Annotated in this window: 47 protein-coding genes and 1 other RNA gene (1 of these 48 only partly in view); 25 read left to right on the forward strand and 23 right to left on the reverse strand. The window is 41.4% G+C overall.

Features of this window, described 5'->3' with window-relative positions; genetic code table 11:
• From EES38_RS14355 to EES38_RS14410, 12 genes are all read left to right on the forward strand, one after another.
• Window positions 1–206: the final stretch of a nuclear transport factor 2 family protein gene (locus EES38_RS14355; protein WP_124937904.1), read on the forward strand. It extends 310 nt beyond the left edge of the window; 206 of the gene's 516 nt are visible here — the last part of the coding sequence; the start codon falls outside the window, past its left edge; it ends in the stop codon at window positions 204–206.
• A 43-nt stretch (window positions 207–249) separates the two neighbouring features.
• Window positions 250–1536 carry an aromatic ring-hydroxylating oxygenase subunit alpha gene (locus EES38_RS14360; RefSeq protein ID WP_124937905.1) on the forward strand — a complete coding sequence of 429 codons (1287 nt, stop codon included), beginning with the start codon at window positions 250–252 and terminating at the stop codon, window positions 1534–1536.
• A gap of 2 nt (window positions 1537–1538) precedes the next feature.
• Window positions 1539–2021 carry an aromatic-ring-hydroxylating dioxygenase subunit beta gene (locus EES38_RS14365; RefSeq protein ID WP_124937906.1) on the forward strand — a complete coding sequence of 161 codons (483 nt, stop codon included), beginning with the start codon at window positions 1539–1541 and terminating at the stop codon, window positions 2019–2021.
• A gap of 11 nt (window positions 2022–2032) precedes the next feature.
• Window positions 2033–2782, forward strand: coding sequence for an SDR family NAD(P)-dependent oxidoreductase (locus EES38_RS14370; RefSeq protein WP_124937907.1), 750 nt, complete (start codon window positions 2033–2035; stop codon window positions 2780–2782).
• A 26-nt stretch (window positions 2783–2808) separates the two neighbouring features.
• On the forward strand, window positions 2809–3768 hold the full coding sequence (locus tag EES38_RS14375) for a PDR/VanB family oxidoreductase (protein WP_124937908.1): 960 nt from the start codon (window positions 2809–2811) through the stop codon (window positions 3766–3768).
• Between the two features lie 22 nt (window positions 3769–3790).
• A complete protein-coding gene (locus EES38_RS14380; RefSeq protein WP_124937909.1) occupies window positions 3791–4294 on the forward strand; it encodes a flavin reductase in 504 nt (167 codons plus the stop codon).
• A 4-nt stretch (window positions 4295–4298) separates the two neighbouring features.
• Window positions 4299–5600, forward strand: a complete 1302-nt coding sequence (locus EES38_RS14385; protein ID WP_124937910.1) for an amidase — start codon at window positions 4299–4301, stop codon at window positions 5598–5600.
• A gap of 233 nt (window positions 5601–5833) precedes the next feature.
• Window positions 5834–7429, forward strand: coding sequence for a DNA phosphorothioation-dependent restriction protein DptF (gene dptF / locus EES38_RS14390; protein ID WP_124937911.1), 1596 nt, complete (start codon window positions 5834–5836; stop codon window positions 7427–7429).
• Between the two features lies 1 nt (window position 7430).
• Entirely contained in the window at window positions 7431–8771 is a 1341-nt protein-coding gene (dptG, locus tag EES38_RS14395; RefSeq protein WP_124937912.1) for a DNA phosphorothioation-dependent restriction protein DptG, read from the forward strand.
• Entirely contained in the window at window positions 8752–13890 is a 5139-nt protein-coding gene (gene dptH / locus EES38_RS14400; RefSeq protein WP_124937913.1) for a DNA phosphorothioation-dependent restriction protein DptH, read from the forward strand. Before dptG ends, dptH begins: the two co-directional genes overlap by 20 nt.
• Window positions 13891–13938: 48 nt before the next feature.
• Window positions 13939–15120 carry a DUF262 domain-containing protein gene (locus tag EES38_RS14405; RefSeq protein ID WP_124937914.1) on the forward strand — a complete coding sequence of 394 codons (1182 nt, stop codon included), beginning with the start codon at window positions 13939–13941 and terminating at the stop codon, window positions 15118–15120.
• 3 nt (window positions 15121–15123) lie between these two features.
• Window positions 15124–16767, forward strand: coding sequence for an ATP-dependent nuclease (locus EES38_RS14410; protein WP_124937915.1), 1644 nt, complete (start codon window positions 15124–15126; stop codon window positions 16765–16767).
• Window positions 16768–16901: 134 nt separating this feature from the next.
• On the opposite strand, the gene dndE is transcribed toward EES38_RS14410, so the two are convergent.
• The 10 genes from dndE to ssrA form a co-directional block, all read right to left on the reverse strand.
• Window positions 16902–17258 (reverse strand): DNA sulfur modification protein DndE, encoded by a 357-nt coding sequence (dndE, locus tag EES38_RS14415; protein WP_124937916.1) that lies wholly within the window; start codon window positions 17256–17258, stop codon window positions 16902–16904.
• A complete protein-coding gene (dndD, locus tag EES38_RS14420; protein WP_124937917.1) occupies window positions 17258–19273 on the reverse strand; it encodes a DNA sulfur modification protein DndD in 2016 nt (671 codons plus the stop codon). Before dndD ends, dndE begins: the two co-directional genes overlap by 1 nt.
• A 10-nt stretch (window positions 19274–19283) precedes the next feature.
• A complete protein-coding gene (gene dndC / locus EES38_RS14425; protein ID WP_124937918.1) occupies window positions 19284–20915 on the reverse strand; it encodes a DNA phosphorothioation system sulfurtransferase DndC in 1632 nt (543 codons plus the stop codon).
• The gene (gene dndB / locus EES38_RS14430) at window positions 20915–21991 is read right to left on the reverse strand and encodes a DNA sulfur modification protein DndB (protein WP_124937919.1); all 1077 of its coding nucleotides are present in this window, start codon (window positions 21989–21991) and stop codon (window positions 20915–20917) included. The genes dndC and dndB overlap by 1 nt, the downstream gene beginning before the upstream one ends.
• 189 nt (window positions 21992–22180) lie before the next feature.
• Window positions 22181–24205, reverse strand: coding sequence for a DNA phosphorothioation-associated putative methyltransferase (locus tag EES38_RS14435; RefSeq protein WP_124937920.1), 2025 nt, complete (start codon window positions 24203–24205; stop codon window positions 22181–22183).
• Between the two features lie 26 nt (window positions 24206–24231).
• Window positions 24232–24774 (reverse strand): hypothetical protein, encoded by a 543-nt coding sequence (locus EES38_RS14440; protein ID WP_124937921.1) that lies wholly within the window; start codon window positions 24772–24774, stop codon window positions 24232–24234.
• Between the two features lie 223 nt (window positions 24775–24997).
• Window positions 24998–26878, reverse strand: a complete 1881-nt coding sequence (gene gss, locus EES38_RS14445) for a bifunctional glutathionylspermidine amidase/synthase (protein ID WP_124937922.1) — start codon at window positions 26876–26878, stop codon at window positions 24998–25000.
• 302 nt (window positions 26879–27180) lie between these two features.
• Window positions 27181–27663: a helix-turn-helix transcriptional regulator gene (locus tag EES38_RS14450; protein ID WP_124937923.1), complete on the reverse strand. Its 483-nt coding sequence runs from the start codon at window positions 27661–27663 to the stop codon at window positions 27181–27183.
• Window positions 27648–29009, reverse strand: coding sequence for a type II toxin-antitoxin system HipA family toxin (locus EES38_RS14455; RefSeq protein ID WP_166434281.1), 1362 nt, complete (start codon window positions 29007–29009; stop codon window positions 27648–27650). The genes EES38_RS14450 and EES38_RS14455 overlap by 16 nt, the downstream gene beginning before the upstream one ends.
• Window positions 29010–29406: 397 nt before the next feature.
• Window positions 29407–29772, reverse strand: a transfer-messenger RNA (tmRNA) gene (gene ssrA, locus EES38_RS14465).
• A 172-nt stretch (window positions 29773–29944) separates the two neighbouring features.
• Here ssrA and EES38_RS14470 point away from each other — a divergent pair.
• Window positions 29945–30922: an ion channel gene (locus EES38_RS14470; protein ID WP_124937925.1), complete on the forward strand. Its 978-nt coding sequence runs from the start codon at window positions 29945–29947 to the stop codon at window positions 30920–30922.
• A 64-nt stretch (window positions 30923–30986) separates the two neighbouring features.
• Here EES38_RS14470 and smpB read toward each other — a convergent pair whose 3' ends face one another.
• On the reverse strand, window positions 30987–31466 hold the full coding sequence (smpB, locus tag EES38_RS14475) for an SsrA-binding protein SmpB (protein WP_124937926.1): 480 nt from the start codon (window positions 31464–31466) through the stop codon (window positions 30987–30989).
• A 115-nt stretch (window positions 31467–31581) separates the two neighbouring features.
• Between smpB and EES38_RS14480 the strand changes: the two genes are divergently transcribed.
• Window positions 31582–32031: an SRPBCC family protein gene (locus tag EES38_RS14480; RefSeq protein WP_124937927.1), complete on the forward strand. Its 450-nt coding sequence runs from the start codon at window positions 31582–31584 to the stop codon at window positions 32029–32031.
• Window positions 32015–32332, forward strand: coding sequence for an RnfH family protein (locus tag EES38_RS14485; protein WP_124937928.1), 318 nt, complete (start codon window positions 32015–32017; stop codon window positions 32330–32332). Before EES38_RS14480 ends, EES38_RS14485 begins: the two co-directional genes overlap by 17 nt.
• A gap of 51 nt (window positions 32333–32383) precedes the next feature.
• Here EES38_RS14485 and bamE read toward each other — a convergent pair whose 3' ends face one another.
• The 3 genes from bamE to nadK all read right to left on the reverse strand — a co-directional run bounded on the left by bamE (window position 32384) and on the right by nadK (window position 35555).
• Window positions 32384–32743: an outer membrane protein assembly factor BamE gene (bamE, locus tag EES38_RS14490; protein WP_124937929.1), complete on the reverse strand. Its 360-nt coding sequence runs from the start codon at window positions 32741–32743 to the stop codon at window positions 32384–32386.
• A 143-nt stretch (window positions 32744–32886) separates the two neighbouring features.
• On the reverse strand, window positions 32887–34551 hold the full coding sequence (gene recN, locus EES38_RS14495; RefSeq protein WP_124937930.1) for a DNA repair protein RecN: 1665 nt from the start codon (window positions 34549–34551) through the stop codon (window positions 32887–32889).
• A gap of 119 nt (window positions 34552–34670) precedes the next feature.
• Window positions 34671–35555: an NAD(+) kinase gene (gene nadK, locus EES38_RS14500; protein WP_124937931.1), complete on the reverse strand. Its 885-nt coding sequence runs from the start codon at window positions 35553–35555 to the stop codon at window positions 34671–34673.
• A 145-nt stretch (window positions 35556–35700) separates the two neighbouring features.
• Here nadK and grpE point away from each other — a divergent pair, with 145 nt between their 5' ends.
• Window positions 35701–36318, forward strand: coding sequence for a nucleotide exchange factor GrpE (gene grpE, locus EES38_RS14505; protein ID WP_124937932.1), 618 nt, complete (start codon window positions 35701–35703; stop codon window positions 36316–36318).
• Window positions 36319–36402: 84 nt separating this feature from the next.
• Here the strand turns inward: grpE and EES38_RS14510 are convergent, their stop codons facing one another.
• The 5 genes from EES38_RS14510 to fepB form a co-directional block, all read right to left on the reverse strand.
• A complete protein-coding gene (locus tag EES38_RS14510; protein WP_166434282.1) occupies window positions 36403–38475 on the reverse strand; it encodes a TonB-dependent receptor in 2073 nt (690 codons plus the stop codon).
• Window positions 38476–38557: 82 nt separating this feature from the next.
• The gene (locus tag EES38_RS14515; RefSeq protein WP_439333260.1) at window positions 38558–39391 is read right to left on the reverse strand and encodes an ABC transporter ATP-binding protein; all 834 of its coding nucleotides are present in this window, start codon (window positions 39389–39391) and stop codon (window positions 38558–38560) included.
• Window positions 39364–40395: a FecCD family ABC transporter permease gene (locus tag EES38_RS14520; RefSeq protein ID WP_124937935.1), complete on the reverse strand. Its 1032-nt coding sequence runs from the start codon at window positions 40393–40395 to the stop codon at window positions 39364–39366. Before EES38_RS14520 ends, EES38_RS14515 begins: the two co-directional genes overlap by 28 nt.
• The gene (locus tag EES38_RS14525) at window positions 40392–41435 is read right to left on the reverse strand and encodes a FecCD family ABC transporter permease (RefSeq protein WP_124937936.1); all 1044 of its coding nucleotides are present in this window, start codon (window positions 41433–41435) and stop codon (window positions 40392–40394) included. The genes EES38_RS14520 and EES38_RS14525 overlap by 4 nt, the downstream gene beginning before the upstream one ends.
• A 3-nt stretch (window positions 41436–41438) precedes the next feature.
• Entirely contained in the window at window positions 41439–42386 is a 948-nt protein-coding gene (gene fepB / locus EES38_RS14530; RefSeq protein WP_208020460.1) for a Fe2+-enterobactin ABC transporter substrate-binding protein, read from the reverse strand.
• 89 nt (window positions 42387–42475) lie between these two features.
• Here fepB and EES38_RS14535 point away from each other — a divergent pair, with 89 nt between their 5' ends.
• On the forward strand, window positions 42476–43786 hold the full coding sequence (locus EES38_RS14535; RefSeq protein WP_124937938.1) for an NtaA/DmoA family FMN-dependent monooxygenase: 1311 nt from the start codon (window positions 42476–42478) through the stop codon (window positions 43784–43786).
• A 55-nt stretch (window positions 43787–43841) separates the two neighbouring features.
• Here the strand turns inward: EES38_RS14535 and EES38_RS14540 are convergent, their stop codons facing one another.
• Both EES38_RS14540 and EES38_RS14545 read right to left on the reverse strand, forming a co-directional pair.
• A complete protein-coding gene (locus tag EES38_RS14540; RefSeq protein ID WP_124937939.1) occupies window positions 43842–45746 on the reverse strand; it encodes a TRAP transporter permease in 1905 nt (634 codons plus the stop codon).
• A 119-nt stretch (window positions 45747–45865) separates the two neighbouring features.
• Window positions 45866–46798: a TAXI family TRAP transporter solute-binding subunit gene (locus EES38_RS14545; RefSeq protein WP_124937940.1), complete on the reverse strand. Its 933-nt coding sequence runs from the start codon at window positions 46796–46798 to the stop codon at window positions 45866–45868.
• Window positions 46799–47437: 639 nt separating this feature from the next.
• Between EES38_RS14545 and dnaK the strand changes: the two genes are divergently transcribed.
• The 8 genes from dnaK (at window position 47438) to EES38_RS14585 (ending at window position 55518) form a co-directional block, all read left to right on the forward strand.
• Entirely contained in the window at window positions 47438–49351 is a 1914-nt protein-coding gene (dnaK, locus tag EES38_RS14550; RefSeq protein WP_124937941.1) for a molecular chaperone DnaK, read from the forward strand.
• A 209-nt stretch (window positions 49352–49560) separates the two neighbouring features.
• A complete protein-coding gene (gene dnaJ, locus EES38_RS14555) occupies window positions 49561–50709 on the forward strand; it encodes a molecular chaperone DnaJ (protein WP_124937942.1) in 1149 nt (382 codons plus the stop codon).
• Window positions 50710–50905: 196 nt separating this feature from the next.
• Window positions 50906–51907, forward strand: coding sequence for a protein-methionine-sulfoxide reductase catalytic subunit MsrP (gene msrP / locus EES38_RS14560; protein WP_124937943.1), 1002 nt, complete (start codon window positions 50906–50908; stop codon window positions 51905–51907).
• An 18-nt stretch (window positions 51908–51925) separates the two neighbouring features.
• The gene (gene msrQ, locus EES38_RS14565) at window positions 51926–52531 is read left to right on the forward strand and encodes a protein-methionine-sulfoxide reductase heme-binding subunit MsrQ (protein WP_124937944.1); all 606 of its coding nucleotides are present in this window, start codon (window positions 51926–51928) and stop codon (window positions 52529–52531) included.
• Between the two features lie 166 nt (window positions 52532–52697).
• Window positions 52698–53210 carry a GspH/FimT family pseudopilin gene (locus tag EES38_RS14570; protein WP_124938044.1) on the forward strand — a complete coding sequence of 171 codons (513 nt, stop codon included), beginning with the start codon at window positions 52698–52700 and terminating at the stop codon, window positions 53208–53210.
• Complete coding sequence (locus EES38_RS14575) at window positions 53188–53808, forward strand: PulJ/GspJ family protein (protein ID WP_124937945.1); 621 nt, start codon at window positions 53188–53190, stop codon at window positions 53806–53808. Before EES38_RS14570 ends, EES38_RS14575 begins: the two co-directional genes overlap by 23 nt.
• Window positions 53809–53810: 2 nt before the next feature.
• Window positions 53811–55094: a hypothetical protein gene (locus EES38_RS14580; RefSeq protein WP_124937946.1), complete on the forward strand. Its 1284-nt coding sequence runs from the start codon at window positions 53811–53813 to the stop codon at window positions 55092–55094.
• Entirely contained in the window at window positions 55084–55518 is a 435-nt protein-coding gene (locus EES38_RS14585; RefSeq protein WP_124937947.1) for a type IV pilus modification PilV family protein, read from the forward strand. The genes EES38_RS14580 and EES38_RS14585 overlap by 11 nt, the downstream gene beginning before the upstream one ends.
• Before the next feature lie 6 nt (window positions 55519–55524).
• Here the strand turns inward: EES38_RS14585 and fghA are convergent, their stop codons facing one another.
• On the reverse strand, window positions 55525–56364 hold the full coding sequence (gene fghA / locus EES38_RS14590) for an S-formylglutathione hydrolase (protein ID WP_124937948.1): 840 nt from the start codon (window positions 56362–56364) through the stop codon (window positions 55525–55527).
• 52 nt (window positions 56365–56416) lie between these two features.
• A complete protein-coding gene (locus EES38_RS14595; RefSeq protein WP_124937949.1) occupies window positions 56417–57550 on the reverse strand; it encodes an S-(hydroxymethyl)glutathione dehydrogenase/class III alcohol dehydrogenase in 1134 nt (377 codons plus the stop codon).
• Window positions 57551–57671: the final 121 nt, after the last annotated feature.

The raw sequence follows: 57671 nt of genomic DNA on the forward strand, positions 1-57671 counted from the left end.
ACAGTGCAAATGCCAGTTGGAACATGATTCAGGTTTCAACCTTTAATGCTGGTGGTTCTCACCTGAACAGTGCGCGTTTAAGTGTGACTTTTTCCCGTAAAGAGGGGATGTGGAGAATATCCTGTTTCCAAACAGAAAATCTGTTTAGCCGTCCGATTAGTGACTGGAATAGTGAAGCAGAGCTGCCTGTCCCTGAAAGTAAATAAATGAAATGGATTGTGCTTAGTTCAGCGCAAGGAAGTGAAAATTATGGAAGCAATTAACGTTAAAAATATTCCGGTTTCTGCCGCGGAACTTGTTGAAGAAGGACGAGTTCATAAAAGCCTTTATTCTAACCCACAGATCTTCGAAGAAGAGCTAGATAAAGTCTTCAATAATACTTGGGTATATATTGGTCATGAAAGTGAAGTACCTGAGTCAGGTAGTTTTAAAACCAGCTATATTGGACGTCATCCTGTTATTTTAGTGCGTGACCGTAAGAAAAATATCCATGTGTTACAAAACCGCTGCCGTCACCGCGGTGCAACGGTATGTGAAAAACATCGTGGAAAAACCAAGTCATTTACTTGTCCTTATCATGGCTGGGGTTATGCGCTTGATGGTGAACTACGCGCCCTACCAAAACCGGAAGAATACGAAGGTGTTATCGACAAGAAGGACTTGCCATTAGAGGGGCTACGTCATGAGTCCTATCAGGGTATGGTGTTTGCAACATTTAATAATGATATCGAACCTTTGGAGCAGCATCTGGGAGCGGCAAAAAAATGGATCGATTTGTTTGTTAAACAAGCGGGTGGTTTCCCTGTTCAGGTGTTGGGCGAGCATCGCTTTAACTTCCCGGGTAACTGGAAAATTCAGCTAGAAAATACCACTGACGCTTACCACTTCCCAATTGTTCATAAGTCATTCATCAGCTCTCTGGATAACGCGACAGCCGATATCTTTGATTTCCTTGATGGCGAAGGCTTTGTTGAAGATCTTGGTAATGGTCACAGTGTGATGGTCATGATCCCTGAGTTGGTCGATCTGGAAGAAAATCTTGATATCCCAATTCCTGAGCGATTTGAAGAATTGGCAAAGGCATTACGTGCAGAAGGACACGATGAAGCACTCGTGAAGCGTTTAGTACGTGCAGCGCACGGAACAGGATTCAACCTTAACTTATTCCCTAATGTGTCGTGCTCGATGGCATTTTTCCGAGTGTTGCGTCCAGTTTCCGTGGGCGAAACGGAAATTCAACACGTCGCAATTGGCGGTGAAGGCGCACCTAAAGCATTTAACCAAAAACGTATGCGCTTACACGAGCACTTCCAGGGGCCTATGGGATTTGGTACTCCGGATGATGGTGAAGCATGGGAGCGTGTACAGAAGGGAGCGATGGCCGGTAATGATGGTTGGATTCTGGTCAATCGCGGTATGGGCAATCTGCACACTTCACCGGATGGAAATGTAGCTGGTGCCGTCTGTTCAGAAACGGGTATGCGTGGCGCATATCAAAAATACAAGAAAATGATGGCAGCAGGGAAGGAGGCATAACCATGAGCTTAAACGTTGAACTGGTGAATAAAGTCACCGCATTTATTGGTTATGAAGGCGATTTGCTTGACCACCGTGAATATCAAGAATGGCTGTCTATCTGGGATGAATCCGGCTACTACGTTGTGCCAACTGACAACGAAGTAACCGATTATGAAAGCACGCTAAACCTGGCTTACGATGACAGCGCTATGCGTCGTATGCGTATTGCTCGCTTGGAAAGCGGTGAATCTGTTTCTGCATCTTCAGCCACGGTGACCGTTCGCATGTTGTCACGAGTCAGAATTTTAGAAAGTAGTGATGACAAAGTGATTGCTCGTTGTGCGATGACACTCAACGAACTGCGTCACGGTAATCTCATCACCTATCCTGCGGATATGGAGTACACGCTAATTCCGGATGGAGACAGCTTTAAACTGCAGCAAAAAGTGGTGAAGCTACTGCATGCTGAAGGCTATCTTCGTACTGTTAGCTTTATCTTTTAAGGAGAACCAACATGAGTCAGTCAAATCAGGTTGCATTAGTCACAGGTGCTGCCCAAGGTGTGGGTTTTCATATCGCGTCGCGCTTGTACCTGGCAGGGTACAACGTCTTGCTGAGTGACATTAATTTTGATGGTGCGGTGAAAGCGGCTCAGGAGCTTGACGCGAGCGGAGCAAAAGTGAAGCCGTTCAAACTGGATGTCTCGATTGAAAGTGATTTTTCCGCGGCGATTGATGAAGCCATCACCCATTGGGGCGGCCTGCATGTCTTAGTCAATAATGCGGCGATGACCAAAGCGGTTAAGACTATGGAGTTACGTCCAGATGATTTCAAACAGTTAGTCAGCATCAATTTAGGTGGCACCTTCACTGGCTGTCAGGTCATTGGTCGTTATCTGGCTGAGCAGGGCTACGGCCGTATTATCAATATGGCATCGCTTGCTGGGCAGAATGGTGGTACATCAACTGGCGCTCATTATGCGGCATCGAAAGGTGGCATCATTACGCTAACGAAAGTATTTGCTAAAGAGCTAGCTGCTCAAGGTGTGACGGTTAATGCCGTGGCGCCCGGACCGATTGAGTCTCCAATGGTGAAAGAGTTAGTTCCAGAAGAACGTTTGCCAACACTGCTCGGTGCTATCCCTGTCGGTAAATTGGGTGATGCCGATTTTATTGGTGATGTAGTGGTGCAGTTTGCCCGACCTGAAGCCTACTTTACGACCGGTACGACCTGGGACGTAAACGGCGGTTTATTTATGCGTTAAGCCTACGAGGCGCTTAGGAGGTATTTATGAGCGAAGAATTATGTACGGCAGTAGTTCGTAAAAGAGAAGTTCAGGGCAACGGCGTGGTTGTTTTAGAGTTGGCAGATAAAGCGGGAAAACCATTACCTCTTTTTGACGCTGGTGCGCACATTGATTTGCATCTCGACAATGGTTTGATTCGTCAGTATTCACTGTGTGGTGATCCTGCTAACCGCGAGTGTTATCGACTTGGCGTGCTAAACGATCCCAATTCGCGCGGAGGGTCAAAGTCGATCTTTGATTCTTTGGTCGAAGGAAGCGAGCTCACAATCAGTTCACCTCGCAACCTTTTCCCATTAAGCGATGACAAAGCGCCATCATTATTAATCGGTGGTGGGATTGGAATTACGCCGATGATTTCGATGGCCTATAGCTTGATGGGTAGTCAGCGTCCATTTTCGCTTTGGTACTGTGGACGTTCTCGTCAGCACTCAGCCTTTGTAGAAGAACTCAACGATGCTCCATTTTCTGCCGCTGTTCATACGTACTTTACGACCGAACATAACGGTCAGCGTCTCGACTTCACGACAGTCATACCTGATCCGGCGACAGGTACGCATCTTTACGTATGTGGTCCGGTGAATTTTATGGAAGGCGTGATCCAAGCCGCTCAACAGCTTGGTTACAAAGACGACCATATCCATCGTGAGTTCTTTAACGTTGAAGTTGAAACGACAGGCTCTGCTTTTGAAGTCTACGCAGAACAGAGTGGGATTACGATTCAGGTTCAGGAACACGAAACGATCGCTTCAGCGCTTAAAGCAGCCGGTATCAAAGTTCAGGTTTCTTGCGAGCAGGGAACGTGTGGAACATGTTTATGTGATGTGCTGGAGGGCACTCCGGATCATCGGGATGTGTACCTCACCGATGAAGAAAAAGAAGACAATGATCAGATGACTCTTTGTTGTTCTCGAGCAAAGAGTGCCCGATTAGTGCTCGATATTTAAGGAAGAGATTAGGAGCAAAGTCATGATTGAAACAAAAATATTTCGCGATGGTATGGCACTACTTGGTGGTGCGGTATCTGTTATTACCACTGATGGTGACGCTGGTCGTTTCGGCTTTACCGCAACAGCCGTCACAAGCGTTACGGATGAGCCGCCAACGCTTCTGGTATGTATGAACCGAAACTCGTTCGCAAACCCCAACTTCAAACAAAATGGCGTGCTGTGCGTTAACGTTCTACAAGGTCATCACCAAGATATTTCGTGGGATTTCGCGAATCGTGAGCTCACTAGTGAAGAGCGCTTTGCCAAACACGAATGGCAAACGCTAGAGACAGGGTCACCAGTCTTACAACAGGCGCTAGTCAGCTTTGATTGTGAAATTCATGATGTTCATGAAGTGGGTACTCATACCGTTTTTTACTGTCAGGTGAAGGGCGCCAGAATGAGTTCTGAAGGTGCGGGCCTGGTGTATTTTAATCGTGCTTACCATACGTTAGATAACTCTCCAATTTTACAGGTGGGTTAGTCTTATGGATAAAGTTCACTCTTTGAATAAGCTGGGTTTAGTTGAAATGCTCAAAGGCATTGAGGCTGGCGATTTTACCGCGTGCGATATCATTAATGCGTGTTTTGACCAGATTGATGCTCGTGAGACCGATGTCGGTGCTTGGCAATTCAAATTGAGTCGAGAAGATTTCTTGGCTCAATACCGTCAGAATGAAACATTCTACCAGCAGAGCCTTCTCAAAGGGCTGCCAGTTGGTATTAAAGACATTATCGATACCAAAGGTATGCCGACCGAAATGGGGTCTGGCATTCATAACGGACGTATTCCGGGCGACGACGCAACGTGTGTTGAGCTAATCAAACAGGCGGGTGGTATTGTTCTTGGAAAAACGGTTACAACGGAATTTGCGTATTTTAAACCGGGCAAAACCAAGAACCCAGCCGATTTATCAAGAACACCAGGCGGTTCTTCCAGTGGTTCCGCTGCAGCGGTTGCTGATAATATGGTACCCATTACGCTAGGTTCTCAGACTGCAGCTTCGGTTATTCGTCCTGCTGCGTACTGCGGCTCGATTGGTTATGTCGCCAGTCGCGGAGATTTCTCGCTAAGAGGTTGTCAGCCTCTTGCTCAGTCACTTGATTCACTGGGGGCGTACGCAAGACGCATCGAAGATCTTCAGTTTCTAAGATCTATCCTTCTGCGCACATCTGTTAACTCACAGGTTCTTTCAGCCATCAAGCCTACGAAAATACTCTTCTGCTTAGGTGAGCAGGTGGGGGATGTGGATCCTGAAATGGAACAGGCATTGAAAAGCGTTGCATCGACGCTAGCAGAGCAGAGCGTTGAACTGGTTCCTCTTGAGGATCAAGGGCGAATTCGTCGTCTGGTATCCTGCCATGAAACCATTATGGCGTGGGAAGTGTGTCGAAATCTGGCAAAAGAGTCATTGCAACCCGAATCCATGAGCGAGCCATTACAAGCGTTAATGAAAAATGGCTTAGCGATGAGTCGCGCTGACTTTATCGCAGCACAAAATGAAGTTTCTCAGATTCAGGCATGGCTAAAAGCGACAATGCAAGGAGCAGACGCAATACTAGCTCCAGCCGCTCCAGGTGTCGCTCCGGTTGGTCATGAAAAAACGGGTGCCCCTCACATGAGCCGCCCGTGGCAAGTCCTTGGCCTGCCAACAGTCACTCTTTCCGGCGTAACGAATAAAGACCATCTTCCGCTTGGCCTACAACTCATTGGTCAGCAACGAGCCGATGAAGCACTACTGCAAATCGCAAAGTGGTGTGAGACGGTTGTCGATGGGGTGGTTGTTTAAATAACATTCCCCCAATATTAGATATATAAATATTAGGGGGATGCATATTTTTAGCAAATTAGTCAGTTATCCTATCCCTGCAAAAATCAAGATGAACTTAATGTACTCAAATCAACTCTAGAGCTAATTTTTCCGAATTAAACTTGACAATAATGTGTAATTAGTAGGATTTTATATGAGCTAAATCTCATTTAAATGATTATAAAATTCAGTTGTGTATATAGGTTGTCATTTTGGAATTACTACAGGCTTTAAGTATCCTGTCTAAGTCCTCACCATTTGCAGTGAGTACAGAAAGAGCAGAAGAAGATGCTCAATTATCAACGTATAAAAATTATATTTATATACAAACCGATATTGAGCAAGATTTTAAAAAGTCATTACTCAAATCAGGAAACCACGATATCGTTTTTTTGTGTGGTAGTAGTGGTGATGGAAAATCTGAAATTTTAACTCGCTATAGCCGAGATTACCGCTCAACCAAAGATTTTCATCTTGATGCAACCCATGCTTTTGTTCCATCGCAAACTGCGATTCAAGCGTTAGATGAAAAATTCACTCAGTTTAAAGCGAATTCCAAACCTTTAATTATCGGCATCAATATCGGTATGTTGGGTAACTACGCTGAAGAAGGTGCGGATGAACATCAGGATATTAAAGATTCAATTAAAGCATTTCTGTCTAATGAAGTAGAATCTATACCGTATAATCATACTTATCTTGATTTCGAAAAATACCCTAAATTCTGTTTTGAAGATAATGTTGGGAAATCAGATTTCACTGAATTATTTCTTCAGCGGTTAACTGAGCCTGATCTTAAAAATCCTTTCTATGCTCTTTATTCATATGAATTGCAAAAGAAAACAAATTCCCGCTTACTAACAAACTTCGCTTTATTGAGTAATCCTTCAGTACAGAGAACCATTGTTGAACTATTGCTGAAAGCGAGATTGATTAAAGATCAGTTTTTAACTGCTCGTGCATTGTTAGATTTTGTGTTTCAGATAGTCGCGATGGACGGTTATCTGTTTGATAACCTATTTACAGCAACGAATAATGAAATACTAGAGCAGATTCGAAGCTTTGACCCAAGTGCTAATCATACAAAACATATCGATGAGTTTATTCTTGAATTTAGCTTGGGAATGGAAAATTCAAGTTATGCAGAATTAAAGACGAAATTGAACACTTTTGGCATTTTTGATATTCCGACGCCTAAATCAATGTTAAGAGCTCTCTATGTCTTAAAGTCTGATGATGATTTTCTTAATGAATTTTCTTCTAAACTGATTGAAGACTTTGATAATCAATTGGTTGACCGTTATGCGTATGTTTGGTCCTTGCATGATGGATTCAATGCAAATCAAGAATACCGTCGTGAACTAAACCACTTTTATCGTGATGTATTAGTTCCTGCAATTCATCGTTACTGTAATCGTAATTCTCCTAATTTGGATAAAGATGCTTATTTTGTAAATGAATTTAACGAATTTAAGGTCGCTGTAGAATTAGATGTCAGAGCTGACTTTACTCAGTTAAAGCTTCAGCCAAAAGCTAAGATTGGTGTCTTTAATGCATTTCTTCAAATAAATAGTAAACCAATCAAACCTGTCGCGATAAATATTAATCTCTTTGAGCTACTGGAAAAAATCAATCAAGGATATCGCCCAAATAAGCATGATAAAAATGCGGTATTACAACTAGAAGATGTGGTAGAGCAAATTGTCGCGATATCTACCGAGGAAGGTACGCTGCATATCTTTAGTTCGGAAAATAAATATAAAATCACCAATGAAGATGGTGAGTACTTTGAAGTGAGTGGTATTTAGCATGGATAACTTTTCTTTACCATTTAACGCTGATCTCCCTGTAACCAAAGATAAAGTGGCCAATAAAAATAGTTTAAATAGTTTTTTACCTATTAGAACAAAAGGCAATGATTTTGATTGGAGTGTTGTCATTGGTTTAATTTTGGGCACCCTGATTAGAAAAAAAATCGATAACTATGACTACGTTACTTTTAAACAAGACTGTCAGGATGTATTTGAGTCGAAACTTGGGCGCAAAGAGTTTTGGACAGTACTTGATAAAATGTATTTTGAGGATGGGGCGTTATTTAGTGTTAGTCCTGAAACCTTATTATTTAAGAGCCAAAAAGAGGTTCGTAGTAAAAGTGATGAACGGATTGCCTCATTATTTACTAATTTGCTTCAAGAACTACGGATCAAAGATTTCGATACAAAGCTGAATTTTTTAGAGAATGAAATCTTAACCACTCTAAGAAATCAAATGCGAGAAGAATCGTTTACCGCAAAAGAATTACCGTATTTACCTTTTCTATCGGCATGTTTTAGAAAAGATCTGCAGTTTTTATCTGAACACCCCAAATACTTACTTGCTCAAATTCAACCGTTTTTAAGTTTATATGGTTTTATTTACGTGGCTCAACTTTCTCTTGTGTTGCCCGATTGGAGAAAAGCCGAAGCTCCAGAATCTAAGCCTCTGTATTTTATTATGGATCATGAACGAGCAAGTAGTGAACGAGTCCATGTTAGAAACCATGGCTATAAGCTATTTGAAGACGGCTGTTACAGGTTATTTCCGTATTTAACCATGCTTGAAATGTTGCAACCTGAGAAATCATCATTACCCAATGGTAAAAAGTTACCTTTATGGCAATTAGCTCAAAATATTCAAGAAAGCCAAAATGCAACTGTGAGTGAGCGTTTAGCTTTATTTGCCAAAGCGTTTAAAGCAAATCGAAATCTAGACATGGTTCTTGAAGAGTCAGACGATGCATTCAAGTGGTTAGATCAGTTGCTCAAGCTTAGTGTTGCCCAGTTTGAGGATAAAACAACAGAACGTCCTGCGATTAATCGTAAATATGTAGCAGAAGTTGAAAAGTATCTAGCTTCAGGGTTTGTACATCGTAGAGGACGTGCGGGACGAGTGTTGGTTCTTAACCAAGAATATTTACTGCTCTTAGCTAATTTAGCCATTGGGAAAAGAGAAAAAATACGTTTTCAGGAATTAGTTGGTGAATTCAAAGCCCGTGGTGTCTTTTTGGATAAACAAACAGAGCTTGAGCTGATTAAGTTTTTTGAGCGTATTGGTAATGTAGAAAAAATGAGTGACAGTGGAGATGCGGTTTATGTCCGAAAAACAATTTGAAGAGTTTCTTGCTGAGCGATTTGTGCAACAGGCGAGTCAGGATATAAAACCGGGTTTTCGTTATCAATTTAAGTCACCTGATAATGAGAATAGTGAACGGCTATTCTTAGCAATGAAAGCTCGTACCACGGGAAGTTTTACGACCCCTCATGGAACGGAGTTATCTTATATTGATACTGGTTCTTGTAAAATAATCCCTGTTTTGCATGGTGAAGCTGGTTCAAGCTCTTTAGGTTTTACTGAAAACTATATTTCTCATCTAAGGGATCAAATTGCCAGCCAAGAAGGTGATTTAAAAGGTTGTGCTTTAGTTATTATTCATAATAGCTTATTGGATACTCTGATTAATTCGGCTGATAACTTAGCTTCAAAAGGTCAAGTTTGGAGCCCCGAATGCATTCGGGATGCGCTGAAAACACTCGTCGATCAAACTGATAAAAATCATAAAGTTTCAGAATGTTTATTAGATAATCAGTTCGATAATATTCTCGAAGATGGTGCAACCATGTTCGGGTTTGAAAAACTGTTTAAAGCTGTTGAAGATGGTGATCTGCTCTTTCATGAATTGGATATGTTTGATGATCCATTGATTACACAGATGGAACATAATACAAAACAGATCAAAGCCCGTTTGGATATCAATCGTTCTTTGTACCAAGAAATTTCCTATGAAGTTGAAAACTTCGGTGAACAATTACTCGAGCGCTTGAAAGACTTTAGTGAACGCTTTATTCGTAAACATTTTATTGATGCAGAGCCAGATGAATGGAAAAAGCTAGAACTGGAAGCACTGCTGCAAGAGAAGAAAAATAATGCTAAACAGCAGTTAATATTGGAAAGTGAAAATCTTACTTCCGGTAATATAATTGCTCGTAACCGTTCTGAGTCTAAAGCAGGTATGCGTGATAGACATGTCATTATTGAACTCGACTCAGAACAGGCTGAATTTGAATTACGATTAGAATTTAAGGGGACCAGCGATCTCACTAAACAGCAATTAAAAATTCAACCGGCAAAAGCACTGGACGATAGCGAACAATGGACTGTCAGAAATTCGTTTAAAAGCGCATTTGCTACATTAAATTCTTCTTTTAATGGCGAACCGACTTATTTCACTATTGCTCTTCGACGGGATAATACCTCTGAAAACTATACATTTAAGTGTTTAGTTGTTCGGAAAGGTCAATTCTTTCTCGAACCATTTAAAAATGTATTCACGGTTGAACCTCAAAAAAATAAGCAGCGAATTACGATTAATATTGATGAAAATCGTTTGCCTGTTAATCCAAATGGGACGGTTTCTTGTGAATTAACCGATACCAATCAAGTTGTTGATATCAACCAGTACGGAGTGGTTGATTTTGAGTCTCTAGCAAATGAATCGGATGAAATTGAGTTCTTTCTGCAGTCTGGTGAACAACAATTAAAATTACGTGTGGAGGGTGCTGTAGCTAAGGATTCTCTTCCTCTTCCATTACTGCTTAACAAAGGCCGACTCCATAAATTATTTAACGATGAATATAATGGAGAGTTCTTTGCGAATAAAAGTAAAGTTGGACTAGATAACAGCGAATTTGTGGTAACGGCGACACGAGCGCAACTTTTAAAATTTGAACAGCGCTTTATTGATGAAAAGGCAATCTGTTTAATTGGGGAAGATAACAGTATCCCATTAGCTGAACTTTCTTCATGTGCCCCTGAAATTGAGCAAGCTTATCAACAGTTATTTGCTTATCTCACCGATAAAAAAAGTACGCCATCTTTGGTTTCTTGGGGAGATGAATATCTCAATATCGTAGAGAGAATTGTTAATACTTGTCTTGAGTATTTTTCGGCGATTCCAACTAGTGGTTCATTGTCCGATGAGCAACGACTAGTATTAAAGGTTGGACGAGTATGGTTGGACGGTGAAGAATTCTATTCACCTTATCATCCATTGATTTTGTCGTATTACTTCAATTTGTGTCGTCAAATAAAGTCGGATAGTTCTGATAGTTTTTCAGATATACCGTCTGTGACGTTAGATAGGCTTGTACCAGCTGGTTTGATGCCATACAGCTATCATCCTGATTATGAGTATTCCTATAATCAGACGGTAAAAGAAAATGCCTTTTGGATAAAAAGTGTTCCTCAAGAACACAGTACTCATACCTTTATTCGCAAGCTGGTTAAAGAAAAAATTGAAGAATTTCAGGCGGCATTTAGTCAGCTATTTGATGACCACAATAACAGTTTGATTATCAATGTTGTGAATCTTGAACAAGCAGAAGAGCTCTTCTTGGGATTGGTTGATTACATCAAAGACAACGGAGAGCAGGCGTCATCAATTCATGTCAACTTATATGATGACCAATTACTTTTTAATGCTTTTGACCGTTTTGCTGAAGCAGATAAGTATGAAGCGATTAAATCTTGGTTAGGACTGGATAAAGGACAAAAATTAAGAGAAATTGCTGACTCAGTCATTGATACTCTGAGAACTCGATTGACCTACAGTAAATTCACTAATAGCCAAGTTGAGTCTGGAGGGCAGTCCTACGCACACTTAACGTTTTTCCGTAATAACAGTAAAGTCGATTGTACCGATGTGGATATTGATGATATGGAATGCAGTGTTGCGGCAGATGGCTTATTGGCAGGTGAAGCTTCCCATAGCAATAATGGATCTTATTACACTGGTTTTGGGCTGGCGAACATCACTTACTATGATAAGCCGCATTTAAAAATGGCGAAGTATATTGGGTCATTAACTAAGCCTGCATTGGGTAAAAATATCCAGTATCACGGTAAAAACGCAGTCTCACTTGCGGTAAGTGAAGATTTTAAAGCGCTGTTAAAACGTTCTTATAATAGCTCCGTTTGGACCACTATTATCGATCCTAAAGTTACCCTTGATTTCTTCCATAGTAATGAAGATGTGGTATTGATCCATTATTCCGATCAGTACACCAGTTCATCGAGTTACGACGCGATTACCGTTACCGCACAACGCCATTTATTTGAAAAAGTTCTTGATCACGAAAAAGGTGGTTTTGTTGATGAGTTCAATGCGTTTAATGGTGATTGGCTGTTAAAAATGATCAGCAGCCCTGCAAATGGTAACAAATCCGTTGAGCAGTTTGAAAAGCTGAGAAAAGAGCGTCGTGGAATTATCGGTGCTTATAAATTTGTCACCAGCATGGTAAGTCAATCGGATATTACTTGGGTTCCATTATCTGTCGCTGAGATGATCCGTGTTTCGGGAAATCTGGGCTTAAAAATGTCAGATACTGAATTTTCCCGTAATGTAAATGGATATCGGAAAGGTGCTATTTCTGATGATGTATTATTGGTTGGATTGAAAGATCAGACCCTTTATCTTTTACCATTAGAGGTAAAAACAGGTGCTATACCTGATTACAAGAAAGCGGTTGAGCAATCTAAAGAGCTCGGTCGTTATTTAGCGGAAGATATTCTTGGCGGTGACAGTTTATTAGCTCAGCTGTATCGCAGTTTGTTTATTCGTCAAATCCTAATGCAGGTTGATAAATACCGTCTATACAATGTTTTCCATTCTGGTTATTTTGATTCATTCCTCGCAGAGAAAGAGCAATGGCTAGCAGGGCATTATCAGCTTGATGAGATAGAGAATTATCCAAAAGGTTTTGTGGTTAGCCATTTAGAAACAGCCGCATGTTTAGATACAAACTACCAAATGGTAGAGGATATCTTACGCATTGAGTTACCAATGTCATTATTGGATTCTCTTGTTTCTACACCGCTTCAACAGCTTTTAGATGGTCAATCAATTAGCCAAATATATAAAGTTCCTGATGAGTATATTCTTCGAGATGCTACAACGAACATTATAACGTCAATAGCTGATGCTAAACCAGCTACTGATGAAGTCGTAGATGGTGAAGATTCAAATACTGATTCAACTGGTAATGATTCAGATGAGTTTATTGAAGAAGTAGAAGAGTCAGAAAAAGAATCGAACATTGTTGAATCAGATGGACACTTAACAGTTCTGTTTGGTCATAATGCTATGAACCAACAACCTTTAGAGTGGGAGCCAACCAATACTGCCAAGTTTATGAATACCAATACAGGTATTATTGGCACGATGGGGACGGGGAAGACTCAGTTCACTAAATCGGCAATTACACAGTTATACCGTAATCAACACAATAATGTTGATGGTCAACCTATTGGAATGCTTATTTTCGATTATAAATCGGATTATGTGGATGATGAGTTTCAACAAGCTTCTGGAGCTAAGAAATTTAATCTATTCCATTTGCCATATAACCCTCTGAGTTTGTTTGGTGATACACCAATGTTGCCAGTACATACTGCTCGTGGGTTTTCAGAAACAGTGGCAAGGGCGTTTAACTTAGGTCAGAAGCAGCAACTGAAACTTCGTAAATTGATTGGGGAGGCTTATGAGTTAGCAGGTATTCACAAAGCTGATCCAATCACATGGTCAAAACCAGCACCAACCATCGAAGATGTCTGGCAATTATTTTTAGATTCTGAACCCGATCCTGATTCGTTATATGCGGCATTAGAGACACTATGTGAATTAGAGGTGTTCGAGACTGATTATCAAAAATGCCAAAGTTTGTATGACTTAATGGATGGAATTACGGTTATTGAACTGGCTGGTTATCCTGGAGAAATACAAAGCTTGGTGGTGGCATTAACATTAGACCTTTTCTACATGCAAATGCAGAAGAAAGGAAAACCACAAGTCCAAGGGGATTTCCGTCAAATCACTAAGATGATTCTGGTGGATGAAGCCGATAACTTTATGTCTCAGAACTTTCCAAGTTTGCGCAAAATTCTAAGAGAAGGTCGTGAATATGGGGTTGGCGTTATTTTATCTACTCAGGACATTACCCATTTCCATACTGGCGAAAATGATTATTCAAGTTATATCCTAACATGGGTAATTCACCGAGTAGCAAAAATTAAAGCACAAGATATTAAAGCGATGTTTAGTGTGAATGAAAAAGCAGATCAAGATCGGTTAATGGATACGATCCAAAAACTGGATAAACATTATAGCTTGTATATAGACGGCGCTAAGAATATTGTGAAAATGCGTGATAGGGCGTTTTGGGAATTGGTTAAATAATTTATTAACGTTTTAATTTAGATTAAAAATAACTTGAGCTAAAGGTTTATGAAAATAGAATCATATGACAGAGAAATCGATTTTCTTTATTACAAAATAGATAAAGGACAATTAGATCTCCAGCCAGATTTTCAAAGAGCAGAGGTTTGGAAAGGTCCAAAGAAGAAATTACTAGTAGATACAGTACTTAGGGGGTGGCACGTGCCTCCTATACATGTAATTTTTGATGCGACAACAGGAAAGCAAGAGGTACTTGATGGGCAGCAACGGTTGAGTTCGATAGTGGGCTTCAAAAAGGGGGAATTTCGAGTTGATGGTAATATTGAACCCTTTGATGAATATATTAATTCTTTACATGGCAAAAAATATAGTGAACTTCCGGATGAAGCGAAAAGTCAGTTTGATTCATATACTATTAGAGTTTTAGAAATTAAACAATATAACCAGGGAGAGCCTGGAGAGTTATTTAACAGACTAAATGAATCCTTAAAATTAACATCTGCAGAAAAAAGGAATGCTTATGTTGGTGAATTAAGATCCCAAATGAAATATTTAGTCTCAAAGTTAGAAGAGTATGAAGTTACTAGTTCATTCTTGGGCTTTAGTAATCAGAGGCTTGCATATCATGACTTATTTGTGAAATTGTGTTATTTATTAGAACATGGTTCATTGTTTGTAAAATATACAGAAAATGATCTAAATAAATTGGCTAGAGAGGATACGCCATATAGTTTAAAAGTGATAGATGCATTGGAATATTCTATTTCTATACTTTCAAAAGTAAAAAAAATCACAGAAAGCAATCAAGTAAATATTCATGTCACTAAAGCTACAGTTTTTTCTTGGTTATATCTGATAGCAGACTTGCACATTAATGGTATCAATGATGATTCCGTATTGATAGATAGCTTTATTAAGTTTGAATCTATAAGATATGACCATAAAAATAATACAGACATAAATGTTGACGATTTGGGTTTAGATTTTGATATTATTAACTCCATTTTTCTTATATTTAATGAGCGAGCTACATCTAGAGTGACCACTACTAGTTCGTTAGCTATAAGAGATATTATTATTTCTATTTTTATATATATTACATGCCCAGGTGCAAATATACTTTCTGAAGATAAAAAACAGCAAATTATTGACATGATAAGTAGATTTGACAATAAAAATGTCAAACTAGTATTAGAAGAATATGCTGAAGAAGTTGTATGGAGTGTTTAAATTATGAAATTAGCCCAAATCAATGATGGCTGGGATAATGTAAACAAATTCAAAAATTATCGTTCAGTTGTTAAAAATATCTCTTTCAGAAATAGTCGATCATTTGATGATTTTTGTTTGCCGGTTAATTCTGCTGTAACTGCAATATGCGGCAGAAACGGAGTAGGAAAGAGTAATTTTCTTAGATCCGTTTATGCCGCTATTTCAGGGGATACAAGTAATTCTCCAGAGCATCTGTTAGAAAGTCTTCAGTGTGTAGATGTCAATCTAACATTAAGAGGTGGAAAGCATTCTCCATCTCGTAACTTAACCTTAAATCTAAACTCTGAAGAGAGATTACCTGTAGATTCATTTTATTTAGATCCTTCAGTCTTCGCTTTTGAAACGCTCGAAGCGATAAAATCAGAAGGTGATATTAAAACGATATTAAATAATTCCCCCCAGTTTTCATTGAATGATGAGCATAAGGAATTCATAAAAAAAGTTCTCGGTAAAAAATATTCTAATATCGTTGTTTATGAATTCAAACCAAGTGATAAAACTGGTGAAGAAGAAAATAATAAAATATTCCCATATTTTGAAGTTACATTAAATGATATAACTTATACTAATCAATATATGGGTTCAGGAGAGCATAAATGTCTAATATTAATTTGGAGTATTTTATCTCTTGAAAATAATTCATATTTTTTTATGGAAGAACCTGAATCATTCGTTTGTCCAAGATTTCAACGTATTTTAATGGATTTTGTTTCATTTTATGCTAGTGATAAAAAACTGACAGTATTCTTGACAACTCATTCTGAACATATACTAAGTAGTTTAAAAACAACATCTATATTTTCTTTAAAGAGAAAGTCTTCAAGCAAGTTTGTATTAGTCAATGAAAGAGATTCAATTAAATATAGAAAAACTCTGGGGTTAAGCTCTCCTAAGTCTCATATATTGTTAGTTGAAGATGAATTTGCTCAAATCTTATTAGAGGAGATTTTTTGCTATTATAGGCACTATTTAGTAGAGGTAAGTAACCTGCATAGTATGTCGGGAGAGTCTAATATTTATGAAGTAGCTAAGAGAATAAATTCTAAAAAAGATATGAAATTCATAGCAATTTACGATGCAGATCAACGTGGAAAAGCTATTTCGGATTCAAAGATACCTTCCGTTTATCTACCATCCACGAATAATTTAGCTCCAGAAAAAGATATTATAAATTATATTGAAAATAACTCAGAACTTTTTGCATATGCTTTAGGAGTGAATCATGACGACTTAGATGCTATCTTAGCTGATTTTACTGAGGATCATCATGATTGGTTTATTGAACTTCATAGACTGTTTGAGAAAAATATAACAAAATATAACTTGAGAGAGTTTAAATGCAAGGCAATACAATGTTGGATATCCGAGAATAAAGAGATTTGTGATAAATTTATTTTTGAGTTGGATAATTTAGATAGCCTTGTTAAGGCTAAGGTAATTCAAGGAAATACAGATGATTCGATTCTTGCCTTTATAAATGAAAATATTTGTTATGAAACAATAAATGTACCTAAAAATATCAATGTTGATGAGGTTCATTATTTTAAAATTGATAGTGCTTCAGATAAGTCGACTAAATTAGTATATAGTGATGAGATTAATTGAATAGAAAGTCTCTATTTATTTTAAATAAGGTGTTAGATTTATTTAAAAATAAAAATCTGAATAATCTGTTTTTATGAAAATATTTAGAGAGACATAATTAGGGTGATCTTCTAATTATGTCTCTTACCAGCTAGTTAGGTCAGATTTACAGAATTTGATAAATTTATTAATGTTCGATGATTACGTACAGCCGCAATCCCATCCTCAACATGAGCAGCCCAAGCCTGTTGGTGCTGCTTACTATCTAGATCTGGATAATACAGTTTCAACATCAGCTCAGTCACATCACTGGTTTCCCCAAGCCAGGTAAACTTATCCAAAACCAGAGAACCATCTAATTTAGCTTCCTGTCCTGAATAACGAAAGTCACTTTCAATAGAACGGAAAAAAGCGATACGTGCTGATACGTTGGGTGTTATACCGGTATAGCCTTTTAATTTCTTAAGCTGCTCTTCCGTTGAGCGAGTTAAATTCATACGGTTAGGTAACATTACACTGCCTCCTGTACTGCTAGCTGCCAGAAGTAACCTTGTTTGATATGAGACGATTTGGTTCTACCATCAAAGCAGATCTCGTAAGTCTTGGCGATATCATCCTGAATGAGGTTGATATAATCTTTATCGATTTCGGTATCCGTTGACAAAATTACAACTTGATGACTTGCGGTAGGGAAGTAATTTTCCACTAGCTTATCTCGGTGGTGCGAATCCAAACGACCTAAAGGCGTATCGATAATAATTGGCAGTTTATGGCCTGATGTAGTCCCAAGTGCTTCTAGAATTGAAATCGCATAAATCTGTTTTTCACCTGCGGACATTGCTTTGCGGTTGATCTTATTACCATTCTCGTCAATTAACTCAACATCGAATGATTTAGGGTTAATGCTTGCTGTAATCTGTAAATCTTCTTTGCGAGCCAGTTTTTTATATGATGCAACAAAGTTGGTTTCTAATGTTTTTACCCGAGATCGAGTTAGCTGTTCAGCGAATTTATCCAAGAGCAAAATGCCATTTTGGGCATTTTCGATACTTGCATTTTTACTGGCGTTATCACGGTGTTTATCATGTAATTTTTGGATCTGTTTAGCCGTATCCAGTGCTAAACGCAGCTCTTGTTTTGCTTCTTCCAAAAGTGCTTTGTAATCAGAAATGAGTTCCTGTTTTTTCTTATCTTTTTTGCGAATGTTATCCAATGTGTCTTGTAGCTGTTCTTTTTCTGGCGCACGAGCTACATTTTCAGAAATGTGGTCCAATTGGTTTTCCACTTCAGCTAAGCGAGTTCTTGCTTCATCAAAACGAGTATAAGACTCTTTACTATGATTTACTTGATAATCAATGGCGTTTGCCTGACGATCTGAAATATCTAACAATAGCTCTGAATTTGTCGCGTCTTTCATGTACTCATTAAAACAATCACCAATCGCTTCCATTGCCACTGGAGCTGAACCAGATAGACGGAATGACAGATCTTGTCTTAATGTATCAAGGAACGAATCCAGCTCTTTACCAAAGTTTTGTTTTTGTTTTAGCTTTTGCTCTTGCTGAATTTTATTCAGAAGAGTTTTCATTGCATTAGGCGCTAAAGCAAAAGGTAAACTGGTTTCCATCTCCATACGAAGCTGCTTTTCAAGTTCCACTTTTTCTTTGAGAAGAGCGTCGATTTTATCTTTTTCTTCTTCCCGTGTTTCAGCCCAAGCACCACCATTGCGTGATAGGTCATTTTCTAGAGTTTGAATATCTCTGGTTACTTGTTTTATTTGGCTGGAAAGAAGATCGGCTTCATTACGTAAGACTTCTGATTTACGTTCGTGTTTTATTCTAACTTCATCAAGTTGAGCCAATTGTTGTTTTACCGATTGATCCAGTAAAGAAGCCCCTTGCTTTTTGAGGTAGATGTGTAAGTCACTTTTCAGTTTACTAATCACATCAAGACCTAATAAACGTTTTACTGCGGTCTTTAATACATTACCGGATTCATCTTCGGCTAATTCGGCAATCTTTTCGCCGTCAAAGAAGAAAAGATCGGCGATGCCGTTCGGAATTAGCTCGTTTAAAAAGCCTTGGCATTGATCATAAGAAAGTTCAGGAAGCTCTTGTCCATCTTTTTCTAACTGCAGTTTATCCAGTTTGCCTTTTTTCCAGCCACGGATAACTTTATAAGTATTTTCTTCACCTGACTGGTTATGAGTAAACTCTAATTCAATATAAGCTTGTTCTGGTGAGTTAACACCATTGCCATTATGAACCAGCTCAGCCAGGGCTTCAGCATACTCATTATTATGAAGTGGTTTTCCAAAAGATTGCCGACCATACAGTGCTAAGCGCACAGCTGTGAGTATTGAGGTTTTACCTGCCCCATTTAAGCCACCGAACAGAATGATAGGGCGCTCGGTTCCTGCAATTTCATTACCTTTCGCATCACTGATGGCTGATGAAGGACTTAGATCGATTTCATGCAGTCCACAGAATACGCGGAAATTATTAAGTGTAAGTTTGGTAATTAACATCGATTAAAACCTAAAATTCTTTTTTGAGCGCATTTTCAATCTCTTCTAACTCAGCGTTATAGCGATTGATTTCTTGTTGGTGTATGTCATAGTCTGCACGGCTCTGAAGCGATGCATGTTTGTCTTTGATTGATTCTAGACTACCCCAATCTCGTTTTAGCAGAGAAGCAACTTTGTCATTGATACCACTACGACGACTAAGTCCTTCCATTGAAATTTCCAGTTCAATCAATTTCATGATCATTTCTGGTTCAACGTCAAAATCTCTGCTTAGTTCGTGTAGAAGCTGCGCATCGTCTTTACCAAAACTGGCGCTGTCGTCGTACACCCAGTCTAGGTCAAAACCATAAACATCTTTAAAGAGAGTTGGCAACGAGTCATCCCAATCTGGTTCGTTTGGATCGTGAATCCACTCTTGGCGAATAGCATGTAATTCCGGAGCTGTAATTAACTCAATTTCTCGTTGTTCATCTTTAAAACGTTTGTCTAACTCTAAAAGCTCTTTAAGCCATTGTCTGCGGTATTTTAGCCAATAAGGGCCCGGAACGTGTTTACGCTCAGTCGCTATATCTTCGCCTTCTTTCGCATATTGGTAGGTTACTTTACCTGTGCGGCGTTTATAGTTACGAAATTCGTCTTTATTAGCGGGATCCGTTGTAAATGAGAGTTTATTGCGAAACTCAAGTAACGGAGCCATCCATTCTTCACCATTGGCAATCAAGCTTTCCATTGCTCGGTCTTTGGTTACAACAGTACACGTCCAACAACCAAAGCGCGAATTACCACAAGATGGGGTCGTTTCATCAATCACCATTGGGCATTCGCCTTGGCCTGAAGAATCTTTATAGAGATTCCATAGCGTCAGGTTTTTACCACCCCATGGGTTTTCCCATTCAAGATCGTAGTTATCTTGCCAAATATTTTTAGTACCGTATGGCGTCTCTTTGGTTTCTAAATGACATAGGCGAAGAATTTTCCAAACATCATCTACAGCCCAGGTATCGATCGGGGTAAAGATAAACGCATTGGCTAAAGTAGTATGGCGAGCCAGACGAGAGCCATCAATTTTATGTTTCGCAATGACTTGCGCACGAGATGCACTCTCTTGGCTACGAGAACCCAGTACAACAATCACTTCATCGTATTTCGATACTTTGGATTTTATAAAATCACTGACTGGATCAATCTTCATACGTTCAGTACACCAACGGAATGAGCGAGTTGGTGCAGGGTAGCCTTTACCCAGAAGGTTTACCCAAAAAGTATCGTTACTTTTCGGCACGACCTTATGAGTAGTAATTGGAAGCCCATCTCGTTTAGCGCCTCGTTCAATTGCGTTAAGAGAATCTTTAATATGATTTACTACAACAGGTGTTTCAACGAGTGTGTCTGAAGAAACCACGAAAACAGGTTTATGGCGTTGCTCTTTTGGTAAGCCCAATAACGCCATATAAACAAGTGACATTACAGCAGATGAATCTTTACCACCGCTGTAACCTATTACCCACGGGCGTTTGTCGGCACAATAGACGCGTTGGACATCTGCAATGAAGTAGTTAAGTTTCTGACCTGCAAAATCTTCTTGGTTTATAAATTCTTCGTACTCTTCTAGGTCTTCCGCCAATAGGAGTTTTTCTATCATTACAGTTGCTTCTCTAGTGCTTTTTCATCAGGAGTTAGGGCTAAACCTAACTTCAATTTTAATGCGTTTGTGGTCAATTGAATGTTGGTCGTTGATTTAGAAATCCGACCATGATTCATAGTGCGTTTAATCCATTCAGGATTAGCCTTTCGCCAATCGACGGATTGTAACGTTTTTAGACGAGATACCCAATCATTTGGGTGTTCGCTGAGTAATTGTTTTCCTAGTAAGCCAAGGGCTTGTAATCCAACCCCATGAGCATGGATAAATTCTTGTCTTAGTTGTGCTGGAGATACTTGTTTGTTTAGCATCATTTGCCAATCGGGAATATGCTTGGTTACTTCTTGCCAGTACTTGATGGCGATATCGCGCTCGTTATCATTAAAGCCATCTTTTAGCCCTTTACCAAACAGTGCTTTTGTTGCTTGCTTGATTGAACTTAACGTGAATAATTTATTGGATTTAGGGCTAACATTGGACTTTTCCATTTCAGTAAAACCAATAAATGGCGTAACTTCCATTGCTAGATAACGTGCCAGTTCAGAACTGTCATCTCGATGATCGTATAAGGTTCCCAATGATGTACTTGGTTTAACAGCATATTTGTTTAAATCGGCAAACATTTGCTGGCTACGTTGTAATCCTTCATCAACAAAGAATAAAACAGGTAGGTTATCTTGGCCTAAATCAGGGTTCTCTTTTAGAGCTTCCTCAATTGCTTTACGGCGGTGTTGTCCATCATTAATCAGGATTTGAGCATCCATTGGTACTTTCAAGATACCAAGGTTTGGTGCATTACTATTGTCTTCAAAGGTGATATCCGTTCCGACAGAAACAGTTAAAGCAGAAAACACGTAATCTTTCGGATTTTCTAACAGGTATTTCACCATATCCGGAATTCGTGTTTTATTTAGAGTCCTTTGTGCCCTTAACTCTGGCGGCACATCATCTTCGTTATAACTAAAGATCTTAGGAATAATACGTAGAGGACAAGTCGCTATATAAAATGGGCGGCCAGCTTGAATTCCTCTAACAGCAGGGAATGAGTAACAATAACCAGAATCGTTAGTTTGCATGTCAAAAACCTTGGTATGTTATTTTTTTTAAATGGTATGTTATTTTTGACAAAATTTTAAGGATTATAACGAAAAAGACCTATTTTTTACGTTATAAAGGTGACTAGGATAACACTCAATCATACATTTATCATACTTTTTATCTGATTCTGAATCAGGATTACAACGACTATTATTCTTGATAGGTAGTTAATGTTCTTTCATTAAGCGGAATCCAGATACAGATGTCTCTTGTTTTTCTAAAAGCACGTCATACTCCATCCGTGAATAAATCAGTTCTTCATGAGTGGATTCTTCAAACAGCTTCGCTATGCGTTTATCAAAACTGACTTGCTTCTTATAGTTAACCTCATCTTCTGCCATGTAGATGTGCTTGTTCAATAACGGTGGACGTTTGTTCTCATCCACATAATCAAAGAAATCAATATCCTGATCAGCCATTTTTATTTTGATGCGTTCGACTAAAAATGGGACGGACTTTTCAAAGTCATCATAAGCGGTGAGGGTGAGTTTGCCTGAGGTAATATGAATCTTCACTAAATCTATACTGTCATCAATTTCACCATACATTTGCAGTGCTGCGCCGACATAAGTTCTCAGTAGTAAAGGTAATTCGTCGATATGTTTTTTCTGTAAGATCAGAGAATGGCCATTGTTAAGTAAACTGGCCGGTAAGGACTGATGGGCTTTAATGCATTGTTGTTCAATGAGTGCAATATCTGCAATAGCAAACAGCAATTCAGTCGCTAGGTTAATTGCGGTTTTGTATTCCCCAAAGAGTGCTTTGATATCTCGTTTTAACGATTCGGGCTGCTGTGTATAGGGTTTCCGTTTTTCAAAAAGCCCCATGGCAAAGTAAAGGAGTAAATCTTCTTTGCGTTGTTTTTCAGCTTGTTCAAATTCTTTTGTATCAAACATCTCACTGAGCAAGCTAAAGACTTTTTTATGGGAACCGATTAGTTCCCTGAGCTGGCCTGACTCAGCAAATTCATCATTAGCTGGAAGTCTGCCTAACTCCAAGCACGTTTTCCAAAACGCATCGAACAGAGCTTGATGTTGGGTTATAAGCAGTTTGGCTTTATCTTTAGAATCTACAGGTTCTGGTGAAGTAAGTTGTTTCCATTGGTGATGCCGTTTGTATTTTCCCTGTAAGTAGATTTGTTCTTCGAGCTTGTCTTTAAAGACAAAGAAAATGCCAGGGGCTACAGGTATCGCTTCTTCTTGTAAGCTGCGTTCAATGTACGCTTTAATTTCTGACTGCACATAGTATTTTTGAAAGGTATTACGTGAAGTGATTACCCCATCTTTATAAGGCTTAAATTGGGCAATATAAGATTCATTAGCCAACATTACAGAAACGACTAAACATGTCTGAGCCAGTTCCCAAGCACCGAGTAGGGCATCTAAACGCTCGTCTTGATCTTCTATTACATTTAAAACAAACCCTAAATTAACTAAATCGGCAGAGACTTTATCACTATCAGGTCGAAAGTTAGGATCCCAGCCTAAAGCATCCAATCCATGAGCTTCCAATTCTCGGAGATCGTCACCTCGACCACACCCATAATCAAAAATGGAATGATCACCTTCCAAATAACCATGTTTTGCTAACATTTTCATGGGAGCGGATAAATCGTGACGAACGATGGCCGTTTTATGGCGATCAATGCCAATATCATCGTTATAAGTTTCAACTGCCGAGCGACGAAATAAACGGCCATCAACCAGTTCATAGCCGTTTTTAGCAATCAAATTTAACCAAGAACGTTTAAAACCGATTAATCGACTATTCTCATAAAGACCTGCATTCTCACCTTCTTGAGTAATAGTAACAAAGTGCTCGTAATAGTGACTGCTTGGCAAAATCATAGTTTCTTTGCGATGAAGAATCGGCGGATTATCGGTTTCTTCATAACGGGTGATTTTATGGGAAAGCTTAGATAAATCGACATTTAAGCTCTGTTTGAGTGCAGGGTAGGAGTCGGTATAAAAGTCAGGATAAGAAAGTAGGGACAAGCGAAATTCTTTTTTGAACAGTTTCAGTAAGTTCCATTCATTATCAGGAAGATTGACGGCTTTTGCTACGGCAGGGATAAATTTGATTAATGTTTCCGGTAGTTCCTCAAAAGCATCTCGATGAAGGTAGACCGCATCGGGGAGCTGTTTACCTAATTTTATTTGAGAAACTAAAGAAGAAAAAAGCTGCGCATCCATACGACGACTCTGTTATGACTTTGTCACTATTGTAAATCATTAAAGAGTTTGAGTGTGGCGCTTCCTGTCGCACTCTTTCCATTCACTCGTTTACCTGTCTCATTTCGATAACGGATCAAGGCATACTGCGTATTTTCGGGCCCGACACTGATGTGTATCGGCCGCTCTGTTCCATAAAAATACAACCGATCATAAGGAAGGTGATGAGTAATAAATTTAGCGATCTCGCCCATGTTGCTTTCATAACCAGAAACGTAAAAATCACATGCGGCACCGTCTCGTGTACAGATGCGGTTTCCCTTAGTATTTACTTCCATGGATGCATGTTGATCGAGACTCGGCCCCATATCTTTAGGGCTATTTCGTAGTAGATATCGGACAAGTTGTGGTGATGTAAACCCATAGCTAATCTGTACTGTTCCATACTCACGTTCTACCGGGTACAAAATATCATCACAGAGTTTTTGCAAGTTGAGATGAGAGCTTGCTGAAATAGGATTATCTCCATCGTAATCTGGATGACGACGTTTGTACCAATACTGTAATTTTTCAATCGAGATAATTGTCACTTCCGATTTTATATTGATATAAAACTTAACTTTGCTATGAGGGAACTTGTTCGTTTAAGTTGCTAAGTAAAAAATATCATAATATAGGTTAAAAAGAACAGCTTCACTCAAAAACCACCTATCTGGTGGTAAGGTAATTGAGATTGGAGCAAATAAAAAGACAAGGTATTTATGCAAAAAAGGAACTCGAACATGTCGAGTTCCTTTTTCTAAACCTGAGTTGTTAAAGCTCCCTATCCTCAACAATTCTCAGCGGTAGCACATCACTATCTGTCGTAATGATCAGAGAGTTATCAACCCGGATACAACTGCCGCCGTAGCTGCCTCCCACTGCAAAGGTGCAGACCTGAACTCTGTATCCGTCTATTTGGGGTAAGCGCCATAATTCCTGATAGATATTGTTTTGGTGGGCAAAACGTCCTTCCGTTTGAACTAGATCTTGCTCGTGTTTATCAACCAATCTGATGTTATCACCACAGCGTCCAGCAATCGGTTTCACGACATGACCATTTTTTCTTAAACTATCGGTCAGTTCATAGGCGCTTTCTAATAAGTAGCGGTGATTCGGGAACAGTTGCCAAAGCACAGGAAGAATCGCTTTATTACTCGGAATGAGTGTCCATAATGGCTCGTAGACATGCACTGTAGGGCGCAGTAATAAATCGACTAAACGAACTGGCTCATTTGGATCTCCGGTACGAATCGGTGGTGCTAGATTATCGTCTTCGCATTCATGACGAATCTGATCCAAGGCGGTTTCCCATGCCCATGTTTTCCAAACGAATGTGATGGCTTCACCGTCTTTATCGACTACCTCACCACCATCGTTCCAATGCAGTTGGTCTAGCCCTTTAATAATTTTACTGCGGATACCTGTTTTAGACATGGCTCGCTGCATGAACAGGGCATGGTAATCTTCTTCTTTATCGTCATCTTGTAAAATATGAACGGTAGCGCCAGCATCGCTATGGCGCCAAGCCTCAGTCAGGGCAGATAGCAAATCTTCACCTGCATCTTCACCTTCCACACAGCCAGCCTGAGTTGCCCATAAGCCCTGAATTAAACCAGCTTCAGTGTGGCATGACGCAGAATCTGCATTGTACTCGTAAACTTTTAAGCCTTTATGAGTGACACAAAAGTCAAAGCGACCATTGATCATCTGATGGCGCCTGGTTTGCCAAGAGCGGCGTAACCTTGGCCAGAGAACTTTGGGAATATTGAAGTGTCCCATAAGATCATCATCCCGCAGCACCGTTTCTGTCGCATGGAGATACATAAGATGCAATTCGTTAGTGGCTCTGATTAGCTCACGTTCCGCTGTCGCAGACATACGAAAATAGCGGAACTGTTCGTCTGGGTTTTTAGTTAGATAGTCACCTCCCATTGCATGAGCGTAGGTATTTAAAAGCTCATCATTATGATCGAGCCAAGGCTGTTTTAGCTGGCCATGATCAGTAATGGTTCGGCTGTTGATATCGAACAGTTTTGGTGAAGTCCAGTGTGAGGGCTCCGCGTGAGTTGTATCATCAGTTTGTATCATCCAGCCCAAGATACGGGTACTCGTTAAGTCTTCAATTATGCGGTAAGCACCATCAGGATTTTGCTCGAGAATAAGTTCTCGACACCATTGCTGTCCTGCTGGTAATTTGCAATGTTCTAGATTCTGTTCAGCGATGCGTATTTTGTCTGGATGGACTTCTGTAATGACGGCGACGTGACCTGTTACGTCAAAGTCACCAAGAGCTTCCCATATCAGTAGCGAACCCGCTTCTGGCTTCTTCTTACTAGTGTTTTTAAATGCTTGCAGTGGTAACAGCGCATCATCTTCCACTCGCCGCAAGTGGCGTAAAGAAAAGATATCGTAGGCCATAGGTACATCGGTAAAGACTAAGCCTCTGTTTAGGTATAGCCAACGTCTGGCGAATTCAACACACTGCCATTTATGGCCCATGTATTCATTGCCGATGTAGCTACGATAGTCTGTTCGCTGACGAAATTGAGATGGATCGGCAGTGTCATAATCACTAGAAAAAATGGCAACACCACCAGGGGCATGTCCCAACACGGTTCCGAATGGCTCTGGTGGGTATTGTAACTTATGCAAAACATCACTCCTTGGTTTGGAGATGAAACGCGAGAATACGCTGATAGGGGATAGTTACATCTAAGCAACTGATTGAATTATAGCGCTGATATTATGTAGGGAGAATAGGCGAGGAGAAAGTTTATTTCTAACCAAATGCATTTAGCGATTCTAAAAATAAAAAAGCTTCCCGAAGGTGGCTATTTCAAACATTTGGTGGGCTGGCTGGAGCTGAACCCACGTCCATGCATTCCTACATTATTTAAAAATGCTAGCTTGTTATAGCAATTTAATCTAAAGCAATAGCGCTGATACTGAGCATTTTACCCAGCCTCATCATCTATTAGTAGGGATTTTAACACATCGGGAGAAGACGGTAGCATTCCGACTTTTAAGCCAAATGGTTTGAATACCTTGTTGAGAATCTCTGTATTGTAGCTGCCCCGATCATTCTCTATATCTGAGAGTGTTTTTCTTGAGACATCGACAAGTCTTGCGAATACATCCTGTTTGAGTCCCAGTATATTAATGCGTAAACTTTTCAACGCTTGGCCCTGTGTTAGCTCTCCAAGCAATAAGTGTTTGATGATTTTGTTTGCCTCGGTTTTGCGTTCTGCTGCACTTACTGCTTTGGCATTTTTTGAGGTTTTCGATCTAGTCGGAGTATTAAGTTGCGATCGTTCTCTGGTCGTATGAGTTGCATTCGTCCCAGTCTTGGGCTGATGTTGATTTCGGTTTGCTCTTAGACGAGCCACCGTATCTTGTACGGACTCTTTATTGCTTGGCTTATTCATAGTAGCCCCCATTTAGTGAGCTTTTCTGATATATGATTAAGTCCAACGGCTGGCATCTCTAAGATTTGTTCTGGTACTCCTCGTAACGCCAGTCTCTGCTTTAAGTCAATGCATTTACTGGCAGTAACCTCTAACTCTTGTAATAACACTTCTTTTGGCACGAGATCAGATAAGGTGTCCGCTATTCCGACGAAGTCGTAAGTTCCGCCAACCTCTAGTGGGGCTTTCCATTTTGTTGTTCTTGGAATGCCTTCAGGATCAGCTTTCATTGGTGCGAAGTCGTAAACGGGAGCAAGCTTTATGACTCCATCACCTTTTAAGAATGAAGTGTTTCTGCCATGGTTATCACTATTACCAAACAAGATGTTGAGTAGATCTCTCTTCACCCATTCAATGACGAAAGCTTGGGTATCAAACCTAAACCCTTGGTGTTTAACCATATTGCTTTCAGTAATTTTTTCTATGAGAGTTCGGATTGTTGTTTCGTGATCAAGAGTGACCCCTGCGCTTTTGTTCAAAATGGAATACACAGATTCCATGCCAAATCTCTCGATTTGTTGATCAATAATTTGAACATCAAATCGAGGAAGCCATAAGGAAGGGGAGTTTAATCCTTCTTCCAAGCGCATACCGTCGGTGGAGATCGTTTCAACTCCCATTTCAGTTAGCTCGTGGTAGAAGTAGAACTCAGCTCTTAGAATATTACAGTCGATGGTACTTCTTGAGCCTCTAGGGTACTTTACTAAGTAATATAAGTCGCGGTTGCTATTGTCATCTTGGTATGGATCAATCCATATTTTCTCGCTGCAAGATTCATGATCGAAACCACATCGGAGGATCAATTTTGGCGCTTCACCTCCAGCCCCAGTTGCACCACCAGCGGCTGCCCCTCTTTGCTGCGCATAGTCGAGGAAATCACCTGCTCTATTTTTAACATCATCAACAGAGAAGTAGAGGTTGTCTGCTACTTCGTAGCGCTCAGGAAGAGAGTCTTTTACTCTTAAGTTACCAATAGGCGACATTGTGCCAAACTTGAGCAAAACATAGTCTTGTTCATCAGAACTAAGGTCTTCAATATCTAGGTGTTTGACCCAGTATCGTCTACTAGCGCCACTAGGCATAATATCGTCTAGAAACTTTAACCATCCAGGTTTACCCATGTCATCAAAAAAGAATGAGACAGGGTGATTTAGTGAAACAGCGTGAAAGTCATCTTTATCGTGATGTTCTAGCGCATAGTCGCTGAGGTAGTTGAGTTCAGTCACTCGGAAATTATGTTGGCTACTTTTAGGGAATGAGATGATAGCAATATCTATCCATTCACTTTTGATAAAAGCTTGTACGGTTAGCTCTTCCATCAACAACACCTCTACTTATCAATGAGTAAAACTTTACTCGTAAAGTCGTTTATTTTCAAGTAATGGGTAAATAATTACTCAATAATGTGTGGGAAGACTATTTGTGAGTAAATTGTTACTCATAGAATTTAAGTCAAATTGTTGATGAGCAGAATGGATTGTTTCAGCTATGAAAGCTGCGATAGGGAGTGGGGCGTTAATTGTTTGTCCAGTGATGCAGGTGGTTCATAATAAATAAACAGTTGTCTTAAATAAACAAAGTGAATGAGGGGATTGAGAATGGCTGCTACATGGTTAGGCCTGAAAACTCTAGACACCTTTCAGATTACTGAAATAGATATTTTTTAGTTGTTAAAGATAACAAAAAAGCCACCCGAAGGTGGCTTTTTTAAACATTTGGTGGAGCTGGCGGGAGTTGAACCCGCGTCCGAAAATGTTCCATCATTGGTACTACATGCTTAGTCGATCTTTAATTTCACTACCGCCTGCGAACCGACACGCTAACGAATAGCTAACCTGAATTATATCTTACGCTTCATCCCTCAGGTGGGGGAATCCACGCCAGCTTGTTTTGGTTTGACCATCTGAACTCCCCGTCCTACAAGCGGAGGCTAGGGCAGATGGGCTCTCAGCAGGGTATTAAGCTGCTAGTGCGTAGTTTTCGTCGTTTGCGACTATTTTTTTGCGGTTTGTTAACGAGGCCTACCGCACCTCGGCATGCACCTCAGACTTCCGCATTCCCGTCGAATCCTGGATCAGCCCCTGAGGTAGAGTATGCATGCTAACAGATTTGAGAACGGTGTCCAGTGTTCTTGAACTAACTGCTTAACTTTACGTCAGTTTGTGACTTTGATGAGAAACGATGTATTGCAGGGTTGGGATCTCCTTCTAGACTTAGTTTTACAACAATTCCTTAGTAGTGCGAAGGTATGAGAATGAGTGAGACAAAGCATTGTTGTCGTTATGTATCTCCTGGAGGCTGGCGTTGTGACCAAGAAGCCCACGATTCCGAACTATGCTATTGGCATAACCCAGATGTGGATAAAAGTGAAGATGACGTAAAGTCACAAGTTGAGGAATGGGCGAGATCGGGCAGGCCACTCGATGGATTTCAATTAGCCAGAACGAACCTGGCTGATATTAATCTTGTGAACGCAGGTTCTAAGGCTGGCTATTCTTGCCGAGATGCTGATTTCTATCGAGCCGACTTAACTCATGCCCACTGCTTCGGTCTTGATCTTAGGGGCGCATCTCTTATGAAAGCCAAGTTAGTCGATGCGAACCTCAATTGCACACAAGTCGAAGGTGCAAACTTCCTCGGCGTCGATTTTTCCAGAGCCAGATTAGAAAATGTTGGTTGGGGAAAATATTTGAAGCAGGAGAAACTGGCTCGAGAACAGTTAAAAGCAAGAAATATAACCAAAGCTCGCTCGCTTTTTCAGGAAGCTGAAGAGGTGTGCCGTAACGTCCGAAAACAGTGTGAAAAACAGGGATTGTTCGAAACTGCAGGCAGGTTTTTCAAAAAGGAAATGCGGTTAAGGCGCTATCAAATGCCTTTTTGGAGCATGAACCGAGCGATATCGAGAATGGTTGATTTATTTTGTGGGTATGGTGAAGAACCATTGAGAGTTGTTGGATTTTCGATGTTTCTTATTTTGAGCTGTGCGTGTATCTATTTCGCTCTCGATACTGTTCCTATTTCACAAGAATGGTCAAAAGATAACTTAGTGGCGTTTTATGCCATTGAGTTTTTAAACGCAATGTACTTCAGCGTCGTCACCTTTACAACGTTGGGATATGGCGATATTTCCCCTGTGGGGATAGCTCGATTTGTTGCGGCCGCAGAAGCCTTTTTAGGGAGTTTTATGATGGCGCTGTTTGTCGTTGTCTTCGTGAAAAAAATGACACGATAAATGTTCGTCAATAAAAAAGACTCGTTGCCGAGAGCGACGAGTCTTCTTGATTTCGTATCTACGTCTAACGAAGATTGCTCTTCATCACACGAGATTTCTCACGTTGCCAATCTTTCTCTTTCAGATCAGCACGTTTATCGTGAAGTTTTTTACCTTTCGCAACACCGATCTTAAGTTTGGCCCATGAACGAGACCAATACAAAGAAAGAGCAGCTAACGTCATACCATCACGATTCGTTTTACCGATTAGGTTGTCGAGTTCACGTCTTGAAAGTAGCAATTTACGCACACGCGTAGGATCCGCCACAACGTGAGTGGATGCCTGCTGTAAAGGAGTGATGGTCATTCCAGAGATAAAAGCTTCGCCTCCTTTGAGGAACACGTAACTTTCAGCGATATTCGCCTTTCCCTGACGGAGCGATTTCACTTCCCACCCTTGAAGCTCAAGCCCTGCTTCCATCTCATCTTCGATGAAATATTCGTGGCGAGCTTTTTTATTTAGCGCAATCGTGTTGCTGCCTGATTTTATTTTTTTCTTTGCCATAGTGGACTCATTATACGGATCACATTAGGTTAAGGAAATCCTTTTATTTGCGTCTTATGAGAATAAAAGTAAAATTAACTGTGCCTTATCGTTTAGGCCGGATAGAGGAGTCGATATGAAGCAGGTGAGTCGTTCAGCATTAGTGTCTTTTAGCGCTGAGCAAATGTATAACTTGGTAAATGATGTAGATAGTTATCCAGAATTTTTACCTGGCTGTTCAGGTTCAAGAGTACTTGAGTCAACGTCAGATAAAATGGTGGCATCTGTGGATGTATCGAAGGTGGGTATCAGCAAAACGTTCACGACAGCGAATGAATTGGTTCACGCCAAGGCGATTCTGATGACGTTGGTTGATGGTCCGTTTAAAACCCTAACCGGTGGTTGGTTCTTTACTGAGCTGGATGAAAAGGCTTGTAAAGTCGAACTCAAACTCGAATTTGAATTTTCTAGCAAAATGATTGAGATGGCGTTTGGTAAGATCTTTAACGAACTGACCAATAACATGGTGAATGCATTCACAAAACGAGCAAAACAGGTGTACGAAGTTAATGAGTGCAGAGTCTAATTCTATTCAGGTTGAAGTGGTTTACGCGTTACCCCATGAACAGCGTGTTATCTCTTTAGTCGTCGACGAATCAACGACGGTTGAAGAGATTATCCAACGCTCTGGGATACTGGAGATGTATCCTGAAATCGATCTGAAAAAAAATAAAGTGGGTGTGTTTAGCCGCAACGTTAAGTTGGATACAACGGTACGAGACAAAGATCGCATTGAGATCTATCGGCCGTTATTGGCAGACCCGAAAGAAATTCGGCGTAAGCGTGCTGATGAAGCGCGGGAAAAAGCAAAAGCTGAAAAACAATAAAGCTCGCAATCGCGAGCTTTAAACTATCTGCAAGAATAACGCAGTTGTAACTTAGTGGATACCTTCAAAGAAGTTCTCACCATTGTTAAAGTCACCTGCAACATTGACCAGCTTACCCGTATCGTTGAACTTAACGATAAGATTTTTCTGTACCGTTTCGCCATGTCCTGGTGTATGGCTGTAAATATAATACCAAGTATTTGGATAGCCATTCTCAACAAGCATTGGTGAGCCCAATACATATCGCACCTGATCTTTTGTCATGCCAAATTTTAATTGGTCAACTGATTGTTGCTCTACATAGTTACCCTGATTGATATCAATACGGTAAACCATTTTTTCGGCAACTGAGCAGCCACTTAGTAAAATGACTGATGCTGGTACTAGGAAAAACCACTTTTTTAACTGCATAAAGGTTACTGACAATTTAATTACTCAAGAAACTGATCTGATGATAAACAAGCTCAGAGCAGATGTAAAAACATACTGTGTCTTCTGAGCTATTATGACCATCATTTTTTCAATTTGTTTCATCAATAAGAGTAAAAAATTACTTAGGCTGCAATTAATAGCTCTTTTGCATTCGCTAATGTGGTCGCAGTAATCTCACTGCCACCCAGAAGACGTGCTAGTTCCTCTATTCTTTGCTCGGTATTCAGAGATAACATTTGTGTCTCTGTTTTACCTGCTTTGGTTTGTTTGGCGACAAATAGCTGGTTATGACCACATCCCGCAACCTGTGGTAAGTGAGTCACACACAAGACTTGAGTTGATTCACCCAGTTTACGCAGCATTTTGCCGACCACAGCTGCCGTCGGGCCGCTAATACCAACATCCACTTCATCAAAAATAAGGCTAGGCGTGTCTACTTTCTGGGCCGTTATGACCTGAATGGCCAGCGAGATTCGTGATAACTCACCACCTGATGCAACTTTGCTGATTGCCTGCAAGGGTTGTCCGGGGTTCGTTGAAACCAAAAAGTTGACTGAATCGCAACCAAGTGGAGAAGGGCGAGACTCATCGTATTCGATTTCGATAGAGAATTTCGCTTTCTCCATGCTGAGTTCATGCATACTTTGGCTGATTAGCTTGTCGAGTTCTTTAGCATAGCGACAGCGAGATTTATGTAACTTATCAGCAAGTTTTTGGAAGTCATCGAATTTCGCCAGTACCAGCGCCTCGCGTTCCTGAATTTTTTCATCAGAACAATCTAGCGTTTCAATTTGCGCGAGTAAGTCTTGATGATGTGCATAAAGTTCTTCTGGTTGAACGTAGTGCTTTCTTGCTAACGACATGACTTTTGAATAGCGTTCTTCAATGTAGGCCATTTGTTCTGGATCGACATCAATACTGTCTAAATAGTTTTGCAGTTCGCTGTTTGTTTCTTCGAGCTGAATCATCGCTTCTGCAATCATTGAAGGTAGCGATGCTAATCTTTCGTCCAACTCTGATAGCTGAATTAGATGGTGATTAACCGTTTGCATGAGGCTAATCGCATTACATTCATCATTTTCGTTGAGAAGATTAAGTGCCTGCTGGCAATGGGTTGCGAGTTCTCCACTATTGGACAAGCGCTTATGTTCTTGTTCCAATTCCGTAAATTCGTCTTCACCTAAAGCAAGTTCATTGAGCTCTTTTATTTGGTATTCAAGAAGCTGAAGTTGAGCTTGGTTCTGTTGACTATTTTCTTTTAATTGTGCCAACTCATTTTTAGCATGGCGCCATTTCTGATAAGACTCGCGTACAGATTTTAGTAATGGCAGGTGGCCTGCATATTGATCCAACATGAGCATTTGATGCTCAGTTTTCATCAGTTGTTGGTGTGCATGTTGGCCGTGGATATTAATTAATAGCTGGCCTAATGATTTTAATTGAGACAAGGGCACCGGACTACCATTGATGAACGCACGAGAGCGTCCCTCTTTGTTGATGATACGGCGCAGAATGCATTCACGACCATCCAATAGTTCGTTGTCTTCTAACCAACGCGTAGCGTTAATATTGTTATCCAGCGAAAATGCTGCACTAACATCTGTTTTCTCTTCTCCCTGGCGAACCATAGCGGCTTCAGCTCGACCGCCTAAGCAGAGGCTAAGTGCGTCAATCGCGATGGATTTACCCGCACCCGTTTCACCGGTAATTGTTGTCATTCCTTTTGACAGTTCTAACTGCAAAGATTTTACGATAGCAAAATTGTTTACACTTAAATGAGCCAGCATGAGAGTACCTGTATATTAAAACAATACTGTATAAAGGCACAGTATATACTGTTTCTTTATACAGTAAAGTGGATTTCTCTCATTTACTTTTTGATAATCAATTTTGTGATCTTATCCGCTTAAAACAGCTTATTTGCCCAACCTAACTTTTCCCTCAATACATGATAGTAACTGTAGTGCTCAGGGTGAATCAGATGCAGGGTATTAGGACTGCGATAGATATGGACTTCATCACCTGGAGAAACTGGGAGAGAGACTTGACCGTCGCAACTGACTTCCTGCATACCTCGGTTATGCGGTGGAATGATGAGCTTAATGTGTTTATTACTATCGACAACAAGTGGACGACAAGACAATGTGTGGGGAAACATTGGCACCAGAGAAATAGCGTTAAGGCTTGGGGACAGAATAGGGCCGCCGCCGGAAAGTGAATAAGCGGTTGAACCCGTAGGCGTTGATACGATTAATCCGTCAGAACGCTGGGAAAATGAGAAGGTATTATCGATATACACTTCAAATTCAATCATGTGAGCGATTTGCCCCGGGTGGAGCACTGCCTCGTTAAGCGCAGCATTGTGGCTCTTAATCTGACCATGACGATGAACTTCCGCCTCAAGCAAGAAGCGTTGTTCTTCAATGTAATTTCCAGCAAGCACTTTTGAGAGTGCTTCTTTAAAGTCTTCGGGATTTAAATCGGTAAGAAAGCCAAGGTTACCACGGTTTACACCAATGACTTTTATATCAAATCGGGAAAGAACGCGTGCTGCGCCCAGCATGTTGCCGTCACCACCGACGACAATCGCTAAATCGGCCTTACCACCGACATCGACGATTGAAGAAAAACTTTCTTTAGGAATATCGGTTAGGATACTGCTCAATCTATCATCGATTAAAATGGTATAGCCTTGTTCAGATAGCCACTGATAAAGGTCGACATGAGTTTGAATTGCTTTCTGATCACGGGGTTTACCTATGATGGCTATCACGTCGAAAGATTTTTTCATAATTTTTCCAGACTAATTGGGCTTGAATCAGAATTCATCATCCCCATAATAAAGGCAAGTTATGCTTTTATGCGAATTTTTGTGTAACGAGTGTAAACCAAACTCACACATTTGTTACACCTGATCGTTAAACTCTGGAGATATCATGAGCAACGAAGAAAACAAAGTTAAAGATGAAGAGCTTCAGCAAGATACAGTTGTGGAAGAAGTTGAAGCTGAGGCAGATGTTGTAGGTAGCGATGCTGATGTTGATTGGAATGAAGGTGAAGAACCAGAGCTAGATGCTCAGGAAGCGAAGATAGCTCAGTTAGAAGCTGCTCTTCTTTCTAGTGAAGCAAAAGTAAAAGATCAGCAGGAATCAGTCCTTCGCGCAAAAGCCGAAGTTGAGAACATGCGCCGTCGTACAGAACAGGAAATCGACAAAGCGCGTAAATATGCATTGGGTCGTTTTGCTGAAGAGCTTCTTCCTGTCATTGATAACCTAGAACGTGCAATTCAAGCCGCAGATCCTGAAAACGAAGTGATTAAGCCAATCCTTGAAGGCGTTGAAATGACGCATAAATCTTTCGTTGATACGATTGCTAAATTTGGTCTTAAAGAAATCAATCCAGAAGGCGAAACGTTCAATCCAGAATTCCATCAGGCGATGTCGATTCAGGAAAGCCCAGATCACGAATCTAATACGGTTATGTTTGTGATGCAGAAAGGCTATGAGCTGAATGGTCGTGTACTTCGCCCTGCTATGGTTATGGTTGCTAAGTAATCAAACAGCACATCAATATAAAAGCGGCGTAATGCCGCTTTTTTGTTAACGCTAGTGTTTCGTTATAGTATCCGCAGAGACGACTTACATTCTGTATGTCGCACTAATTCCGAACGTTCGTGTTTGTCCCACTGCAGCTCGGCTACTACGACTATTACTGTTGTTGTATAGGATAATATCTTCGTCTGTTAAGTTGGTAACATAGCCATCAATGGTAAAGTCACCAATCACATACTGAATCCGCGCGTTCGCAGTCGTGTAATCTCCAGCCTTATACTCAGACGTGTTTGAAAGATCAGAGTAATACTCACCGACATAAGTAATATCAGCGCCAAACGACAGATCATTACCAATATACTGGGTGAATCCGGCAGAAAGGTTAGTGTTAGGTGCACTTGGTAGTTCATTACCTTTGTCTGACGTGTCGTCGCTATCCACTTTTGAGTTTAGTAAGCCAATGGATGCGTTTAATTTCAGATCACTTGTTGCCCAAAGGTTACCTTCCAGTTCTAGCCCATATGTGTGTGCCGAATCGATATTTTCGATGTATTCCGAATTAACAAAAGCCTGATATCCCGAGTAGTCGTTGTAAAACAGATTAGCTGATACGTCGGCATTCTCAGTTACTTGACTCTTGATACCCGTTTCGTAAGCAATCACGGTTTCTTTTTCGTAGTAATAATATTCGTAGGTAGTCCAGTTTAGTGCGCCACCGCCGCCGTTATAGCCTTTTTGTATTGTTCCGCTGACGGTTGTTTTTGGTGACAGTGCATAGGAAATACCGACTTTAGGTAAGAAATTTGTGTGGCTGGTATCTTGATCTAGCGTTGTGCTGCCATAGGCAAGGAGGTAGCGATCGGCATCTTCATTTTCAACTCGGCCGCCTGCTGTTAAAGTCAATCTATCTGTCACTTTGTAGTTAGCTTCACCAAATAGGGCTGACGTTATGATTGTGTCATTGCCGTCCATTGTTGATTTATTATCGACGTCGATAGAACTCTTGTTGTGAGCAAAGTAAATGCCCGCAATGCCAGACCACACGCTGTTCGTATCATTGAATAGCAGTCGGTCTTCTAAAGCCCAGTTTTCTTTTTTAGAGCTAACAGGGAAAGCAAGAGGGTATTGTTCAAACGCAACGTCAGTGGATAGATAACTCAGGTTAAAGTGGTTAGTTAGCCCTGAATCTATTTCGTATGAGATATCCGTTGCAATAGAGTCTATCGTTGAGTCTTGTAAGCGAGTGTTACTTCTGTTGACTGAATCGAGTGTCAATGTCTCGCTAGCATAGTTGTCATCAACATCATTTGCCCAATTGAGGTACTCACCGTCATAAGTGTTGTGATTTAGCGTTAATTTGGCGGATAGATTGGGGTTGCTTGCTGGCTCCCAAAGTAATTTTGCCCGAATATTCGCGTTCTTAGACTCTTCAACATCAGGGCTGGTATCGAGTTCATCATCCGCCTGAGCATAGTTCATCCACCCATCGCCTTTAGAGCCGTCAATTGCAATTCTGAAGGCAAGCTCATCATCAATGATCGGAGCGTTAATCATGACAGCAAGGTTGTTTTTAATATTACCGTTCTCATAATTATCAAGACCCGCTCTTGCAGCAGCTTCCCATTTGAATGTGGGATCGTTAGTCGTGACGACTAATGCACCACCTATTGAATTTGTGCCTTGTACTGTGGATTGTGGCCCCCTTAGCACTTCGACTTGATTGCTGTCCCATAACTTTGAAGGAGTGAATCCATATCCGGACCAGACTTGTGACACGCCATCTACTATAGTGGATATGCGAGCTCGACCACCCGTAATATAAGCGTATCCCCCCGTAGAGGCTCCCGTACCGTTTATGCCTCGAATCGAAATGGCACCAAATCCTTCAGTGATGACATTCGGTGCGCTAGTGGCAACATCATTGACATTTTTTAACTCGCCATTTTCATATTCGTCAGCTGTGATTACAGTAACGGCGCTCGCAGTATCTTTTAGGCTTTTATCGCTCTTTTCACCTGTGACGGTAATGGTATCTAGCGATTGTTTTTCTGCAGCACTGATCGAAAAAGAAGTAAACAGTGGGGTAGTGCTGAGTGTGGCGGCAATACAAATTGATAAGTAGCGCTTCACTGGAAGCCCTACTGACTGAGCTGAATTCATAAACGGTATCCTTGTCATTAAAAACATAAGATACTAATATTAACAATAATGATAATTATTCTCAATATCATTTATTTTGAGTTTATTCAAATGGAACAATCATCGGAGTTGATGTCACTGGGTCATCAATTATTTTGCTCTTAATTCCAAACACTTGTTCTATAAGTTGTTCATTGATAATGGTGTTGGGTGTCCCTGTTTCTATTATCTCACCTTGTTTTACAACAACGAGATAATCTGCATATCGGCAGGCTTGGTTAATATCATGCAGTACAGTGATAACGGTTTTTTGTTGTTCAATGACTAATTGTCTGCATAAGCGCAGGACATCAATTTGATGGGCAATATCTAGAAAAGTGGTGGGCTCATCGAGAAAGATTATCGGCGTCTGTTGGGCTAGAATAGTCGCTATCCACACTCGTTGTGCTTGACCGCCAGAGAGCTGAGTGACAGGTTTATCTGCTAAATCCGTCACGTTAGTTGCTTCCATCGCTTTCATGACCGCATCTTCATCCTCATGTGACCATTGATGAAAAATACTTTGATGTGGGTATCTACCACGGGAGACGAGATCTCGGACTCGAATATGATCTGGAGTTTGAACGGATTGTGGCAGAAGGGATATCTGTCTTGCTATTTCTTTATTTGAATACGTTTTGAGCGGTTTATTATCTAACGTGACTTGTCCGTTTATAGGAGAGGTGAGTCGGCATAAGGTATTTAATAGCGTAGATTTACCGCATCCATTGGGACCAATAATCACCGTCATCTGCTTATCTGGAATGGTGACATCAAGGTTTTTGCTTATAGGGATATTATCGTAACCTAAAACGATATTTTCACCATGTAGTCTGAATTTTAAGTGACCCATTTTGTATTTTATCCTCATTAATTGTTTGATTTGATGAGTATCCAGAGGAGATAACATCCTCCGAGTAATCCGGTCACTTGACCAATAGGAAGTATTAAATTGAACGGGGACAATTGGGATATAACATCGGCAGAAGTCAACAATATGGCTCCACACAAAGCGCTTCCTAAAATTGGAAGTACTGAGCCTGTTAAGCTAGAAAATAATCTAGGCGCGGCGAGAGCAATGAATGCGATCGGCCCAGCGGAGGCCGTTGCAATCGCGGTAAGAATTACGGCAAAGAGCAGACTTACCTTGCGAACCGTTTCTACAGATATTCCCACTTGCTGCGAATAGGCATCTCCCATTTCTATCATTCTTAATGGGCGAGCTAGAAAACTGATAATTGGGGCTATGACGATGAATACAATGAATATTGGAAGTGCATGTTGCCAGGTTCTCGCACTTAATGAGCCCGCAAGCCAAAGGTTGGCCGTTATGGCTAAATCCAGATCGCCTTTAACAAGCAGTAACCCATTCACCGCCATTAAGATAGCACTCATGCCCACACCTGAGAGTATAAGGGCGTAACTGCTGGTTTTATTAAATTGTCGCGACAGGATTAGGACTACATAGGCAGTAGTGAGGCCTCCTAAGATAGAGCTAAGCATTATCGTCGTTTGCGAAGCCGAAAAATAAATTATAGAAATTAATGCGCCGCTTGCTGAGCCAGTTGTAAACCCAATGATATCAGGAGAGCCGAGCGTATTTCTCGAGATGGATTGAAAGACAGCTCCGGCAACGCCAAGAGAAGCACCCACAAATATCGCGGTGATAAGCCTCGGGAGTCTGACATTCCAAATTGTTAGCTCATGGAGTGGTTGATGTGAGCTCAGTATTAGAGCCGAATAAATCTCATGTAGAGATAGGGGAATCGTTCCCAGCGAGAGAATGTATAAGCTTAAAGCACACAAGACGGCGATTAGAACAATGAATAGCGCTATTTCTTGCGGTGACCATAACCATGAAAACTGGTGCCAACGGAATACTTTCTGCGACATTTCTCTCATAACTTCATCATCCTATGGCGTTTGATCAGATAGAGGAAAAAAGGCCCGCCAATCAGAGAAGACATGATTCCAGCGCTAATTTCACCCGGAAAACCGATTACCTTTCCTGATATATCCGCCACGATAAAGAGTAACGCAGCGAACATAGCTGAATAGGGCAATATGAGACGATAGTCAGGACCAACTATCATTCGTGCTATGTGAGGGGCGGATAAGCCAATAAAAGCGATTGGACCAACGGCAGCGGTGGTTAATCCAGACAAGCTAATAATCGCGAGAGATATCAGGAAAGAGATGAATTGAATGTTTACCCCCATGCTCTTAGCCATGTTTTCACCCAAAGAAAGAATATTGAGTTTCGCTGATAGAGGGATACAAAGACATAATATGATGGTTATTCCAGCAGCAGTAGGATAGAGAATTGGCCACCCTCTACCCTGAAGAGAGCCTATCGTCCAATGACGAAACTGGTCGAATATCGTATCTTCGCTATTAATTATGACAATATGAGTCATGGAAAGCAGAAGAATAGAAAGAGCGGCTCCCGTCAAAACCAATTTAATCGAATCAAATTGAGGGGCTTTTCCTCTGTTAGCAAGGAAGGAAATGACCAATCCAGTGACGCCTGCTCCTATAAGTCCGAACCAGAGATATTCGGATAGTTGGTGCATACCCAAAAACGCGATAGCAAAGACTACGCCTGTGGTTGCTCCTGCCTGAACCCCGAGGATACCCGGGTCTGCCAGAGGGTTTCGTGTTAGCGCTTGAGTTAGGGCTCCGGATACACCCAGTGCTAATCCTATGAATATTGCAAGTATCGCTCTTGGTAAACGTAGATAATGCACCAATAAATGTTGACTATTGGTTGTGTCCAAATGGAAGAATGCTTCCCAAGCTGTACTTACGGGGATATCACGGGACCCAACAAAAATATTTAGAATAGCAAGCATAACGATCAGTAAGGCTAACCCGAGAAGATAAAGTGGGTGACGAGTTCTTCTCGGTTGATAGGTGATCTTGTGACTGAATTCGAAAAGCATAATTTAGTTATCACTTGAGCTAAAGTGTGCCTTTACTCCCGCGATGATTTCGAGGGCGCTGTAATAATCGATACGAAAAGAATTTTTCCCCAATCCGTAAACCCGTCTTGATTTGACTGAAGGCACATTTTGTAAAATTGGGTCAGCGATAAAATCCTGCGCTAAAGAGTCATCTGCGCTGAGGAGAAAGGTTGTTCTCGATTTAAGCTGAGACAGGTTTTCATAGTGGCTCCAAACAAAATTGTTGCGGTTTGTCGCGGTGTCGTTCCACTCAGGATTCGGTGACTCAATAGTAAATCCAAGAGAAGTCAGTAATTTTCCATGAGCGCTATCAGGCGTTGCTATTGGGTTTGCCATACCTGGTCCATGATAACTTATAATATTGGCCATCCCTTGTGGTAGCTTAGTGGACGAGCGTACTTGGGCTATATCTTGATTAAATTGGTCTATTTTTTTCTTAACTTGCTCCTCAATTCCTAATGCATAGCCGAGTTTTGTTGCTAACTCTTGCCAACTCATACTGCCGTAATCGACGACTATTGTTGGTGCTATTTGCTGTAGTTGATTTATTTGATCAAGAGCGGAATCAGCACCGCTAAGGGAAACAATGATGAGATCTGGTTGAATCGCCATCGCCTGTTCAATATCGACACTTCCTGCCGGCCAAAGAGGCATAACTTCGCGTTGCTGAGCGACTTCTTTCCATTGTTCAAAAAAATGGCCGTAAGTGGTTGTGGCACTTGCAATCACTGGTGCATTAATCGCTAAAAGTGTTCCCGTTACCGTTACCGAAGTTGATAAAACGCGAGTTGGCTTTGCGTTGATTGTTGTAAACGTGCTATCTGAATTTTCAAAGCGCCTCGGCCAGTTATCAACATCACTAGCGTACGCTGTTGAAATCAGGTTACAGGTCAACAAAAGTATCCCCAATGCACAAATAATATTGCGAATCATTGCTATTCTCATTATAAAATAAAAACGATTGTAACGTATTTGGTGAATTATTCATCAAATGATTAATGATTTTATGGGGTATTCATGTGAAAGAGTCTCGTCCACTGTGTATTGGTATGGCTTTGGCGTTTAGCTGGTTGAGCAAGAGTGGTTGGAGACGACAGGATAGCCAGGTTGAGCGGCTTTTCTCTCCCGAACTCTATTCTGAACTGGCCTGTCGGGCTGAAAAAGCTAAGCTAGATTTTGTATTCAGGCCTGATACGTTATTCTTAAATCCTGAAGCGCTGTATTCCGAACCAGGCTTTAGTACGCTTGATCCCATTGCATTGCTCTCATTCATAGCCAGTAAAACATCCCAAATTGGCCTAGTCGCGACAGTATCAACAAGCTTTTATCCGCCTTATATCGCCGCCAGACAGCTCCAATCATTACAATGGATAAGTAATGGTCGAGCTGGTTGGAATATTGTTACAGCAATAGATGGTCAGCGTAACTTTGGATTAAGCAGTTTATCTTCGTCAGAGGTGAAATATCGCAAAGCAGAAGAGTTCTTTCAGGTTGTTGAAAAGCTTTGGCAAAGTTTCCCTTATGACGCTCTAATTATTGATAGAGAATCTGGTCAGTATGCTGATGCGAGCAAAATAGAATCTATACATCATGATAGCGAGTTTTTTCATGTTGAAGGACCACTAAATGTTCCATCATACCCTTATGGGCAGATGGCGTATTTTCAGGCCGGGGCTTCCGATAGTGGCAGACAATTTTCAGCGACATACGCTGACGCGGTATTTGCAGCAACCCCGACTATCGAATCGGCAGTTGAACTGAAAAAAGACCTTGTGGAAAGAAGAGCTAAGTTGCAAGGGATAAGCGAAAAATCCGCTATAAAAGTCTTACCTGGACTGAGCTTATTCTTAGGAGAGAGTCGGCAAGAAGCGCAGGAACTATATGAATCAACACATAAGAATATGAGTTACCAGAGACGTTTTGAGTACATAGAGAACACTGTTGGGGTCGATTTTTCATCACTCACTTTGGATACTCCCATAGACTCTTCCATGTTGCCACAAACGTTCGAAACATCTCGTAGTCAAACGCATGCGACTCTCATAAGAGAATTTATTCGTGGCAATACACCCACGTTGAAACAATTACTTGAAAGTGCTGTCGTTATTGGCTCTGCACATTGGTTAGTGATTGGTACGGTTGATGATGCTGTTGAGAGTATTGTTAAATGGAAAGATGCAGGGGCTATGGATGGATTTATAGCAGTACCAGGGGGATCGGTGGAGTGTATGGCGTTGTTTTTTGATAAATTGCTTCCCCGTCTTCAAGCGCTGGGGCTTATGCGCGCTGAATATGAAAATAAAAGCTTTAAGGAAACGATTACTTCCTAAAAATCTTGCTTGTATCACTGGGAATACAAGCAAGATTGAATCTATAGCTGAGTCGTTAGTTAGCTATCGTTTGAGCGTCTCTTGGCGCTCGTTTATATTCGATAAATACCAGCACTGCAATAATTGCTATACAACCTAAACGATATGGATTAGGCATGAGCAATGTTGCAACAGCAAGTAAGATAAACAGCAGTTTTTGCCAGATTTTGAGTTTCTGGAATAAATACCCTTCAATACCGCCAGCGAAAGCTACGATTAATGCTGTACAAGCGATGATCGATTCAATGAACTCAAACGCATTTTCATTATGTGTCCAGATCAAACCTGAAAATGCCATCATTGCAGGAATGAGGAAGAACCCTTGCGCCAGTTTGAACGCCTGAATCGCAGAGCGCATCGGAGAGGCATTGGCAATTCCGGCCCCGGCAAAGGCTGCAAGTGCGATCGGTGGCGTGACATTCGATGTCTGTGATAGCCAGAACACAATCATATGTGCAGCAAGAAGAGGGACACCCAAATCCATCAGTGCAGGTACTGCCATAACGGACAAAACAATGTACGCAGCAGTCACTGGTAATCCCATGCCGAGAATGACCGCAGCTAAAGCAATAAAGACCAGAGCTGACCATAGGTGGCCACCCGATAGGGAAGTGAGAAATTGCGTAAATTGCAAGCCAATCCCAGTTTGACCAACGACACCAACGACAATACCGGCCGTCGCACAGGCGATCGAAATAGGTAACGCCAGAATTGCGCCTTCACGCATTCCTTCCAGAATTACTTTGATATTTACTTTGGTGTGTTTGCGTGAGAAAGCTGCAACTAAAATGGCTGCGCATCCAGCGATCCCGACCAAAATAGGTGAATAGCTCATGATAAGCAAAGCCGTGATAAGCACTAAAGGTAAAAGAAAGTGCCAGCCTTGCTTGATGATTCCGCCAATCTTATCGGTTTCTTTCAGACCTTGTAAGTTGAGTTTGCAAGCCATCAAGTGAACGTAAAGCAAGGTACAGCCGAAGTAAAGAATCGCGGGGGCGATAGAGACTAAGATAATTTCACTGTAAGCAATACCAGTAAACTGAGCCATAACGAATGCACCTGCGCCCATGACTGGAGGCATAATCTGTCCACCAGTTGATGCGGCTGCTTCAATACCTGCGGCTTGTTCTGCTTTGTATCCCAGTTTTTTCATCATTGGGATAGTCAATGAACCTGTTGTTACTGTGTTAGCGATCGCGGAGCCTGATATGGAACCTAGCGCAGCGGAGGCGAGAACACTTGCTTTTGCCGGACCGCCACGAGATTTACCGGCGATAGCAAAGGCGGCATCAATGAAAAACTGTCCTGCTCCGGTAACCTGTAGAAAGGCACCGAAGAGAACGAAGATAAACACAACACCGGCCGCTATTGCTAAAGGTGCACCAAAGACACCGTTAGTCGAGAAAATATGAAAGCGGACCATTTCCTCGAGAGAAAAACCTTTGCTCGCAATAGAGTCGGGAAGTGCATTTCCGAAAATGGCATAGAGCAAGAATATACCCGCGACCAGCACCATGATCATACCAACAGCGCGACGAGTGGCCTCAAGTAATAAGATAATGAGTAATCCACCCGCAATCTGGTCTTTTAAAGTCAGACCATCAAGTAAAAAACTGATGTCATCGTAATCAAAGGTGATGATTTGTAGTGCGGACCAACAGGTCACGGCAATTAATACAACATCGATAAATCTACCGATGAAATACGGTACCGATTTAGACGTCTCCGGTCTGGTTAGTGGAAACGAGAGAAAAATAAGGACAAGTACCCAACTTAAATGTACAGGTCTGAATACAGTAGCGGATAGATCCGCTGTAATACCTTGCCAAATTTGAAAAATTGTCAGAGCGATAGCAATCGCGCTTGCTATTAGAGTCAGAGCATTAGCAAGCTTTTCCTGACTTTTTGAAACTTCATTCATAATGACACCATCATTAAAGAAATCGAATGATGAAAACAGATGAACAGTAAACAAAAACGTTACTGTTCATCCTTCTAATCACAAAAATAATTTATAAGAATAGTATGTCGATACTGTGATTATTGATTGATATGTTCGTCGTAGTATTTTTTGGCTCCAGGGTGCATCGGAACGCCCTGCAGTTTATTCATGTTTTCAACGGTCATGAATTTGGTTACACCGATAGCCTGACGAATTTGATCAATATGCTCAAATGCGACTTTGGTCATTTCGTATGCCAGTTTCTCGTCGAGCTTTTGGTTGACAACAAGAACGTTCCAAACGGCTGGAGCAGTAAAAGCAGGGACATTTTTATAGCTCTCTGCAGGCGCTTCTAGTGGCAGATAAGAAGGGTTAGCCTTCTGGATTTTTGCCAGTTCCTCTTGAGAGAAAGATAAAATACGAACATCACGAGTCAGAGCCAATTCAGTAATCGCACCTACGCCAAGGCTACCCACAATAACGCCAGCATCTATTTGTCCATTGGCAATCGCGCTAGTGGTCGCAGTGTAGTTGAGAGATTGAGCTTTGATATCGTCTTCCGTAATACCCAGCGTATTTAAAATGTTAACTGCACTAACACGAGTACCTGAACCTGGCGCACCTAAAGAGATTTTTTTGCCTTTCAGGTCACTGACCGACTTGATGTCTGAGCTGGCTGGAACGATAAATTGTACAACGTTAGGATAAAGTGCAAATAATACGTCCGTTGGCATTGCTCGTGGGAAAGGCTTTTCACCATCGTGCGCCTTTAACGCAACGTTACCCATGGCGATACCCGCTAACTGCTTATTCGTCGCAACTTTAATGATATTTTCTACAGAGGCAGCTGTAACTTCTGCACGCATATTAAAATCGGGAATATTTTCACTCCAGATTTTTGCCAGCGTGCCACCAAGAGGGTAGTAAGTACCGCTTTGGCTGCCTGTACCTATAGTGTAATTTTCAGCCAATGAAGGGAATGAAAGACCGACGCTGAGCACAACAAGTGCGCTTTTTATGATCTTAAGCATTTGATACTCCTTATATAATAGTAATTTGAGTTACCAGATGAAGAAGCTTCAATTGGTACACTCTCGTTTTAAAAAGGAATAAAGGAAATGCCTCTAAGTCAGACGCAAATAAACAAGGCATTTCCTTATCCCAAATTTAATCATTTACAAAATGAGTCCAACGTTTACGACACGAAGGGAACTCAGATGGTGACACTAATCCTTAGTTTTACCATCAAAGAGGTTTAACACGATATTCAACTATTGTAGTAGTGCGTTTGTCTCAAACTGACAAACATTCGAACAAAATAGGAATACTAGTTATCAATGTCTTAGCTATATCGCTAAAGTGAATTTATTAAGTTATTGAATATATTAAATATTCTATTTTTAGTGCGGGCATTATACGTGTGCGAGACTAAAATGGGTAGCTTTTTGCCCAGAAACTGTTTTTCCTTTTGAACTGAAAAAACAGAAATAATTTGAAAAAAAATTTTCTAAATCCCTTGAAAAGGGGTTTTGTGCCCTTATCTATGTGGCATAAGCGAAGCAAACGTCGTTTTTATAAAGTAAGTGAGTAAGGGTTGAATCCCAAACCTCCAGCCCCATATAGGGGTATGTAAGACGAAAAAAAAACAGAATTTATTCGGAGATAGCCTGATGGGTAAAATCATTGGTATTGACTTAGGTACTACTAACTCATGTGTTGCTGTACTAGATGGTGACAAACCACGCGTAATCGAAAACGCAGAAGGCGAACGTACAACGCCTTCCATCATCGCGTACACTGATGGTGAAACTCTGGTTGGTCAACCAGCAAAACGTCAAGCTGTAACCAACCCAGAAAATACGCTATTTGCAATTAAGCGTTTAATTGGTCGTCGTTATGAAGACGAAGAAGTACAGCGTGACATTTCAATCATGCCATTCAAAATCGTGAAAGCGGACAATGGCGATGCTTGGGTTCAAGTAAAAGATCAAAAACTAGCAGCGCCTCAGATTTCTGCTGAAGTTTTGAAAAAAATGAAGAAAACAGCAGAAGATTTCCTAGGTGAGGAAGTAACTGGTGCTGTTATCACTGTTCCTGCTTACTTCAACGATGCTCAACGTCAAGCAACTAAAGATGCTGGTCGTATTGCAGGTCTTGACGTAAAACGTATCATCAACGAACCTACAGCAGCTGCACTTGCTTACGGTCTAGACAAAAAAGGTGGTGACCGCACAATCGCTGTTTACGACCTTGGTGGTGGTACATTTGATATTTCAATCATCGAAATCGATGAAGTTGAAGGCGAGAAAACGTTCGAAGTTCTTTCAACCAACGGTGACACTCACCTAGGTGGTGAAGACTTTGATAACCGCATGATCAACTACTTGGCTGACGAATTCAAGAAAGACCAAGGTCTTGATCTGAAAACTGATCCACTAGCAATGCAGCGTCTTAAAGAAGCTGCTGAGAAAGCGAAGATCGAACTGTCTTCTGCTCAATCAACAGATGTAAACTTACCGTACATCACTGCAGATGCTACAGGTCCTAAACACCTAAACATCAAAGTGTCTCGTGCGAAGTTAGAGTCTTTGGTTGAAGACCTAGTTCAACGTTCTCTTGAGCCGCTTAAAGTGGCACTTGCTGACGCAGACCTATCTGTAGGCGACATCACTGACGTAATCCTTGTTGGTGGTCAGACTCGTATGCCTATGGTTCAGGCGAAAGTTGCTGAGTTCTTCGGTAAAGAAGCTCGTCGTGACGTGAACCCTGATGAAGCGGTTGCTGTTGGTGCTGCTGTTCAAGGTGGTGTACTTGCGGGTGACGTGAAAGACGTTCTTCTTCTTGACGTAACTCCTCTGTCTCTAGGTATCGAGACAATGGGTGGAGTGATGACTAAACTCATCGAGAAGAACACAACTATCCCAACAAAAGCGAGCCAAGTTTTCTCGACTGCAGAAGACAATCAGAGTGCAGTAACGATTCACGTACTGCAAGGTGAACGTAAACAGGCGACTTACAACAAGTCTCTTGGTCAGTTCAACCTAGAAGGTATTAACGCTGCACCACGTGGTATGCCTCAAATCGAAGTTAGCTTTGACCTAGATGCGGATGGTATCCTATCTGTATCAGCGAAAGATAAGCAAACTGGTAAAGAGCAGAAAATCACTATCCAGGCTTCTGGTGGTCTAAGTGATGATGATATCGAGAAAATGGTTCAAGAAGCTGAAGCAAACAAAGAAGCGGACAAAAAGTTCGAAGAGTTAGCTACAGCACGCAACCAAGCGGATCAGATGATTCACGCAACTCGTAAACAAGTGACTGAAGCAGGTGATGCTCTACCAGCTGAAGACAAAGAGAAAATCGAAACTGCAATTAGCGAGCTAGAAACAGCTAAACGTGGTGAAGATAAAGCAGAAATCGACGCCAAAGTTCAGGCTTTGATGACTGCATCTCAAAAACTGATGGAAATCGCTCAGCAGCAAGCTCAAGCACAGCAAGGTGCAGGCGCTGAACAACAGTCTTCTTCTAAAGACGATGACGTTGTTGATGCCGAGTTTGAAGAGGTTAACGACGACAAGAAATAATCTCTGAACGTTGTTCAACGAGATCTTGTTGACACCTTTTTAAGGTAAAAACGGGCGTTTGGGGAGACTCTTACGCCCGTTAGTTTGTAAGCCGTGTCGGTTTAGGAAAGTAAAATTGCTATTTAACAATGGCTGATCATTTTCCTAAATCGATACATAAAGAGAGCGGTGACCGGCCGTTTTGCAGTAACAAATTGGTGACGAAGAACATGTCAAAACGTGATTTTTACGAAGTATTAGGCGTAAGCCGTGATGCCTCTGAGCGTGATATTAAAAAGGCCTATAAGCGCCTTGCGATGAAATTTCACCCTGACCGTAATCCAGGGGATGATACGGCGGCGGAGAAGTTTAAAGAAGTAAAAGAAGCGTATGAAGTGTTGACCGACGCTCAGAAAAAAGCAGCTTACGATCAGTATGGTCATGCTGCGTTTGAGCAAGGTGGCGGCGGCTTCGGCGGTGGCGGCTTTGGTGGCGGCGGCAGTGCTGATTTCGGTGATATCTTTGGTGACGTTTTCGGTGACATCTTTGGTGGCGGTCGTCGTGGCGGTGGTCAGGCGAGAGCGCAAAGAGGCGCAGACTTACGTTACAACATGGAGCTAAGCCTGGAAGAGGCTGTTCGTGGTTGTACTAAAGAAATCGAAATTCCGACACTTGTTCACTGCGATTCCTGTCATGGTAGTGGTTCTAAGTCCGGTAAGACCGAAACCTGTCCTACCTGTCATGGTCACGGTCAAGTGCAGATGCGTCAGGGTTTCTTTGCTGTTCAGCAAACCTGCCCGACTTGTCACGGTAGCGGTAAAATTATTAAAGATCCTTGCGATGTGTGTCATGGCAAGGGTCGTAAACAGAAAACGAAAACGCTTAATGTTAAAATTCCTGCTGGAGTTGATACTGGCGACCGTATTCGTCTTAATGGCGAAGGTGAAGCGGGAGAAATGGGTGCACCAGCGGGCGATTTATACGTTCAGGTTCATGTGAAAGAACACCATATTTTTGAACGTGATGGTAACAACTTGTACTGCGAAGTGCCTGTCAGCTTTGGTATGGCTGCATTGGGTGGTGAAGTTGAAGTACCGACACTCGATGGTCGTGTGAACCTAAAAGTACCAGCGGAAACGCAAACAGGACGTATGTTCCGTATGCGTGGCAAAGGCGTAAAAGGTGTTCGTGGTGGTGCTGTGGGTGATCTACTGGTCAAACTGGTTGTAGAAACGCCTGTGAACCTAAGCGCTCGTCAGAAAGAACTATTGAAAGAACTTGAAGAGTCTTGCGGTGGCGATGCGGCAAGCAAGCACAAACCGAAATCTGAAGGTTTCTTCAGCGGCGTAAAGAAGTTCTTTGATGATCTAACTAGCTAAGCTAGTTCATCGAAATGATTATGGCCAGATAGTATGACTATCTGGCCTTTTTGTTTTACGGGCACAAATAATCAGAAATGAGTGTAATGTTTTTCCTGTTAACACGTCTAATGAAGGAGAAAATTGGAAAAGTAACGAATTGAGAGATAGGGTTTAACTAAGCGACTCTCAATAAGATGAATCGATGGAGTAGATCATGATAATAAAGAACAAAGCCAAGTTGACTGAGGCTGATGTGACACCTGAGGAGATTTATCGGGCTAGACGTCACTTTATGAAAGGTTCGATAGCACTTGGAGCGACAGCTATGCTCCCTAGCATGCTGGTTAATGCTAAGCCAAGTGAAGTTGAAGGGGAGTTTAATCCATCGACCCCTGATTGGCTGCGTCAGCAAATTCATCTGGCTAAAGAGAACAGTTTGTCTATCGATGAATCATTAACGCCCTATCAGACAGTTACTCAGTACAATAATTTCTATGAATTTGGCTACAACAAAGAGGATCCCGAAAAAAATAGCGGTAAATTTCAACCTTATCCTTGGCAGGTCGAAATAGCAGGAGAAGTAGCTAAACCAGGTCAATATGCATTGGAAGACTTATTGAAAGGTATCGATCTCGAAGAGCGTATTTATCGTCTGCGTTGTGTTGAAGCATGGTCAATGGTGATTCCTTGGATTGGATTTCCTTTAGCGTCACTTCTAAAACGATTTGAACCAACCAGCCGTGCAAAATATGTGGCCTTTACGTCGGTAATGCGTCCGAAAGAAATGCCAGCTCAAGATAGTGTTTTTAGTTCAATTGAATGGCCTTATGTGGAAGGTCTGCGTATTGATGAGGCTATGCATCCCTTAACCATGATTGCTGTCGGACTTTATGGGAAGTCGTTACCAAATCAAAATGGCGCACCTTTTCGGTTAGTGGTTCCCTGGAAGTACGGGTTCAAAAGTATTAAGTCTGTTGTGAAAATCGAACTTAGGGAAACTGAGCCACCAACGACATGGAGTCAATTAGCGCCGAATGAATACGGCTTTTATGCTAACGTAAACCCTAATGTGGATCATCCTCGCTGGAGTCAGGCTGAAGAACGCCGATTACCTTCAGGTCTATTCCGTCCCAATATTATTCCCACCAAAATGTTTAATGGATATGAGGAAGTTGCTTCTCTCTATCAGGGGATGGATTTAAGAAAAAATTATTAGTCTTCATATAGGAAATCTATGAACGTAACACTGCGCCGTTGGGTTATTTTTATACTGGGTTGCCTCCCGTTACTTTTTCTTGTCTGGGGTGTTTATTCTCAAACATTGGGGGGAGACCCTGCTAAGGCTATTGTTTTGAGTACCGGTGAGTGGACGCTCAGAATTCTATTGGTCACTCTGGCTGTCTCCCCCTTGGCTCGTTATGCGCACCAGCGTTGGATTATGGTTCATCGAAGAATGATTGGGCTATTTGCGCTTTTCTATGCGTTACTACATTTACTGTCTTACTACCAGTTCATATTGGGCGGTGACCTCAGTTTGCTAGGTGCGGAGATAGTGAAACGTCCCTATATTCTCGTTGGTGCACCTGCGGTCATTATTCTGATTACTTTGGGTATCACATCAACAAAAGGTTGGATGAAACGCTTAGGTAAACGTTGGCAAACATTGCACAATTTTGTCTATCTGGCATTGGTTCTCGGCTGGGTTCACTTGTTTATGCAGGTTCGATCGAGTTATTACGAGTCGTTTCTTTATGGCGCACTTGCTGTCATCGTACTTAGTTTTCGCTGGCCTAAACTGCAAAAACGTTATCAATCAAGACAAAAGAGAATCTCACATTAAGTCTATTTAGCATCTCGTTATTCCGACCACCTTCACACAGAATCAACCGTATTGATTTTGAATTTTCTCCAGTTAGATAATTGATTTAGTTGGAGAAAATATCGCTCTTAAATTTACCCTCAATGGATTAATCTTATGTCTGTTATCAGCAGCTAAGAGAGCAGAGATGAGGCAAATAAAACAGTACGGATTCACGCTTATTGAACTCAGCCTTGTTATGGCGATTATCACTGGGCTGCTTACAATTGCTGTGCCCGATATGTTCAAACTGCGTTTATCCTCTGAGCGGAGAGAGTGTACTGCAGCTATCTATGGGCTTATACAGCATGCAAAAAGTCTGGCGGTCGCTACTAACCGTCCTTTATGGCTCCATATTCGTAACGAGTCGTTAGGTCAACAATGGCGTTTGTCTCTCACCAATACGGACAATATCCCATCGACTAGTAATACGGTTAGCGTTATTGATGCGATATCTTTTCCAAATATTGTGCTCGATGGCGCTTACTTGAACGATAAGCTGATGTTTTTTCCTGAGAGAGGGAAACTGTCGAGTGGTCACATTAAAATAGCGCTGCGTTCTCAACCAGGCTCACACCTAAAACTCATTACATCCTTTGGTGCGGCGCGCATACGTATTTGCAGTAACGGAATTCGATATGATGATTGGCCGAAGTGTTAACCGACAAGGTGGTTTCAGTTTGCTTGAGTTGATGGTTGCTGTATCGATCAGCTCTGTTTTGTTGGTCGGTGCGTCTCGTTGGATGATTATCGAATTGAAGCAACATCGTCATCTCATTGCGGACCTGTACTTGCGCCAACAAGTCACGATCGTAATGGATATTTTAACTCAACAAATAATGAAAGCTGGATTTTCGATAAAAAAGGGCAGCAGAGCGGTGTTGAGCGGCAGTCAATCTACTGTAGCTGTGAATTCTACAGGCGATACCCTTGCATTTATGTATGCGATCACTTCGGCTGTGGGTCAGTTTAGAACGATTAGTTATCAATTACGCAACAACCAACTTTATCTTTGCGAAAAACAAGTCTCGCATCCCATCACATTCAGCCTTGCCAGTCAGTCTTCAGCGAGCGCACCTTGTTATCTGGCGTTTGATACAAAGAGAATCAAAGTGCAGGACTTCATCGTCCAGTTAGCAAGCGTTAATACCTCAGTAGGGAGTAAACCTGTACTCATCAATATTGAATTGAAAGCGTCATTAGTGTCATCACCAAGCACGAAATTTGGTTTGAGCCAATCCGTTTTGATAAGGAATTGATCATGAAGGATCAGTCTGGAGCAGTGAGTCTATTGGTTGTGGTTATTCTGTTAAGTACGATTTCAGTTTTATCCCTGTCGTCGGTTCGAACTCTGATTCAAGATATTCATATCAGTCACACGAGAATTGAGCGGGATACGCACCGTTGGCTACTACGAGGTATTAGTAATTGTGTCACGACGTTGATTGCTGAGAAACCTTTTGCCGAAGTATTCAACGTATGTAGGGGGAATAACACTGTAACAGTGGATGTATCAAAAGGATTAGTCCGAGATGTATTGATTGAAAGTGGAGAAGTTGAGTTTTCGGTTGAGCTACCGACCGCCAATAGATCCGGTGTTATCAAAAGCTCGATGGATCTGATATTTCCCAATGTGTTATCGATTAACCCAGATCCCGGTACAAAGACGGCTTCTGCTGAATGGCAATGTCGTTCGCTACGATATTCGGGTTCTCTGTATTTTCAACAGCTTTCAACGTATCCGTTATCAATGGCACCATTTTCGCCTGTGTGGGGATTTCTCCCTTCAATGGAAAGTTGTGCGTCTGAACATTATACCGTGGGTGCCACAAGTGTATCTTCCTTTAAATCTGATTATCTTGCTGATGCTGGCTATAAACCGTTCACTGATTTATGGGATGTTAATGAGTCAGATTGGTTTTTATTGATGAAAAATGATGAAGTTGGCCATGCTCCTTCAACACTAGAGCTTTTAGGGAGCCATAGATTGATTGCCACTAAGGCCGAAGACTTGCCTGTTCCAGCCGCTAATGTGAATTGCGCAAATGGAATCGTAGAGCAAATTCAGCGTAGTCGGCGAATTATCTGGGTATATGGAGGATGTGGATTGGATGAGCAGGGCGTCAGTACGATCAATAATGCAGTTCAAACCTACTTTTCTCATGGTGGCGTCATCCTAGTTTTTCATAATGGTCCGCTGTATATAAATGCGAGCACTGCTTTAAACGCCTTAGTGATGGTATTCCAGTCGCAGTTAGCCACGGATTTAACCTCGCAGTGGCAATCATTGGGATTAGAGAGTCAGGTTAACGATGATATTTCATTATTACCGTTTCCCTCTTTGCAGGCGAGTCAAACGCTCGCTTCTCTTGCCTTTGTGCAGAAGGGAACGACCTATCCTAAAGGTGGATTGATTTTGGCGGGAAAAGGTTATCAGGCACTCATACAGTCATCTTATTTCGCTTATCAAAAAGATCTGATTGTTGAAGCGTTAGCTATGGTTCGTCCAGTAGAGGTCGTTGAGGGATCATGGTATGAAGAATGAGCGAGGTATCACGTTAATTGAAGTTTTGTTCTGTGTGGCATTAATGACAATAACCCTATTGGGTACAGTGAAGGTAAAGAACCGTATAGTTCAAAACGCCACACAGACTCAACATCGTTTGTATGCATATCACTTAGCAAATAAACAGCTTCAGAGTTGGCAGTTATGCGGTGTGAATTGGTCTACGAGTGCGTCATTAGTCAATGTGTGTACTTCATTTGATGAGATAGTGGCGAATCAGAAGAATGAATCAGGTTACGCAATAAAAGCGGATGTTACACCGTTGATCCTATCAAACAGTGGTCAAGCGTTACTCAAGAGTGTACATATCGAAGTGTCTTGGTATGAAGGAAAGGGAAATAAGCGGAAAGTTGAGGTGAGCAGCCTGTTTTCTCGACTGAACCCATTTTTCTCTCCGCTGTGAATACCTTTATTTCAGATAACGAGCATGGAACTCTAGGTGGTCAGAAATAAAACTCTGAATAAAGTAGTAGCTGTGGTCATAGCCGGGTTGCATTCTCAGTGTTAACTCACTACCTGACGCTTTAGCTGCTTGCTCTAGACAATGAGGTTTAAGCTGCTCATCAAGGAAATTATCCGCTTCGCCTTGGTCTACTAAAATTGGTAAGCGACACCCTATAGACTTAAGTAGCTCTGCTGCATCGTATTGAAGCCATTGCTTACTCTCTGAACCCAGATAAGCCGTGAACGCTTTTTTGCCCCAAGGACAATCCATTGGATGACTGATTGGGCTGAATGCAGAAATTGAGCTGTATTTATCTGCGTTTTTGATGCCGATTGTTAGAGCTCCGTGACCTCCCATACTGTGACCTGCAATTGAACGCTTGTTGGTCACGGGAAAATACTCTTCAATTAGCGCTGGCAGTTCATGAACTACGTAATCGTACATCTGGTAGTGTTGTTTCCACGGCTCTTGAGTTGCATTGAGGTAGAATCCAGCGCCAAGTCCCAGGTCATAACTCCCTTCAGGATCATCAGCAACACCTTCCCCTCTGGGGCTCGTATCTGGAGCCACAATTACTAAGCCTAATTCTGACGCTTTACGAAAAGCAGCCGCCTTTTGCATGAAGTTTTCATCGCTACAGGTTAACCCTGATAACCAGTAAACAACGGGGGCTGGATGATCGTTCGATACGGTCTCAGGAATAAAGACGGCAAAGCGCATTGAACAATTCAGAACTTTCGATGTATGAGTGTACTGTTTTTGCCAACCACCGAAGACTTTGTTTTGACTGATATTTTCGAGCATAGATCTATCCTTTTAGTGCCTCTGGTACAGAGGCACTTTGTCTGGCTAGTGATTAGTCTTGAAAATGAATAACAGAACGGATGCTTTCGCCTGCGTGCATCAAATCAAATGCGTTGTTGATATCTTCAAGTGGCATAGTGTGAGTGATGAAATCTTGTAAACCAAATTCACCCTTTAGATATTGCTCTACAATGCCTGGAAGTTGAGAGCGACCTTTCACACCACCAAACGCACTACCACGCCATACTCGTCCAGTAACAAGCTGGAATGGTCTGGTTGAAATTTCCTGACCTGCACCAGCAACACCGATAATTACGGATTCGCCCCAGCCTTTGTGGCAACATTCTAATGCCTGGCGCATGACGTTAACGTTACCGATACATTCGAATGAGAAATCCACGCCACCGTCAGTCATTTCGATGATCAGTTCCTGAATTGGCTTATCGAAGTTTTTAGGGTTAATACAGTCAGTTGCGCCCAATTTTCTTGCCAGATCAAACTTAGATTCGTTGATATCAATACCAATGATACGGCCTGCACCAGCCATTTTTGCGCCGATAATAGCTGACAAACCAATACCACCCAGACCAAAGATCGCGACTGAGTCACCCGGTTGTACTTTTGCTGTATTGAGAACGGCACCCATACCAGTAGTTACACCACAGCCTAGCAAGCACACTTCTTCTAGTGGTGCTTCTTTGCTTACTTTTGCCAGAGAAATTTCTGGTAAAACTGTATATTCAGAGAATGTTGAACAACCCATGTAGTGATAAATTGGCTGACCGTCTATATAGAAACGGGTCGTACCATCAGGCATCAGACCTTTACCTTGAGTCTCACGGACAGCGCTACACAAGTTGGTTTTACCTGATTTACAGAATTTACACTCACCACATTCAGCGGTGTATAGAGGAATTACGTGATCGCCGACTTCTACGCTGGTAACACCTTCGCCGATCATTTCTACGATACCGCCGCCTTCATGGCCTAGAATCGATGGAAAAACACCTTCAGGATCGTCGCCAGAAAGCGTAAATGCGTCAGTGTGACACACACCAGATGCTACGATGCGGACAAGGACTTCACCTGCTTTAGGTAGCATGACATCAACTTCTTCCATTTTTAATGGTTGATTTGGCCCCCATGCCACAGCAGCCTTAGATTTAATAAATTTAGGTTCCGACATTGTAATTCCTCATTATAAAAATTGTTTATCTGGCTTTTGCCTGTTTAAACAGTATAGGTGTTTTCATTATTTTTATAATCGGGGCATAATAAGAATTACTTTTACAATATTGTAATAATAA

This window comes from Vibrio viridaestus (genome assembly GCF_003856525.1).
Lineage (GTDB): Bacteria > Pseudomonadota > Gammaproteobacteria > Enterobacterales > Vibrionaceae > Vibrio > Vibrio viridaestus.

Excerpts from the sequence above, each read along its gene's own strand:
- msrP (WP_124937943.1), top strand. The coding sequence starts at position 50,906 with ATGATAATAAAGAACAAAGCCAAGTTGACTGAGGCTGATGTGACACCT.
- msrQ (WP_124937944.1), top strand. The coding sequence starts at position 51,926 with ATGAACGTAACACTGCGCCGTTGGGTTATTTTTATACTGGGTTGCCTC.
- bamE (WP_124937929.1), bottom strand. The coding sequence starts at position 32,743 with ATGCAGTTAAAAAAGTGGTTTTTCCTAGTACCAGCATCAGTCATTTTA.
- nadK (WP_124937931.1), bottom strand. The coding sequence starts at position 35,555 with ATGAAAAAATCTTTCGACGTGATAGCCATCATAGGTAAACCCCGTGAT.
- EES38_RS14570 (WP_124938044.1), top strand. The coding sequence starts at position 52,698 with ATGAGGCAAATAAAACAGTACGGATTCACGCTTATTGAACTCAGCCTT.
- EES38_RS14520 (WP_124937935.1), bottom strand. The coding sequence starts at position 40,395 with ATGAGAGAAATGTCGCAGAAAGTATTCCGTTGGCACCAGTTTTCATGG.
- EES38_RS14385 (WP_124937910.1), top strand. The coding sequence starts at position 4,299 with ATGGATAAAGTTCACTCTTTGAATAAGCTGGGTTTAGTTGAAATGCTC.
- fghA (WP_124937948.1), bottom strand. The coding sequence starts at position 56,364 with ATGCTCGAAAATATCAGTCAAAACAAAGTCTTCGGTGGTTGGCAAAAA.
- EES38_RS14580 (WP_124937946.1), top strand. The coding sequence starts at position 53,811 with ATGAAGGATCAGTCTGGAGCAGTGAGTCTATTGGTTGTGGTTATTCTG.
- EES38_RS14370 (WP_124937907.1), top strand. The coding sequence starts at position 2,033 with ATGAGTCAGTCAAATCAGGTTGCATTAGTCACAGGTGCTGCCCAAGGT.
- dnaK (WP_124937941.1), top strand. The coding sequence starts at position 47,438 with ATGGGTAAAATCATTGGTATTGACTTAGGTACTACTAACTCATGTGTT.
- dptH (WP_124937913.1), top strand. The coding sequence starts at position 8,752 with ATGTCCGAAAAACAATTTGAAGAGTTTCTTGCTGAGCGATTTGTGCAA.
- EES38_RS14595 (WP_124937949.1), bottom strand. The coding sequence starts at position 57,550 with ATGTCGGAACCTAAATTTATTAAATCTAAGGCTGCTGTGGCATGGGGG.
- EES38_RS14405 (WP_124937914.1), top strand. The coding sequence starts at position 13,939 with ATGAAAATAGAATCATATGACAGAGAAATCGATTTTCTTTATTACAAA.
- EES38_RS14375 (WP_124937908.1), top strand. The coding sequence starts at position 2,809 with ATGAGCGAAGAATTATGTACGGCAGTAGTTCGTAAAAGAGAAGTTCAG.
- dnaJ (WP_124937942.1), top strand. The coding sequence starts at position 49,561 with ATGTCAAAACGTGATTTTTACGAAGTATTAGGCGTAAGCCGTGATGCC.
- smpB (WP_124937926.1), bottom strand. The coding sequence starts at position 31,466 with ATGGCAAAGAAAAAAATAAAATCAGGCAGCAACACGATTGCGCTAAAT.
- EES38_RS14540 (WP_124937939.1), bottom strand. The coding sequence starts at position 45,746 with ATGAATGAAGTTTCAAAAAGTCAGGAAAAGCTTGCTAATGCTCTGACT.
- dndE (WP_124937916.1), bottom strand. The coding sequence starts at position 17,258 with ATGTTACCTAACCGTATGAATTTAACTCGCTCAACGGAAGAGCAGCTT.
- EES38_RS14575 (WP_124937945.1), top strand. The coding sequence starts at position 53,188 with ATGATGATTGGCCGAAGTGTTAACCGACAAGGTGGTTTCAGTTTGCTT.
- EES38_RS14585 (WP_124937947.1), top strand. The coding sequence starts at position 55,084 with ATGAAGAATGAGCGAGGTATCACGTTAATTGAAGTTTTGTTCTGTGTG.
- EES38_RS14545 (WP_124937940.1), bottom strand. The coding sequence starts at position 46,798 with ATGCTTAAGATCATAAAAAGCGCACTTGTTGTGCTCAGCGTCGGTCTT.
- EES38_RS14470 (WP_124937925.1), top strand. The coding sequence starts at position 29,945 with ATGAGTGAGACAAAGCATTGTTGTCGTTATGTATCTCCTGGAGGCTGG.
- EES38_RS14450 (WP_124937923.1), bottom strand. The coding sequence starts at position 27,663 with ATGGGGGCTACTATGAATAAGCCAAGCAATAAAGAGTCCGTACAAGAT.
- EES38_RS14380 (WP_124937909.1), top strand. The coding sequence starts at position 3,791 with ATGATTGAAACAAAAATATTTCGCGATGGTATGGCACTACTTGGTGGT.
- EES38_RS14510 (WP_166434282.1), bottom strand. The coding sequence starts at position 38,475 with ATGAATTCAGCTCAGTCAGTAGGGCTTCCAGTGAAGCGCTACTTATCA.
- dndD (WP_124937917.1), bottom strand. The coding sequence starts at position 19,273 with ATGTTAATTACCAAACTTACACTTAATAATTTCCGCGTATTCTGTGGA.
- EES38_RS14480 (WP_124937927.1), top strand. The coding sequence starts at position 31,582 with ATGAAGCAGGTGAGTCGTTCAGCATTAGTGTCTTTTAGCGCTGAGCAA.
- EES38_RS14435 (WP_124937920.1), bottom strand. The coding sequence starts at position 24,205 with ATGGATGCGCAGCTTTTTTCTTCTTTAGTTTCTCAAATAAAATTAGGT.
- dptG (WP_124937912.1), top strand. The coding sequence starts at position 7,431 with ATGGATAACTTTTCTTTACCATTTAACGCTGATCTCCCTGTAACCAAA.
- EES38_RS14365 (WP_124937906.1), top strand. The coding sequence starts at position 1,539 with ATGAGCTTAAACGTTGAACTGGTGAATAAAGTCACCGCATTTATTGGT.
- EES38_RS14410 (WP_124937915.1), top strand. The coding sequence starts at position 15,124 with ATGAAATTAGCCCAAATCAATGATGGCTGGGATAATGTAAACAAATTC.
- EES38_RS14525 (WP_124937936.1), bottom strand. The coding sequence starts at position 41,435 with ATGCTTTTCGAATTCAGTCACAAGATCACCTATCAACCGAGAAGAACT.
- dndB (WP_124937919.1), bottom strand. The coding sequence starts at position 21,991 with ATGCAAACTAACGATTCTGGTTATTGTTACTCATTCCCTGCTGTTAGA.
- EES38_RS14485 (WP_124937928.1), top strand. The coding sequence starts at position 32,015 with ATGAGTGCAGAGTCTAATTCTATTCAGGTTGAAGTGGTTTACGCGTTA.
- EES38_RS14455 (WP_166434281.1), bottom strand. The coding sequence starts at position 29,009 with ATGGAAGAGCTAACCGTACAAGCTTTTATCAAAAGTGAATGGATAGAT.
- grpE (WP_124937932.1), top strand. The coding sequence starts at position 35,701 with ATGAGCAACGAAGAAAACAAAGTTAAAGATGAAGAGCTTCAGCAAGAT.
- EES38_RS14360 (WP_124937905.1), top strand. The coding sequence starts at position 250 with ATGGAAGCAATTAACGTTAAAAATATTCCGGTTTCTGCCGCGGAACTT.
- recN (WP_124937930.1), bottom strand. The coding sequence starts at position 34,551 with ATGCTGGCTCATTTAAGTGTAAACAATTTTGCTATCGTAAAATCTTTG.
- dndC (WP_124937918.1), bottom strand. The coding sequence starts at position 20,915 with ATGATAGAAAAACTCCTATTGGCGGAAGACCTAGAAGAGTACGAAGAA.